At 66.3% G+C, this 57671-nt stretch carries 40 protein-coding genes and 1 pseudogene (1 of these 41 running past the window's edge); 23 read left to right on the forward strand and 18 right to left on the reverse strand.

Annotation, left to right across the window (positions count from 1 at the left end; genetic code table 11):
- Both paaZ and paaG read right to left on the reverse strand, forming a co-directional pair.
- Positions 1-671, reverse strand: the 5' portion of a protein-coding gene (gene paaZ / locus ABC728_RS07855; RefSeq protein WP_416617891.1) for a phenylacetic acid degradation bifunctional protein PaaZ. It extends 1345 nt beyond the left edge of the window; the window shows 671 of its 2016 coding nt (coding positions 1-671); its start codon is at positions 669-671; its stop codon lies off the left edge, out of view.
- Between the two features lie 24 nt (positions 672-695).
- Positions 696-1490 (reverse strand): 2-(1,2-epoxy-1,2-dihydrophenyl)acetyl-CoA isomerase PaaG, encoded by a 795-nt coding sequence (gene paaG, locus ABC728_RS07860; RefSeq protein ID WP_416617892.1) that lies wholly within the window; start codon positions 1488-1490, stop codon positions 696-698.
- A 132-nt stretch (positions 1491-1622) separates the two neighbouring features.
- Here paaG and ABC728_RS07865 point away from each other — a divergent pair, with 132 nt between their 5' ends.
- From ABC728_RS07865 to cydX, 13 genes are all read left to right on the forward strand, one after another.
- Positions 1623-3065, forward strand: a complete 1443-nt coding sequence (locus ABC728_RS07865) for a 3-hydroxyacyl-CoA dehydrogenase NAD-binding domain-containing protein (RefSeq protein WP_416617893.1) — start codon at positions 1623-1625, stop codon at positions 3063-3065.
- Entirely contained in the window at positions 3062-3505 is a 444-nt protein-coding gene (gene paaI, locus ABC728_RS07870) for a hydroxyphenylacetyl-CoA thioesterase PaaI (RefSeq protein ID WP_416617894.1), read from the forward strand. The genes ABC728_RS07865 and paaI overlap by 4 nt, the downstream gene beginning before the upstream one ends.
- Complete coding sequence (pcaF, locus tag ABC728_RS07875; RefSeq protein WP_416617895.1) at positions 3498-4700, forward strand: 3-oxoadipyl-CoA thiolase; 1203 nt, start codon at positions 3498-3500, stop codon at positions 4698-4700. The genes paaI and pcaF overlap by 8 nt, the downstream gene beginning before the upstream one ends.
- A gap of 526 nt (positions 4701-5226) precedes the next feature.
- The gene (locus ABC728_RS07880) at positions 5227-6555 is read left to right on the forward strand and encodes a surface lipoprotein assembly modifier (RefSeq protein WP_416617896.1); all 1329 of its coding nucleotides are present in this window, start codon (positions 5227-5229) and stop codon (positions 6553-6555) included.
- Positions 6556-6572: 17 nt separating this feature from the next.
- Positions 6573-10124, forward strand: coding sequence for a hypothetical protein (locus tag ABC728_RS07885; RefSeq protein WP_445376340.1), 3552 nt, complete (start codon positions 6573-6575; stop codon positions 10122-10124).
- Between the two features lie 131 nt (positions 10125-10255).
- A complete protein-coding gene (locus tag ABC728_RS07890) occupies positions 10256-12433 on the forward strand; it encodes a sensor histidine kinase (protein ID WP_416617898.1) in 2178 nt (725 codons plus the stop codon).
- Positions 12430-13077, forward strand: coding sequence for a response regulator (locus ABC728_RS07895; protein ID WP_416617899.1), 648 nt, complete (start codon positions 12430-12432; stop codon positions 13075-13077). The genes ABC728_RS07890 and ABC728_RS07895 overlap by 4 nt, the downstream gene beginning before the upstream one ends.
- Positions 13078-13155: 78 nt before the next feature.
- On the forward strand, positions 13156-14070 hold the full coding sequence (locus ABC728_RS07900) for a DUF2189 domain-containing protein (RefSeq protein ID WP_416617900.1): 915 nt from the start codon (positions 13156-13158) through the stop codon (positions 14068-14070).
- Between the two features lie 143 nt (positions 14071-14213).
- The gene (gene cydD / locus ABC728_RS07905) at positions 14214-15803 is read left to right on the forward strand and encodes a thiol reductant ABC exporter subunit CydD (RefSeq protein WP_416617901.1); all 1590 of its coding nucleotides are present in this window, start codon (positions 14214-14216) and stop codon (positions 15801-15803) included.
- A complete protein-coding gene (locus ABC728_RS07910) occupies positions 15800-17485 on the forward strand; it encodes an amino acid ABC transporter ATP-binding/permease protein (RefSeq protein ID WP_416617902.1) in 1686 nt (561 codons plus the stop codon). The genes cydD and ABC728_RS07910 overlap by 4 nt, the downstream gene beginning before the upstream one ends.
- A gap of 93 nt (positions 17486-17578) precedes the next feature.
- Entirely contained in the window at positions 17579-19159 is a 1581-nt protein-coding gene (locus ABC728_RS07915; protein ID WP_416617903.1) for a cytochrome ubiquinol oxidase subunit I, read from the forward strand.
- A gap of 5 nt (positions 19160-19164) precedes the next feature.
- Positions 19165-20319 (forward strand): cytochrome d ubiquinol oxidase subunit II, encoded by a 1155-nt coding sequence (gene cydB / locus ABC728_RS07920; protein ID WP_416617904.1) that lies wholly within the window; start codon positions 19165-19167, stop codon positions 20317-20319.
- Between the two features lie 27 nt (positions 20320-20346).
- Entirely contained in the window at positions 20347-20475 is a 129-nt protein-coding gene (cydX, locus tag ABC728_RS07925; protein WP_416617905.1) for a cytochrome bd-I oxidase subunit CydX, read from the forward strand.
- Between the two features lie 87 nt (positions 20476-20562).
- Here the strand turns inward: cydX and ABC728_RS07930 are convergent, their stop codons facing one another.
- The 9 genes from ABC728_RS07930 to ABC728_RS07970 form a co-directional block, all read right to left on the reverse strand.
- Positions 20563-22740, reverse strand: a complete 2178-nt coding sequence (locus tag ABC728_RS07930) for a TonB-dependent receptor (protein ID WP_416617906.1) — start codon at positions 22738-22740, stop codon at positions 20563-20565.
- A gap of 218 nt (positions 22741-22958) precedes the next feature.
- Positions 22959-23759, reverse strand: a complete 801-nt coding sequence (locus ABC728_RS07935) for a hypothetical protein (protein WP_416617907.1) — start codon at positions 23757-23759, stop codon at positions 22959-22961.
- On the reverse strand, positions 23752-24063 hold the full coding sequence (locus tag ABC728_RS07940; protein WP_416617908.1) for a hypothetical protein: 312 nt from the start codon (positions 24061-24063) through the stop codon (positions 23752-23754). Before ABC728_RS07940 ends, ABC728_RS07935 begins: the two co-directional genes overlap by 8 nt.
- 6 nt (positions 24064-24069) lie before the next feature.
- Complete coding sequence (locus ABC728_RS07945) at positions 24070-25629, reverse strand: ABC transporter substrate-binding protein (protein ID WP_416617909.1); 1560 nt, start codon at positions 25627-25629, stop codon at positions 24070-24072.
- 2 nt (positions 25630-25631) lie between these two features.
- Positions 25632-26843, reverse strand: coding sequence for a class I SAM-dependent methyltransferase (locus ABC728_RS07950; protein ID WP_416617910.1), 1212 nt, complete (start codon positions 26841-26843; stop codon positions 25632-25634).
- The gene (locus tag ABC728_RS07955) at positions 26773-27669 is read right to left on the reverse strand and encodes an ABC transporter ATP-binding protein (RefSeq protein WP_416617911.1); all 897 of its coding nucleotides are present in this window, start codon (positions 27667-27669) and stop codon (positions 26773-26775) included. Before ABC728_RS07955 ends, ABC728_RS07950 begins: the two co-directional genes overlap by 71 nt.
- A complete protein-coding gene (locus ABC728_RS07960; RefSeq protein WP_416617912.1) occupies positions 27666-28487 on the reverse strand; it encodes an ATP-binding cassette domain-containing protein in 822 nt (273 codons plus the stop codon). Before ABC728_RS07960 ends, ABC728_RS07955 begins: the two co-directional genes overlap by 4 nt.
- Entirely contained in the window at positions 28484-29296 is an 813-nt protein-coding gene (locus tag ABC728_RS07965) for an ABC transporter permease (protein ID WP_416617913.1), read from the reverse strand. The genes ABC728_RS07960 and ABC728_RS07965 overlap by 4 nt, the downstream gene beginning before the upstream one ends.
- Positions 29289-30227 carry an ABC transporter permease gene (locus tag ABC728_RS07970; protein ID WP_416617914.1) on the reverse strand — a complete coding sequence of 313 codons (939 nt, stop codon included), beginning with the start codon at positions 30225-30227 and terminating at the stop codon, positions 29289-29291. Before ABC728_RS07970 ends, ABC728_RS07965 begins: the two co-directional genes overlap by 8 nt.
- Before the next feature lie 310 nt (positions 30228-30537).
- Between ABC728_RS07970 and ABC728_RS07975 the strand changes: the two genes are divergently transcribed.
- Together ABC728_RS07975 and ABC728_RS07980 are read left to right on the forward strand one after the other, a co-directional pair.
- Positions 30538-31737 (forward strand): FAD-dependent oxidoreductase, encoded by a 1200-nt coding sequence (locus ABC728_RS07975; protein ID WP_416617915.1) that lies wholly within the window; start codon positions 30538-30540, stop codon positions 31735-31737.
- A 19-nt stretch (positions 31738-31756) separates the two neighbouring features.
- On the forward strand, positions 31757-33229 hold the full coding sequence (locus tag ABC728_RS07980) for an aldehyde dehydrogenase (protein ID WP_416617916.1): 1473 nt from the start codon (positions 31757-31759) through the stop codon (positions 33227-33229).
- Positions 33230-33236: 7 nt separating this feature from the next.
- Here the strand turns inward: ABC728_RS07980 and ABC728_RS07985 are convergent, their stop codons facing one another.
- Entirely contained in the window at positions 33237-34055 is an 819-nt protein-coding gene (locus ABC728_RS07985; RefSeq protein ID WP_416617917.1) for a GntR family transcriptional regulator, read from the reverse strand.
- Between the two features lie 278 nt (positions 34056-34333).
- Here ABC728_RS07985 and ABC728_RS07990 point away from each other — a divergent pair, with 278 nt between their 5' ends.
- Together ABC728_RS07990 and ABC728_RS07995 are read left to right on the forward strand one after the other, a co-directional pair.
- A complete protein-coding gene (locus ABC728_RS07990; RefSeq protein ID WP_416617918.1) occupies positions 34334-36529 on the forward strand; it encodes a xanthine dehydrogenase family protein molybdopterin-binding subunit in 2196 nt (731 codons plus the stop codon).
- 15 nt (positions 36530-36544) lie between these two features.
- Positions 36545-37021, forward strand: a complete 477-nt coding sequence (locus ABC728_RS07995; RefSeq protein ID WP_416617919.1) for a (2Fe-2S)-binding protein — start codon at positions 36545-36547, stop codon at positions 37019-37021.
- Positions 37022-37040: 19 nt separating this feature from the next.
- Here the strand turns inward: ABC728_RS07995 and uca are convergent.
- From uca to ABC728_RS08015, 4 genes and pseudogenes are all read right to left on the reverse strand, one after another.
- Positions 37041-40632 (reverse strand): annotated as a pseudogene (gene uca, locus ABC728_RS08000) (urea carboxylase).
- A 21-nt stretch (positions 40633-40653) separates the two neighbouring features.
- Positions 40654-42444, reverse strand: coding sequence for an allophanate hydrolase (gene atzF / locus ABC728_RS08005; RefSeq protein ID WP_416617920.1), 1791 nt, complete (start codon positions 42442-42444; stop codon positions 40654-40656).
- 184 nt (positions 42445-42628) lie between these two features.
- A complete protein-coding gene (locus tag ABC728_RS08010) occupies positions 42629-43543 on the reverse strand; it encodes a response regulator (RefSeq protein ID WP_416617921.1) in 915 nt (304 codons plus the stop codon).
- Positions 43533-46910, reverse strand: coding sequence for a hybrid sensor histidine kinase/response regulator (locus ABC728_RS08015; protein WP_416617922.1), 3378 nt, complete (start codon positions 46908-46910; stop codon positions 43533-43535). Before ABC728_RS08015 ends, ABC728_RS08010 begins: the two co-directional genes overlap by 11 nt.
- 244 nt (positions 46911-47154) lie before the next feature.
- Between ABC728_RS08015 and ABC728_RS08020 the strand changes: the two genes are divergently transcribed.
- The 6 genes from ABC728_RS08020 (at position 47155) to urtE (ending at position 54056) form a co-directional block, all read left to right on the forward strand.
- Entirely contained in the window at positions 47155-48324 is a 1170-nt protein-coding gene (locus ABC728_RS08020) for a porin (RefSeq protein WP_416617923.1), read from the forward strand.
- 92 nt (positions 48325-48416) lie between these two features.
- Complete coding sequence (urtA, locus tag ABC728_RS08025) at positions 48417-49715, forward strand: urea ABC transporter substrate-binding protein (RefSeq protein WP_416617924.1); 1299 nt, start codon at positions 48417-48419, stop codon at positions 49713-49715.
- 141 nt (positions 49716-49856) lie between these two features.
- Positions 49857-51443, forward strand: a complete 1587-nt coding sequence (gene urtB / locus ABC728_RS08030) for an urea ABC transporter permease subunit UrtB (RefSeq protein ID WP_445376400.1) — start codon at positions 49857-49859, stop codon at positions 51441-51443.
- A 13-nt stretch (positions 51444-51456) separates the two neighbouring features.
- Entirely contained in the window at positions 51457-52599 is a 1143-nt protein-coding gene (gene urtC / locus ABC728_RS08035) for an urea ABC transporter permease subunit UrtC (protein WP_416617952.1), read from the forward strand.
- 5 nt (positions 52600-52604) lie between these two features.
- Complete coding sequence (gene urtD / locus ABC728_RS08040; RefSeq protein ID WP_416617926.1) at positions 52605-53357, forward strand: urea ABC transporter ATP-binding protein UrtD; 753 nt, start codon at positions 52605-52607, stop codon at positions 53355-53357.
- A 3-nt stretch (positions 53358-53360) separates the two neighbouring features.
- Positions 53361-54056 (forward strand): urea ABC transporter ATP-binding subunit UrtE, encoded by a 696-nt coding sequence (gene urtE, locus ABC728_RS08045; RefSeq protein WP_416617927.1) that lies wholly within the window; start codon positions 53361-53363, stop codon positions 54054-54056.
- Here urtE and ABC728_RS08050 read toward each other — a convergent pair whose 3' ends face one another.
- Positions 54057-55475, reverse strand: a complete 1419-nt coding sequence (locus ABC728_RS08050) for an amidase family protein (RefSeq protein WP_416617928.1) — start codon at positions 55473-55475, stop codon at positions 54057-54059.
- Entirely contained in the window at positions 55472-57661 is a 2190-nt protein-coding gene (locus tag ABC728_RS08055) for a S9 family peptidase (RefSeq protein WP_416617929.1), read from the reverse strand. The genes ABC728_RS08050 and ABC728_RS08055 overlap by 4 nt, the downstream gene beginning before the upstream one ends.
- Positions 57662-57671 lie beyond the last annotated feature (10 nt).

Here is a 57671-nt window from a genome sequence, read left to right on the forward strand (position 1 = left end):
CCCGTCAGATGCTCGAACAGGTCCCCCGTTCCCCCCACAATGAGCTGCAGCGCCCCCGGCGGCAGCAGGCCCGTATCGATCATGATGCGGAACGCCGCCTCGGTGACATAGGCGGTGGCCGTCGCCGGCTTCACGATGGCCGGCACACCGGCCAGCAGGGTGGGCGCCAGCTTTTCCAACATGCCCCAGACGGGGAAGTTGAAGGCGTTGATATGAACGGCGGCACCTTGCAACGGCGTATAGACATGCTGACCGATGAACCCGCCACGCTTTGACAGCACCTCGGTATCGCCATCGATCAGGATACGGGCGTTCGGCAATTCCCGCCGGCCCTTGGAGGCATAAGCGTAAAGCGTGCCGGCCCCGCCCTCGATATCGATCCAATTGTCGGTTCGCGTGGCCCCGGTATGGGCGGCCAGGACGTAGAGTTCCTCCTTGCGGCCCATGATGGCCTCTGCCAGACCCTTCAGCAGGCGGGCGCGCTCATGGAACGTCATGGCCCGCAGGGCCGGGCCGCCCACGGTGCGGGCATGGTTCAGCATGGCAGCGAAATCCAGCCCGTCGCTGCCCGTCGTTGCCACGATGGCACCATCCAGCGCCGACGGAATGGAAACCAGCCCCCCGGCGGCCTGTACCCAGCCGTCGAGCGCGTAGTTGCTCAGTTGCGACATCTCAACAATCCTCCCAAATACCCTTTAGCGGCCCGTGAAACGGGGCTGGCGCTTCTCCAGGAAGGCGCTGACGCCTTCCCGATAATCATCGGTGTGGCCCAGGAACCGCTGATGGTCCCGTTCGGCATCCAGTTGCTGATCCAGCGGCACCGACCAGCCGGCGCGGATCGCCTGCTTGATGCGGGCCAGCCCCTGCGTCGGCGCCTGCGCCATGCGGGCCGCCAGCGCATCGACGGTGGCGGCAAGCTCTGCATCGTCGGCCACATCCCAGATCAGGCCCCATTCCTTGGCCTGCTCGGCCGGCAATGGCATACCCGTCAGGGCTAGGCCCAGGGCGCGGGCCTGGCCGATATGGCGCGGCAGGGTCCAGGTCCCCCCGCTGTCGGGAACCAGGCCGATATTGGCGAAGGGCTGGATGAACTTGGCCGACCGCGCCGCAATCACGATATCACAGGCCAGCGCGATGTTGGCGCCCGCCCCCGCCGCAACGCCATTGACGGCGCAGATCACCGGCAGGGGCAGCGCCGTCAGGCCGCGGATCAGCGGATTGTACCGGTCCTCCAGCGACTGGCCCAGATCCACACCCTGTCCGCCCGGCGACACGGCCCGGTCCGACAGGTCCTGCCCGGCGCAAAAGCCGCGCCCCGCACCGGTCAGCACCAGCACGCGGGCAGCCCCCGGCACCGCCACGGCCTTCAGCGCCTCGGCCGTTTCGGCATGCATCTGTACGGTAAAGCTGTTCAGACGGTCCGGGCGGTTCAGCGTCAAACGGGCCACGCCATCGGCGATATCGAACAGGATGGTCTCAAACATGGGCATGCACCCTCCCCTTGCGGCAGGCCGTCCCGCCACGGATAATTAATAGAATGACTGGTCGGTCTATTATTGACAAGCCTTAATTCCATGGCTTAGCTATCCGGCATGCGAACCATTCCAGGAACAGAGGCGCCCATGGGCGTCGTCGGTGCCGGCGCCATGGGTGCGGGCATCGCAGAGGTTGCGGCGGCCGCCGGCCACCGTGTCGTGGTGCTTGACGTCGGTGCCGCGGCACTGGAACGGGGGCGGGCCATTGTCGATGCCTCGCTGGCGGCCCGCGTGAAACGCGGCACGCTGACGGCGGAGGCGGCCGAAACCATCAAGACGCGGCTGTCCTTCACACCGGACATCGCCGATCTGGCCCCCTGCCCGCTGGTGATCGAAGCGATCGTTGAACAGACGGCCGCCAAAGCGGCATTGTTAGCACGGTTGGAAAGCGTGCTGGCCGGCGATGCCGTCATCGCGTCCAACACCTCGTCCCTGCCGATATCGGGCCTGGCCACAAGCCTGGACAGGCCCGACCGGTTCGTGGGCCTGCATTTCTTCAACCCCGCCCCCGCCATGAAGCTGGTGGAGGTGGTGGCCGGCCGCGCCAGCGACCCCGGTCTGGTGTCCCTGCTGCTGGAACTGATGAAGCGCTGGGGCAAGGTGCCCGTGGCAGCGGCCGATGTGCCGGGCTTCATCGTCAACCGCGTGGCCCGCCCCTACTACGCCGAAGGGTTCCTGGCCCTGGGCGAGGGGCTGAACCCCGCCGCCATCGACCATGCGCTGAAAACGGCTGGCGGCTTTCGCATGGGGCCGCTGGAACTGGCCGACCTGATTGGCCATGACGTGAATTTCGCCGTGGCCAGTTCCATCTATGGCGCCTATGCCGGCAAGACCCGTTTCCGGCCGCAACCCGCGCAGCAGGCCCTGGTGGACGCCGGAAGGCTGGGCCGCAAGACGGGCCGTGGCGTCTTCACGGCGGGGGAGAAGCCGGCCGTGCCATTGGAGCCGCATGCAGCGCCCCCGCAAAGCCTTTGCTTCGCGCCGGGGCCGTCGGCACTGGCCGATGCGGCGCGGCAGGCCGGGCTGAACATCGTGATTGACGAGAAACTGACGGCCGGATCGATCATCATCGACGGGATCGCCCTGTGCCAGGGCGACGGCCGTTCCGCCGCCGCCCTGGCTGCCGGGGATGGCCGAACCCGGATCATGCTGGATGCGGCCCGGGATTTCGCAAGAACACCGACGCTGGTTGCCAGCCTGGCCGACCCGGATGACCGGGCCGCCCGTGCGGCCTTTGCCGGGTTCGCCGGGGCGCTGGGCCGCGATGCGCTGGTTCTGCCGGACCGGCCGGGCGGGTTGGTGCTGCGCACGCTGGCCCAACTGGCCAACGCCGCCGCCGATGCCGTGGCCGACAAGGTGGCCGGCGCGGAAGGCATCGATGCCGCCCTGGTGCATGGCGCCAACCATCCGCAAGGCCCGTTGGCCTGGGCCAGAACAACCGGCGCGGACCGGGTCCGCGCGGTGCTGCGGCATATCGCCGACAGTACCGGCGACGCCACCTATCAACCGGGGGAGGGATGGCCGGAATGACCGACAATGCAAGGCGCATCGCCGATGCCATGCTGTCGCGTGAGGGGACGGGACCGGCCTGGGGCATCACGATCCTGGAAGCGCGGGAAGGCTATGCCAGGATATCCATGCGCCTGCGGCCCGACATGCTGAACGGCCATGGCATGGCCCATGGGGGCATGATCTTCGCCCTGGCCGACACGGCCTTCGCCTATGCCTGCAACAGCCGCAACGTGGCGACGGTGGCGGCCCATGCCTCCATCGCCTTCCTGGCACCAGCCCGAGAGGGGGAGGTCCTGGTGGCCGAGGCACGGGAAGCCGCGATGGCCGGGCGCAGCGGCGTCTATCAGGTCAGCGTCACCACGCAGGATGGTCGCACCATCGCCGAATTCCAGGGTCTGTCACGCACCATCGGCGGCCCGGTGATCAAGGACACCAACGAAGAGGTTGATCATGGCTGATGCCTTCATCTGCGACGGGCTGCGCACGCCCATCGGCCGCTATGCCGGGGCCTTGTCGCCCGTGCGCGCCGACGATCTGGCCGCCATCCCCATCCGGGCCCTGCTGCAGCGCCATCCGGCGCTGTCCGGCGGCATCCTGGACGATATCATCATGGGATGCGCCAACCAGGCCGGCGAGGACAACCGCAATGTCGCCCGTATGGCGGCCCTGCTGGGCGGGTTGGGCGACAGCGCGCCCGGCACCACCGTCAATCGGCTCTGCGGCTCGGGCCTTGACGCCGTGGGCATGGCCGCGCGCGCCATCAAGGCGGGGGAAGCCGACCTGATCCTGGCCGGCGGCGTGGAAAGCATGAGCCGCGCGCCTTTCGTGCAAGGCAAGGCCGACAGCGCCTTTTCCCGCCAGACACAGATCTTCGATACGACGATCGGCTGGCGCTTCGTCAATCCGCTGATGCAAAAGGGCTTCGGCATCGACAGCATGCCGGAGACGGCGGAAAACGTGGCCGATGATTTCGGCATTTCCCGCACCGACCAGGACGCCTTCGCCGTGCGCAGCCAGGCGCGTGCCGCGGCTGCCCAGGCCAATGGCCGGCTTGCCGCAGAGATTACGCCCGTCGCCATCCCCCAGCGCAAGGGTGACCCGCTGCTGGTCGAACAGGATGAGCATCCCCGCGCCACCAGCCTGGAAGCCCTGGCAAAACTGCGGCCGATCGTGCGCCCCGACGGAACGGTGACAGCCGGCAACGCATCAGGTGTCAACGATGGCGCCGCAGCCCTGATCGTGGCCTCCGCCGCGGCGGTGGAACGCCATGGGCTGGTGCCGCGTGCCCGTGTGCTGGGCATGGCCGTGGCAGGCGTGCCGCCCCGCATCATGGGCATCGGCCCCGCGCCGGCCACGAAACTGCTGCTGGCGCGGCTGGGCCTGTCCATCGGCGATATCGACGTGATCGAGTTGAACGAGGCGTTTGCCGCGCAGGGTCTGGCGGTTCTGCGGCAACTGGGCCTGCCCGATGACGCGGCGCATGTGAACCCCAATGGGGGCGCCATCGCCCTTGGCCATCCGCTGGGCATGTCCGGCGCCCGTCTGGTCATCACCGCAACCGAGGAATTGCAGCGCAGCGGCGCCAGGCGGGCACTCTGCACCATGTGCATCGGCGTCGGCCAGGGCATCGCCATGGTGCTGGAACGGGTGTGATCTCATCTGGACGGGGTCGGACGGGGCCGGTCGTCGCTGCCGACCCGCCGGCATCCCACTAGTGGGCACCACGGAAATATAATTCGGAATCCGAATTATATTTCCGTCTCGGCAAACTTCTGTCATAGAATTATTTCTTAAAATATTATTGTTAATCAATAAATTATGGCATTTTCCTAATTTTATTTATTAAAATTATGGGATGGCGCGATCTACCGCCAATGGATTACCCCTATGACCTTATGCCAGGGGGCCAACCCGTGGGTCGCACGATCAATGGGCACAAACGACCGGCCCGCGCCGAATAAATCCAGCAATCGCAAGGGGCAGGCGGTCGCCCCGGCCCATACCAAAGCATAACCCGAAGGAGGTGCCCGGGAACCGGCACCGGTGCGCGGATATCCTGCATGCCCCCCGAACAGGGGAATGAAGGGTATCGCCCCCTCCCCGACATTCCATCCACAGGGCCGGCTGATATCCGGGGCGGAAACCGCCGGCCCGATCGAGGATGATTGGGGAGAGTTCCTTGACACGACAAAAGATGCCACCGGTGATCCGGGGTGCGATCCTGGCAGGACTGACCATGGCGGCTGCCATGCCCGCCGCCGCAGAGGTCGATGGGGTCGTTCAGCAGGCCACCGGTCACCTGCAGGCGGCAAAGGCCGGCGATGCCTATGCAATGCTGGCTCCGCTGGCCGCGGAACGGGCGGGTGACCCGGATTTCGACTATGCGCTGGGGCTTGCCGCAGCCGACAGCGGCCACCCGGCCGAAGCCATCATCGCCTTCCAGCGTGTCCTGGCCATACAGCCCGACAATGCGCAGGCCCGCGCGGAACTGGCCAGGGCCTATGCCCTGGCCGGCGATATCGACACGGCCCGCGCGCAGTTCGACACCGTGGTGCAGGACCCGTCCCTGCCCGACCCCGTGCGCCAGCGCTTCGACCGGCTGGTCCGCGATTTCGACCGGCAGATCGCCGGCGGCGGTACCGATCTTTCGGGCTTCTTTGACCTGTCGGGCGGCTGGGACAGCAACATCAACACTGCCACCGACCTGACGCAGATCACCATCCCGCTGTTCGCCGGCCTGGGGCCCGGCGCCCTGGGGGCCGCGGCCCGCAAGACCGGCAAATCCTATTATGAGATGCAGGGCGCCGTCAGCATCGTCAGCGCCGTCAGCCGGCAGACGCGCCTGTTCGGCAGCGCGCTGGGGTCCTGGCGTGACAATGTCGACAGCAAGGCATTCGATCAGGCATCCGCCGCCCTGACTGGCGGTGTCGCCCATACGCTGCCCAGCCGGGATGTGCTGTCCCTGTCAGGCCAGTTCCAGAACTTCTGGCTGGGCCATGACAGTTATCGCCAGAGCTACGGCGCGATCGGGCAATATACGCACCTGCTGGCGGGCGGGCGGGCTCTGACCGTCGCCGGGCAGCTTTTCCGCCTGGATTACGAAAACGACCCGTTGCGTGATGCCGACCGCTACGGGGCGGCCATCTCCTATATCGACCGCGTCATGGTGGCGACCCTGTCGGGCGGGAAGGAGGAAACCCGGCGCCGGTCCGGCGACCATCTTTCCAACAGCTATCTGGGCGCCAGCCTGGGCTTTGAACAGCCGGTGGGCGGTGTGAACCTTGTCGGCGGGCTTTCGGCTGAACGCCGCCGCTATGATGCGCGCGATGCACTGTTCCTGAAGAAGCGGGCCGACGAGCAGGTCGATGCCTCCTTCGGCGTCAAGGTGCCTGTGGCCGACCGCGTCTATCTGCGCCCGCGCGTCACCTACACGCGCAACTGGAGCAACATCGACCTCTACGATTACGAGCGCGTGACGGTCAATCTGGGCCTGCGGGCTGAATTCTGAAGGATCGGGTGACCAAGATGAACAAGCCATTCCGCGCCGCCCGCATGGCGGCCCTGTTGCTGACGGGCACGGCCCTGACGCTGCCCGCCCTTCCCGCCCTGGCCAGCAGCGGCCAGATACTGACCATGGATGTGGGACAAAGCCGGCGGGCCCCGCTGGTTCCCGGCCAGCAGGTGACGACCACCAGTGCGGCCACCCAGGTCATCATGACCAACGGCACCATCCTGTCCTTCGTCCAGGGCGGGTCCTTCACGGTGGGCAATGACGGCATACTGGACATCCATGCTGGCAACGCCACCGTCCTGGCCGCCCGCGAGCCCATCACGGTGCGCCTGCCCGGCGGCGGGGCCGCCGCGCTGTCGCAGGGGGCATCCGGCAACTTCACGATCGCCGTCGACGGCTTCACAGGGTCGGTCCTGACCGGTCGGGTGGATGTGACCGCCGCCGGCTCCTCCCGCAGTTTCGATGCCGGACAAGCCTGGCAGGCGACGGGCGGACAGGCGCCCGACCGCGTCTTCGCCAACGCCGCACAGGCCGTTCCCGCCGTGGCCAGCCAGCGCCAGGCCGGCATCGCCGCCGCCGCGGCCAATGGCCAACCCGTGGGGCTGGGCCAGGCATTGGCCGCCGTCGGTGCATCCGGCGATGTCGTGGCCGCTGCCACACGCCTTCAGGCCTCGGCCCAGAATCCGGCCCTGGCCAGTTTTCCCGCCGCCGATGCCGCCACGCTGGCCAATTACGCGGCCAGCCTGGCATCACTTTATGGTGCCCCGGCCTTTCAGGGCGCGGGCCCCGATCTGGTGCGCACCTATCTGTCCTATCTGGGCCAGGGCGGTCTGCCCGGTGACTTCCAGGCCGCATATGGCGACCTTGTCAGCCGCTATCTGGAACTGCTGCGCGCCGGCGGCGTGCCGGCCGACTTCGCAGGCGCCAGCGAGACTGCGATCAACGCCTACCTGGAATATATCCGCAGCACGGGCGCCCTTTCATCCCTGTCAGAGCCGGACCGAGCCCTGATCGGACAATATCTTTCCTTCCTGCGCAATGGCGGGGCGGTCGCTGATTTCACAGCGCTTTATACCCAGGCGATCAGCGCCTTCCTGGAGCATGTGAAGGCAGGCGGCCTGCCCAGCGCTTATGCCGGGCTGTCGCTGGAACTGGTGCGGCAATATCTGGAGATGCTGCAATCCACCGGACTGCTGCAGGGGCTGCTGGGTGCGCAAGCCGAGTTCCTGACGGCCTATCTGGCTTATCTTCAGACAGGTGCCGATCCGGACACGTTCCCGGGACTGCCGGAACAGCCCGTGGACCCTGTCGATCCCGAAAACCCGCCGCCCGTCGCAACGCCGATCCGCGTCGCCGGGTCCACTGTCGCCATCCTGCCGGACCGTGATGTTCATATGCCCATCGGCGCGCAGGAGGTCGGCTTCGTGGACGGAATGCCGGAATCCATTCCCGACGGCAGGTCCATCATCGTCACCGACGAGGCGACATTCGCCGATGTGCATGTGGATGACCGCTTCTTCATCGGCCGCCTGACGAACGGCAAGTTCCGCCAGTTCCAGCGCGACCATATCCTGAATGCCGACCAGGGCGTGCATTACGCCTATCTGCGCACCGACGGCACGACGCTGCCGGCCGGCGGCACGGTGACATACGGGCTTGTGGCGGCCACCCGGCCGACCTTCGCGTCAGGCGCCAGCGCTGCCGGCACCTTCGACGCGAAGATGGCCGTGGCCTGGGGGGCGGCTCCGAAGGTCGGCCTGGCCGGTACGCTGGCCATGCCCGGCGATGCGACCTATGCCTTCACCAGCGACGGGGGCGTGGCGGGTGCGGCACAGACCGGCATCACCTTGTCCGGTTATGGCCAGAATGCCTATCAGTTCAACAGCGCCCTGACGGGAACGGGGCGCGCCTGCACCGGCGGTGATTGCGGCATCCGCTTTCTGATGCAGCCGGGCGGGCCGGACGCACAGGCCCTGGCCGTCACCTATGCCACCAGCGGCGGGGATGGACTGGACCGGATCACCGGTGCGGCCGGCTTTGCAGCCATGCAGGACCCTGGCCCCGGACCGGAGGAACCCGGCGAGACGCCGCCGGTCAGCAATGCACGCGCCTATGCCATCGTCGCGCAAACGTCACAGGCCCGCGCGATGACCGTCACCCAGCAGGTCGTCACGGTATCGCCGGGCGGGCTGCCCACCCGGATCGGCAATTACGATGTGAGCGGCGCCAGCCTGCTCGATCGGCAGGAAAACACCCAGCAGGGCTGGGAGATCGGACGTTTCGGCAACGGTGCCGTCGCGCTGGGCAGCCAGACCTACACCCTGGGAACAGGACAGGCGGCGCATTTCGCGCTGGCCGGACCCTTGTCAAACATCCCGACCGACAAGCGTATCGATTACAGCCTGCACGCCTACAGCAAACCGACCTATGCCGATGGCAGCGCCATCCGCGAGGCGCGGCTCGACGGCAGGCTGGCCGTGATCTTCGGCCGCAACACCTGGGGCTATCAGGCATCGCTGGCCCTGATTGATGATGAAGGGGCCCGGAACTACAATTTCGGCCTGCCGGGCGGGGTCGAATTTGCCAATCGCGTATTCACCATCAACAACGGTGTCGTCTCCCTGGAAGGCCTTTCATCCAACCTGACCACCGATGATGCACGCTGCACCGACAATGCCTGCCGCGTGCAGTTCAATCTGGTCCTGGGCGGCGATGGGGCTGAAAATGCCGCCGGCGCCTACCAGATCAACCGGGGAGGACAGGGCCAGACCAACGGTATGCTGTCGGGTGCGGTTCTGTTCCGCGACATCGCGAAGGGCGGCGGCATCGTCGACCCCGTGACGGGCACGGAGCGCACGAACCAGTTCGTCGTCTATGCCGGCAGCGCTATCGGTATCGACCAGCGTGACAAGGTCACCACGACGACGCAGCCCGACGGTACGCTGGACAAATATGTCTGGACCATCAATCCAAAGGAAGCGCCGCAGCGCGGCAGCAACCAGTCGCTGGAGACCGGTACCGCCGGCGGTATCATCGGCTGGTCGCGCTGGGCCGACGGCATCACAGCCGGCAATTACCATGACGGCCCGCAATTCGCCCGATCCGGCAAGCAGGGCATGCATCTGGTCCATGGTGATCCGGCCACCGGCCTGCCGACCGGCGGAACCGTCACCTACACGCTGGCGGGGGCGACCAGTCCCACGATCCGGGACGGCTCCGCCGATCCGGGCACGATGACGGGCAGCGCCGCCGTCGCCTTCGGCAGCACGGCCCGCGTCGGGCTGGACATGATGGTGACGATCGGCGGACACGGCTATGCCGTCGCCACCAATGGCGGTGTTGCGAACCCCGGCGCCAGCCAGATAGCCGTGGGGGCCGACATGGGCTTCCGTGCCAACGACCTGGCGGCCACGGCCGGCGGCCCGGCCTGCACGGGCACCACCTGCACCGCATCGGTGACCGGCTTCCTGGCCGGAACCGGGGCCAGCCATATCGGGATCAGCTACACGATCAATGGCGGCACTTTCGACAAGCAGGTCGATGGTGCCGCCGTGTTCGGCCGCTGAGCCAGACGGGCCGGATGGTTGCAGCCATCCGGCCCGTCTATCTTCACGGTTGCCGTGTCCTGGCCGGAGAGGCCATATTCCATTGACCTGCCGCAGAGTCCGGCCGCCGACAGGTTGGCATGGGGGATGAATTGCTGCCGAGATTGACACCCGTTGCCGTCCTGTCCCTCTTCACCACCCTGGGCGTTCTGGCCGTCCTGGCCCTGGTGGCGACCGCGGTGAACCAACCCTGGCTGGGTCTTTCCCTATCGGCGGACGCGGATGGCAACAAGGTGTGGATCGCGGCCGTCGATCCGGACGGCCCGGCAGCGGGCCTGCCCGCGCCCGCGCACCTGCTGTCCCTCCGTGGCGCCGATGGCGGGGCGCTGGCGCTGCGGACCGGGGACCTGACACCGGAACCCGACATCATCGAAACGTACGAGGACATGCGTGCCTTCTTCCATCGGCAGACGGCCATCCGGCAGATGCTGGGAAGCGGGCAGGTCGGGCTTGAGCTGGTCATGGCCGACGGCAGTACGCACTGGCATGAAATGCTGCCTGCGCCCCACCGATTGCCGGACAACATGCCGGCGGAATTCTGGTTGCAGGTCCTCGTTGGCTTCACCAGCTACATGGTGGGCATCTGGGTCTGGTCCCTGCGGCCGGGCGACACGGGCCCGCGCCTGTTCGCCATCATCAGTACAGCCATACTGATCTTCGCGGGGGCCGCCGCCATCTATTCCACCCGCGAACTGGCCATTGATGGCAGCCTGTTCCGTACCCTTTCCAGCATCAACCATGGTGGTGCGCTGCTGTTCGGGGCCACCATGATAGCACTGCTTCTGTCCTATCCGCGGCCTTTGGTGCCTGCCGGCTGGCGGCTGGTGCCCATCGGGGTGTTTGGCCTGTGGTGGCTGGTGGACACGATGCATCTGCTGGATGGACCGCCGGCCGGCTCACATCTGCCCACCATGATCGAGATGCTGGGCATTGTCGCATGCGCCGGGCTGCAATATTGGTGCACCCGGGGCGATCCGCGGGCCCGCGCCGTGCTGCGCTGGTTCGGCCTTTCCGTGACGGTGGGGGCCGGTCTGTTCGTGATGATGATCATCGCCCCCAATCTGGTCGGGGCCGCCCCTGTGATGTCGCAGGGGCACGGGTTCCTCTTCTTCCTGCTGATCCATATGGGGCTGGCACTGGGGGTCGCCCGTTACCGGCTGTTCGCCCTGGATCGCTGGGCTTTCCGCATCCTTTTCTATCTCGTTGGCATCCTGCTTCTGATCCTGGTGGATGCGGTACTGATCTATGTCGTCGCGGTGGAGCGCGCACCGGCCTTCGGCCTGTCACTGCTGCTGATCGCCTTTCTCTACCTGCCTTTCCGGGACACCATGGCGCGCTGGCTCTCCGGGCAGCGGCGGGCAGACCGGGGCCGGTGGTTCCAGCAGGTGGCCGACGTGGCGCTGGCACCGACGGGGGCTTATCGCCGCTCCCGCTGGGCGGCCCTGCTGGAGGAGGTGTTCTCCCCCCTGCGCATCATGCCCGCCGATCCGGTGAACATGCCCGCACTCACCTCCGAAGGGCTGGGCCTGCTGATCCCCGGCATCGGCAAGGCCGGAGCCGGGGAATTGTCGCCCCTGCGCCTGGAATATGCCCAGGCCGGCCGGCGGCTCTTCTCGCCGCGCGATGTGGCGCTGGTCGGCGAACTCTGCGCCATGCTGGCCCACATCATCGAAAGCCGCCGTGCCTATGAACAGGGTGTGGCGGCGGAGCGCGGCCGGATCACCCGCGATATGCATGACAATATCGGCGTGCAGTTGCTGGGGGCGTTGCACAGCCGCGATACCGCCCGCAAGGACGGACTGATCCGCGAAACCTTGAGCGATCTGCGCGACATCATCAACAATGCAACGGGCAACGGCGCGCCATTGGGCGAGGTGCTGGCCGACCTGCGGGTGGAGATCGTCGACCATCTCTCCGATGCCGGCATTGAGGTGGATTGGGACGCCCAGCCCGTGGGGGGACTGGATCTGGCTCCACAGGCCATCCATGCCCTCCGCTCCATCCTGCGGGAGGCATCGGGCAACATCATCAGGCATGCCGGCGCCCGCTCGGCCCGCATCTCCATGCGGCGGGAGGATGACTGGCTGGTCGTGATCATCCAGGATGACGGGCGGGGCTTTGACCCTGCGGACGTGCAGGCGGGCAACGGTCTGGTGAACATGCGCACCCGGATGTCGGGTCTGAAGGGACAGGTTGCCGTCGCAAACGCCCATCCCGGCACCCGCATCACCGCCCATTTCCCCCTGGCCGGCACGGGAGAGACGCCATGAAACAGGTGCTGATCGTGGAGGATGTCAGCGAGACACGCCGCTGGCTGGTTGAGATCGTGCGGGCCGCCTTCGGCGACTGCGAGATCGAGGAGGCGGTGAACATGCGGGCCGGCATCTCTGCCGTGGCGCGCAGCGACTTCAACCTGGCCCTGATCGATCTCGGTCTGCCGGACGGGTCCGGGCTGGAGGTGCTGCGCAACATCCGGCTGCTGCGCCCGGAAACGGCCTGCGTCGTCACCACGGTCATGGGGGACGACGCGCATATCGTGGCCGCCCTTTCGGCCGGGGCCGACGGCTATCTGCTGAAGGAACAGGCGCCGGAGGTGATCACCCGGCAATTGAAGCAGATTGCCCAAGGCGTTCCCGCCCTGTCCCCCTCCATCGCCCGGCGCATCATGGAACATTTCAGGCTGACCGGCCCCAGCGCCACGCAGGACGAGAACCTGACGGCCCGGGAACGCGACGTGCTGGGCCTGATCGGCCGTGGCTTGCGCAACGCGGAGGTGGCGCGCGCCCTGGAACTGACGGAGAACACCGTCGCAGGCTATATCAAGTCCATCTACCGCAAGCTGGGCATCTCCAGCCGGGCGGAGGCCTCGTGGCATGCGGCCCGGCTGGGACTGGCCCATCCCACGGGCCGCTGAAAGCCGCGCGGGAGGCTGGGCACACCCATCCTTCCGGCCTGCCGAAAGGGCTAGGCGGGTGCGGCAAAATAGTCCACCATGACCTCTGTGATCACCCCGGAAGAGGGCGACGCGACCCTGTCGTTGCAGGTGGCCTGTCGATACAGGCGGGAGGAAATGATGGTGGCTGTTCAGGACAAGGAAGCGATGCTGCCGCTTCCGACCGATCACGTCCCGGTGCCGGCGGCCCGCCGGCTGACCAATCTGGATCTTCAGGCTGCGCTGGCCGATGGCTGGGACGATTTCCGGGCCGAGCCGGCCTATGGCCTGGTGTTCGGCGGATTCTACGCCCTGTTGGGACTGGGCGGGCTCGCCGCCTTCCTGCTTCTGGGCTGGACCCATATGCTCTTCCCCGCCATCACGGGCTTCCTGCTGGTCGGGCCCGTCGCGGCGCTGGGCCTATATGATATCAGCCGGCGGCGCCAGCTTGGCCGGCCTGTGGAAGGGGGGCGCGTCTTCTTCGCGTTCCGTCGCCATGGCGGCAGCCAGATCGGGCTGCTGGGCTTCTTCCTCGTCTTCGCCGCGATTGCCTGGATCAAGATCGCCACGCTGATCTATGCGCTTTATTTCGGACCGGCACCCATGGCACTGGCCAACCTGTGGGACGCGGTGACGCACAGCATGTTCGGCCTGCAGTTCGCCCTTACGGGGATCGTCGCGGGGGGTCTGATCGCCGGCACCATCTTCGCGCTCTCCGTCTTCGCGGCACCCATGCTGCTGGACAGGGATATCGATGTGGTGACAGCCATGATCGCCAGCCTGCGGGCGGTGATGCTGAACCTGCCGCTGATGCTGGCCTGGGGCGCCATGGTGGCTGTGGTCATCGGTTTTTCCATCGCGGGCGGTCTTCTTGCCCTGATCGTCACCCTGCCCTGGCTGGGACATGCCACCTGGCACCTTTATGTGCGGGCATTGGGCAACGCCCCGTCACTGGTCAGCCCCGACGGCCATTGATAGCTGCCCGGCCCGCCATCCGCCGGTTGTCCTACAGGTGGACAGGGCCCGTCGCCGGAACGGGACATCTTGTCTCCCCGGCTTGCCGGGACCGGTGTGAGCGTTCATGAATGCGGGCCTCCCGTTCCCGGTCCGACCGCAGCATGACAAGCCCCACCGCCACCCTGCCCGCCGAACCCGGCCTGCGGACAGCCGCCCTCCTTCAGGCATCCGCCGCCTTGCTGTGGATCGCCCAGGCCTGGCTGCTGGCACAATCCATTCAGCATCTGGCCGGCACGAACCCGTCGCTGGTAGACATCCTTCCGGCCACAGCCCTGTTCGTGGCCATCGGCCTGCTGCGCATCATGCTGGATGCAGCCGGCAACCGGATGGCCTTCGTCACTGCGCGCCGCATGCTGACCCGGTTGCGCCGGTCGGCGCTGGATGCCCTGGCTGCGCGCGATCCGTTGGACCCGGCCTTCCCCCCGTCCGGGGCGGCCGCCAGCCTGCTGGCGGAACAGGCGGAAGGGATCACGCCCTACCTGCAGCGCTATATCCCCGTTCGCTGGCGCCTCATGCTGGTGCCGCCGGCCATTCTGCTGGCCGTGGGGTGGTTTTCATGGGTGGCGGCGCTGATCCTGTTGGTGGCCGCGCCGCTGATCCCGCTTTTCATGGCGCTGATCGGGATAAGGGCCGGCAAGGCCAGCCAGGACCAGCTTGCCGCCCTGGGCGACATGACGGGGTTGCTGATGGACCGGCTGCGGGGCCTGCCGGCCATCCGTGCGCTGTCGGCCACCGATGCCGTGGCGGAAAGACTGTCTGAACTGGCCGTGGGTGTGAAACGCCGGACCATGGCGGTCCTGCGCATCGCCTTTCTGTCTTCCGCCGTGCTGGAGCTTTTTTCGGCCCTGGGTGTTGCCCTGGTCGCCATCTATGTCGGCTTCCATCTGCTGGGCCAGGTGGGGTTCGGTGCCTGGAGCGGCAGGCTGGACCTGGGCCAGGGCCTGTTCATCCTGCTGCTGGCGCCCGCCTTCTTCGAACCGCTGCGCGATCTGGCCGCTGTCTGGCATGACAGGGCCAGCGGCGAGGCGGCGCTGCGCGCCCTGTCCACCCTTGCCGATACCGGGCAGTCCACATGCACACCATCCACGGAACGGAAAGGACCGCCGGATGACGGGCTGGCGGTGGCACTTTCCGGTGTGGGCTATAGCTATCCCGACGCCGCCAGCCCCGTGTTCGAGGGCTTCGACCTGTCGGTGCGCCCGGGGGAGACCATCGCCCTGTTCGGCCCCAGCGGCTGTGGCAAGTCAACCCTTCTGGCGCTGATCGCAGGCCTGCTGCGGCCGGCCACCGGATCGGTCCGCATCGCCGGGACGCCGGGATGGGTCGGGCATCGGCCCTACATGCTCAATGCGTCGCTGGCCGGCAACGCCACGCTGGGGCGCCCCGGACTGGCAGCAGGGCCGGTACTGGCGGACCTGCTGCCGGGACAGGACCCGGCCCGCCGCGTGGGTGAAAACGGCGCTGGCCTGTCGGGCGGTGAAGCACTGCGTCTGGCGCTGGCCCGTGCCATCGCCGACCCGGCGGCCAGCCTGATCCTGGCTGATGAGCCGACGGCCCATCTGGACCGTGACACGGCGGCTGCCGTGACAGACCTGCTTCTGCGGGCGGCACGCGGCCGCACCCTGCTGGTCGCCACGCATGACCCGCTGCTGGCGCGGCGTATGGACCGTGTGGTGGAGATCACGCCATGAACAGGGATATCGCCCTTTTCCTGCGCCTGTTCCGGCGGGCGGCACCGCGCGCCTTCTGGTCGGGTCTGCTGTTGTCAGCCCTGACAATAGTGGCCGGTACAGCGTTGCTGGGGCTGTCGGGCTGGTTCATCACAGCGGCCGGCATTGCCGGCGCCGTGGCCGCCACGGCGCTGGCCTTCGACGTGTTCAGGCCGGGGGCCGGCGTGCGGATGCTGGCCATCACACGCACCGGCGCCCGTTACGCCGAGCGGCTGGTCACACACGATGCCACCTTGTCGGTGATTGCCGACCTCCGGGTCCGCATGTTTCGGGCACTGGCCCGCCCCGGACAGGGGCAGGCGCTGGACAAGCGCCCCGGCCGCCTGCTTTTCCGGCTGACGGGCGATCTGGATGCGCTGGACGGTCTCTATCTGCGGCTGGCGGTTCCGCTGGCCGCCCTGCTGCTTCTATCGCTGGGCCTGGGCATCGCGCTGACGCTGGTCGTCGGCTGGCCGGGTCTGCTGTTGGGCCTGGTTCCGGCCGGCCTGGGGGCAAGCCTGCTCTGGTCGCTGGGTCGGGCCAGCCGGGGCCCCGGCGGCCGGCGCGCCGCCGCCCTGGAATCCCTGCGCCTGCGCCTGCTCGACCGGCTGGCGGGCCGGGTGGACTGGCGGATGACAGGCAGGGAACAAGCCATGGACGGCCTGACCCTGGCCGCGGAACGGCGGCTGGCCGAAGCGGACGACCAGTTGAACAGGCTGGAGGTCAAATCCGGCCTGGTTCAAGGGCTTGCGGCGGTCCTTCTGCCGGCGGCCGGCTTGCTCGTGGCGGCATTCCTGGTCGAGGCCGGACGGTTGGGGGCGGCGGGCGCCGCCCTGGTCCTGCTGACCCTGCTGGGCGCGTTGGAGCCGCTGGCCGCCCTGCGTCGCGGGGCCGCCGATCTGGGCCGCATGGCGCGGGCGGCCCGGCGGGTCGCCACGGGCCTGGGATCAACGTCCGGCAGCCCGCCATGCCCGGCCACACCCCCGGCGGGATCCGCGCTATGCCTGGACCGGGTGCGCCACATCCAGCCCGATGCGCAGGCGCCCCTGTTCGATGGCCTCTCCCTTTACGTTCCCATAGGCCAGCATGTCGCCATCACAGGCGACAGCGGGGCCGGCAAATCCACGCTGCTGGCGCTGCTGACGGGCGAGGCGGCACCTCTGTCCGGTCAGGTCGCCGCCCTGCCCGCCGCCCTGCTGGCACAGGACACCACCTTGTTCCGGGACAGCATTGCCGCGAACCTGCGCCTGGCCGATCCCTTTGCCAGCGTGGAAAGGCTGTGGCAGGTGCTGGCCGATGCCGGCCTGGAACGAGTCGTGCGCGAAATGCCGGCCGGACTTGAAACCCTGCTGGGAGAAAGCGGCCATGGCCTGTCCGCCGGGCAGCGGCGGCGACTGACGCTGGCCCGGTTCCTGTTGCAGAACAAGCCCCTATGGCTTCTGGACGAGGTGACGGAGGGGGTGGATGCATCTGTCGCAGGCACCATATTGACAAATATCAAGGCAAACGGCCGTGACCGAACTATTCTGCTGGTCACGCATCTGAGGCGTGAGGCCGCCCTGGCCGACAGGTTGATCCGATTGCAGGGCGGGCGGGTGGTCATGGATGAGGCGCGCGGCACGCCGGCCTTTGACACGGCATTGCAGGCCCTGCGCCAGGACTGACCCCCTACCCCACCTTATCCGCCTTGGACGGGAGCCCCGCCATCGGGACGGGGCAGGCGTTGGGGAGCGCCGGGGACACCGGCGGGCAGACGCATGGAGTTGGACATTGTCGGGCTGTCGCGCCTGCAATTCGCGCTGACGGCCCTTTATCACTTTCTCTTCGTACCCCTGACCCTGGGCCTGTCGGTCATCATCGCCATCATGGAGACGGTCTATGTCATGACCGGCCGCGTGATCTGGCGGCAGATGACCAAGTTCTGGGGCACCCTGTTCGGGATCAACTTCGTGCTGGGGGTGGCGACCGGCATCACCATGGAATTCCAGTTCGGCATGAACTGGTCCTACTACAGCCATTATGTCGGCGACATCTTCGGTGCGCCGCTGGCCATCGAAGGGCTGATGGCCTTTTTCCTGGAAGCGACCTTTGTCGGCCTGTTCTTCTTCGGCTGGGACCGGATGACGAAGCTCCAGCATCTGGCCGCTACATGGGCCGTCGCCATCGGTTCCAATTTCTCCGCGCTGTGGATCCTGATCGCCAATGGCTGGATGCAGAACCCCGTCGGCGCGGTCTTCAACCCCGTCACCATGCGCATGGAGATCGAGGATTTCTATGCCGTGATCTTCAACCCCGTGGCGCAGGCGAAATTCGTACATACCGTGTCGGCCGGCTATGTCACGGCGGCGGTGTTCGTGCTGGGCGTGTCGGCCTGGTATCTTCTGAAGCACAGGCATGTGCTGCTGGCCAAGCGGTCGATGGCCGTCGCCTGTTCCTTCGGCCTTCTATCGTCGCTATCGGTGGTCGTGCTGGGGGATGAAAGCGGCTATCTGGCCACCGAACATCAGAAGATGAAGCTGGCCGCCATCGAAGGGATGTGGGAGACCGAACCCGCCCCCGCCAGCTTTACCGCCATCGGCTTTCCCAATCAGGCCGCGCGGGAGACACATCATGTCATCCAGATCCCCTGGGCGCTGGGCCTGATTTCCACCCGGTCGCTGAACACGGAGGTGCCGGGCATCAACGAACTGGTGGCACGCGGGCGGGAGCGGGTGGAGAACGGCATCCAGGCCTATGATGCGCTGGAAACCATCCGGACCGCCCGCGGCGTGGCCAATGTCGATCCATCCGTGAAGGCCATGTTCGAGGATCACGGCGCCGATCTCGGCTATGCCTATCTGCTGAAGCGTTATGTCGATGACCCGCGCCAGGCGACGGCGGAACAGATCGACAAGGCGGCCTGGGACCTGGTGCCACAGGTGGGGCCGCTGTTCTGGTCATTCCGGATCATGGTGGGGCTGGGCTTCTTCTTCATCGCGCTGATGGCCGCCTTCTTCTGGCAATCGGCCCGCCAGCGGCTGGGTGAACCCCGCTGGCTGCTGAAGCTGGCGGTCCTGGCCATCCCACTGCCCTGGATCGCGGCCGAACTGGGCTGGTTCGTGGCCGAATTCGGACGCCAGCCCTGGATCATCGAAGGCGTGCTGCCCACGGCGATGGCCGTTTCCAGCCTGGGCGTGACAGACCTGCTGATCACCATCGCCGGCTTCACGCTGTTCTACAGCGTGCTTTTCGTGGTGGAGGTGAAGCTGATGCTGCGCGCCATCGCCAAGGGCCCCGAACCCGATGATGAAGCGGCCCCCTCGCATCGCCTGCAAGCTGCCCCCCAGCCCGCGGAGTAACGGCCATGATCCTGCATGAGCTTATCGATTATGAAACGCTGCGCCTGATCTGGTGGGTCCTGTTGGGCGTACTGCTGATCGGCTTCGCGGCGACCGACGGGTTCGACATGGGGGTCTGCACGCTGCTGCCCTTCATCGGCCGCACCGATCTGGAACGGCGCACGATCATCAACACGGTCGGGCCTGTCTGGGAAGGCAATCAGGTCTGGTTCATCCTGGGCGGCGGCGCCATCTTCGCTGCCTGGCCACCGCTTTACGCCGTGTCCTTCTCCGGCTTCTATCTGGCCATGTTCGTGGTGCTGGCGGCGTTGATCCTGCGGCCGGTGGCGTTCAAGTACCGGTCCAAGCATGCCGATACGCAATGGCGCAGCCGCTGGGACTGGGCGCTGTTCATCGGTGGTTTCGTGCCGCCGCTGATCTTCGGCGTGGCGGTGGGCAATGTGCTGCAGGGCGTGCCCTTCCGGCTCGACCCGACCTTGCGCGCCTTTTATGACGGGTCGTTCTTCGGGCTGTTGAACCCGTTTGCGCTGCTGTGCGGGTTGCTGTCGGTCACGATGCTGATCATGCACGGGTCGGCCTGGCTGGCGCTGAAGACCAGCGGCACCATTGCCGGCCGCGCGCGCACCGTCGGGCTGGTGGCCGCACTTGCCACACCGGCCCTGTTCGCGCTGGGCGGGCTGGCGCTCTATCTGTGGATCGACGGCTATCGCATCAGCAGCGCCATCATCGCCGATGGCCCCTCCAACCCTCTGCTGAAAAGCGTGGAGACGGCCCCCGGCCTGTGGTTCGGCAATTATGCCAGATGGCCGCTGCTGCTGGTCGCCCCACTGCTGGGCCTGATCGGACCGCTGCTGGTCTGGTACGGGCTGAAGGCCGGACGGGAGGTGGGGACGCTGCTGGTTTCCGCCCTGTCCCTGTTCGGGATCATCGCGACCGTGGGCGTTTCCATGTTCCCGTTCATCCTGCCTTCCTCCGTCGACGCCGCCAGCAGCCTGACGGTCTGGGACAGTTCCTCCTCGCATCAGACGCTGTTCATCATGCTGGTGGTGACATTGATCTTCCTGCCCATCGTCATGGCCTACACGGCCTGGGCCTATCGCATCCTGTGGGGCAAGGTCGATCCTGACGCTATCCGCGATGGCCAGGGCCATCATTATTGACCCCATCCGGACATAAGGAGAAAGAATATGTGGTATTTCGCCTGGATGCTGGGCCTTCCCCTGGCCGCGGCCTTCGCCGTCCTGAACGCCATGTGGTTCGAGATGCGCGAGGACATGGCCGCAAACGGCAACGCGCCGGGTGACAACCAGGAATGACCCAGGTCGTCACCCCGAACCCATGAAAAGAAGGGGCGGGCCGCGACAGCGCCCCGCCCCTTGACATTGATCAGGCTGGCGACCCGATCAGAACTTTGCTTCCAGCGTCAGCCCCACCTGCCGGCCGCGCGGCAGGGAAACCTGGTAACCGCGCGGGCTGCCCGTCACGCCGAAATCGACGTAACGGATCACGCCCATCGGGTCGAGATTGTCGAACAGGTTCTTGACGAACAGGGTGGCGCGGTAATCACCGAAGCTCACACCGGTGCGGGCATCCACCTGGTCACGGCTGCCCGTGGATGCGAAATTGCCCACCTGATCATATTTCTTCGAACGGTAGGTGTAGACGACGTTGAAGAAGCCATCCATTTCCTCCGTCACGGGGAAATCGAAATCGGACACGACGGAGAACTGGTACTTCGGTGTGTTGGGTGCCGTCTTTCCCTTGATGGAACTGTCGCCCGTCAGGCGGCCGACTTCGGCATCGGTGCCGCTCTTGTATTCCGGGTCGTTCAGGGAAATGCCGGTCGACAGGCGCCACCAGTCGGTCAAGGCCGCCTGGGCCTCCACCTCGATGCCCTTCACCTCCAGCGAGCCGGCATTGGCGATGTAGGAGATGGAACCCGTGCCGAAGATGGCGGACTGGGTAAGCTGCTGGTCCTTCCAGTCGATGTAATAGGCGGCGACGTTCAGGCGCAGCCGGCGGTCCAGCAGATCGGTCTTCAGACCCAGTTCATAGTTCCAGGCGGCTTCCTCGTCATAAAACACCTGATTGCCGGTCAGGCGGGCATCGGAATTGAAACCGCCCGGCTTGTTGCCGCGGGCCACGACGCCATAGGCCATGACATCGCTGTTGAAGCGATAATCCAGGGTGAAGCGCGGGTTCCAGCTCTTGAAGGTCTTGGACAGATTGTAGTTGTTGTCCCCACCCTTCAGCCCCAGCTTGTCCACCGCATAGCGCAATTCGGCACCGGCGGTCAGCGCGTCGGTCAGGTCGACATTGACCAGGGCAAAGCCGGCATAGTTGCGGATGGTGTTGGTACCGTTGTTCTGCAGGCGGTTCAGCGGATACATGAACCGTTCGGTCGACCGGTCCTCATCATACATATAGGCGCCGACCAGCCAGCGGAATCCGTCCACCTTGTCGGCGGCGATGCGGACTTCCTGCGAGAAGCTTTCGATATAGATGCCGTCACGGGCATGCAGAGTGCCACCCGCACCCGTGATGGGCTGGAAATCCAGGTCGGCCTTGCGATCCTCGTCGGAATTCGTGTAGCCCGTGATGGAGGTAAGCTGGATGTCACCGGCCTGGTAATTGACGATGGCCGCAGCACGCGAGGTTTCGCGCGTCAGCCCGCCGCCATCCACGGCATCCAGATTAAGGCTGATCTGCTCCGGCGATGCCTGGACGACGCCGCAATAATACTGGAAGGCCGTGCCGGCAGCATTGGGGAAGCAATTGTTGCTTGCCGCCCGCTGCAGAACGGTGGCGTCGTGCCCATCCTTGTTCTTGCCATAGGAATAGCGCAGCGTGATATCCAGATTGTCGCTGGGCGTGAACAGCAGGGCACCGGAGACCGCCTTGGTCTCCTCATCCCCGATCTTCTTGCCATAGCGGCTGTCGGCGGGGTTGTTGTTCCGGTATTCGCCGCCATAGGTGTAGTAGTTGCCGGCAAGCTGGAAGGCCAGCTTGTCTTCGATCAGCGGCCCGCTGATCATGGCCAGCGCGTTATACTCATCATGCTGGGCGGCGGTCAGCTTGACCTCCCCCTCCATCACATCGGACGGCTTGCGGGAGACGTAGGAGATGGCGCCGGAGAAGGTCTGGCGGCCATAAAGCGCAGACTGCGGCCCCTTGATCACCTCCACCTGCTCCACGAACGCCATTTCGGTGCCGAACAGGCTGTCGGGAATGAAGACACCATCCAGGAAGGACGCGGCATTGGGCGTGCCCAGGATGGAAGACTGGCCACGGATGGCCGGCCGGTCCAGACGGCGGCCGAAATCCTGGTCATACGACAGGCCCGGCACCATGTTGGAAAGCTGGCCGATATCTTTCACGCCCAGCCGGTCCAACGCATCGCGGTTCATGGCTGTCACAGCCACGGGCACATCCTGCAGGCGTTCGGAAATCTTGCGGGCGGAGACAACGATCTCCTCCAACTGCAAGGGGGGCTCCGTCGTCTGGGCCTGCACGGCGGCGGGCACAAGAAGCCCGGCCAGCGGGGCACAGCAGATCAGCCGCGCCAGGACCTTCGTTTGCATCTTAACCTCCTGTCTGCTCGCCTGTTTGTGCGGATGCGGCGCCAGCGGCGTCCCGTCCATCCTTGTTGTATTTTTTTAAATACAATATGGAGGCAGAATGGTTCCGTCGGAATGGCTTGTCAACGGCTTTATGGCCGTTTCAGCGCAAAAAATGAGTTATTGTTATATCAATTTTTTGATTTCCCGGCCCGTATGGGCGCGCAGGGAGAGACAACCGGTCAGGTCGCCATTTGTTGAAAATCCGGGCAGATTTCGGGCCGGATCCGGGCTGCGAATGATGTCAGCATAGGGCCGGGGCGGGGAAATTCCGGGTCCAGCACCCGACAGCCGGCCCAGGCCAGCGCGAGGTTCGATGAGAGGAGCAACTTGTTCCTTGATGTAGACGACTGAGCTGCCCGAGCCAGAGATATAAGGCTGGGCATACCGGTACCCATCATCAAAACCATGTCGGCCGGCCGGGCCATCGCATCGGCCAGGGCAGCCGATATGGCGTCCCCCCGCAGGGTATAGATCGCATGGTAGCCCGGTTCCGGGTTGCGCACATCGATCACGTCCACCAGATCAAGCCCTGCTGCCTGCCAATAGGCCAGGGCTGGTTCCCGCAGGTCCGGCGGATAGGGATTGACCAGAACGGCACGGTGGACACCGGCTTCGGCGGCTGCGGCCCGGATCGCCTGCGCCGCCGTCAACAGCCGCACACCCCGGTCACGCCAATGGGCGACCAGGGCCGCCTCCCGTTCGGCGCCCAACAGATAGGACGTGCCCGTGCAGGCGAAAAGCGCGGCATCCAGCGCAATGCCGCCGAAACTCTCCAGGCTCTGGTCCAGCGTTTCAGCATAAAGCATCAGCCGGCGCAGCAGCGACGGATCCGTGCTGTGCATGCGGGTGGTCAGCATGGTGATGCCCGTGCCGAACAGACGCTGCATCTCCGGTTCCACCGTCGGATTGCCGGAGGGGGTGAGGACGCCCAGCACCCCACCCGCGCCATATTCCAACCGCTGTCCCGCTGCCTCACTCATCGCGGGGCGCGTCCTGGCGCGTCAGACCGGCCAGCACCCGGGCCATCAACCCGTCGGTCGCCATCTGTCGCTCCGTGCTGGCAGTCGCGTCCAGCGGCATCGATTTCAGGGTGCCGACATCCACACCGCGCAGGCTGGCCACCTCCCGTTCCAGCCGGTCAATCCGGTCATTGGCGACCGACAGTTCCAGCAGCAGTGCCATGGCGATGCGCAGCACCGCTTCCGTTTCCGTATTGTCCAGGCTGGACGGGCGGGCGCCACGGGCCAGGCTGGACAGTTCCACAATGGCATCGGCCGGTTTCATGGCTGTTTACTCCGTCGGCTGGTTTGCCCCGCCGGCCCGGACGATGGACCGGTAATCCGGTACCCGGTTGCGGATGGTGATGTTGGCAAGGCGGGGGGAATGGGAGAACAGGTCGATCTGATCGACCAGGAAGGCGGCAGGTGCCGCCTGCTGATAATCGCGCGCCAGCGCACGCATGCCGGACAGCCTTTCCCCGTCATCCATGATCTGTGCCACCTGCCCCAGCCGGTCGGCCAGGGCGGGGTCGCAGAAGAAGGGTTTGGGGCGACGGCAGGAGAATACCTCCATCGGCCGCAGCGCATCATTGTAGGGGGAACTGTTCCATGATGCGCCGAAGGCATCAGCCGTCCAGCTATTGGTCAGGAACTTCTTCAGGTACTGGGGGAAGGTGACGATCTGCAACGTCATCTCCACCCCGACATTGCGCCAATACTGTGCCACCGCCTGATAGATCAGCGTGTCGGCCGGCAGGCTGTCGATCACGACTTCGGCTGCGATCACAAATCCGTCAGCAAACCCCGCCTGGCGCAACAGATCGCGCGCCTTGACGGGGTTATAGGGATAGGGTTCCAGATCGGGATCATAGCCGAACGTGATGGCGGGCGCGGGCTGTCCCGCTGGCGAGGCATGGCCTTCCAGAAGGATGTCGGCCAATGCCTGCTTGTCGATGGCGTAATTCAACGCCTGCCGCACCCTCACATCGCGCATGGGCGCATCCGGGGCCGTCCCCTCCACCCGGAAGGCGATGGACATCACCTGCATGGACGGGGTGATGACGACAGGAAAGCGATTACGCTTCAACCGTTCCAACTCGTCGATCTCCACCCCCGCAATATCGACATCACCGGACAGCAGGGCCTGGGCCCGTACCGCCGCATTGGGCAATTCCATGAAAGTCAGGCCCGTCACGGCACTGGGGCGCCAGCGATAGGGGTTGGCCACGGCCTGGGCCTGCCGCCGCCGCTGATCCCAGCCTTTCAGCAGGAAGCTACCGGTCCCGACCGGCTGTTGGGCGAAACCATCCGGCCCCAACTGGCGCCACAGGTCCGGCTCCACCATCATCACGGCGGCCATCCGCTTGGGCAGGATGGGGTCGGGCTCAGCCGTTTCCATCTCCACCACCAGCGGGTCGATGGTGCGCACGGCCTTCACGCCGCGCAATTCATTGCCGATGACGGAACGCCGCCCTTCCGGCGACATCAGCCATTCCATGACGGCGGTGACGGCATCGCCATCAAACACCCGGCCATTACCAAAGCGGACATCACCGCGCAGGTAAAAGCGCCAGACGGTCGGGCCCACCGGCTCCCAAGCCGTCGCCAGGGCCGGCTGCAACCGGCCCTGTTCATCCAGTTCCGTCAGTGCATCAAAGATGGCGGCCCAGACCTGCGACCCCGGCCGGCCATTGCCCCGGAACGGGTTGCCCAGGCTGGCCGGAAGGGAATTGACCGCCATGCGCAGTTCCAGCGGTGCCGGCTCCGCCGCCATCGCTGTCGCCAGCACGGGGGCCGGCGGGCAAATAGCCGTCAGCAACAGCAGGGGAAGCGCCAGAAGGGTTCGTCGCATCCTCATCCCCGCGCCCCGCCGGTCTGCTGTCCGTAAGCGACATACCAGGCGCCGGGTCCGCGCAGTTTGGGGATGCGTTCCTCCCGCACGGTGGCGGCATCGAAGCCGGCTGCCACCATATCGCCCGTCACGTCAGCCGTGGCGTATTTCACCCAGAATGGTTCATTGTTGAATTCCACATCCCAGGATTTTTCAACCTGATGCGGCACGTCCAGATCCTGGAAGCGGTAGGGCACATCCTGGTGCAGGGCGACGCCCCCGGCCGCCAGCAGGCGCCGGCTTTCCCGCATCATGGCGCGGCGGACATCATTATCGATCTCATGCATGACATTGTGGGACACGACGAGATCGAATTCGCCATCGGCAAAGCCCAGCCGCGCCGTATCCATCTGATGGAAGAAGACACGCGCCCCCAGCGCCAGGGCGCGGGCATGGGCATAGCGCAGCATGCCGGCGCCGATATCCACGGCATGCACGTCTGCTTCGGGGAAATGCAGCGCATATTCACAGGCCGCCGCCCCGGCGGAACAGCCGATATCCAGGATGCGGCGCGGCTTCAGGTCGGGGAACCGTTCCGCCAGAAAGGCGATGACGGCGCCAGCCTTGCTGTCCCCGGCCCCGATCCCCTGCCCGACGGAAAAGACGCGCCCACCCATTTCATACAACGCGCCGGCCACCACATCCGCCTCCCCCCGGTCCAGCGTATAACCGCCGGGCTGGAGATGGATGTCGATATCGGCCACCAGACCGATGCCGGACAGGTCGGGGTCCAGCGACAGGCCGCCGCCGACCGTCTCCAGCCGCTCCGCCGTCAGCCGCCGGTATGTCTCGCGCAGGGTCTCATCATGGCGCAGGATCGGTTCCCCTGCCGTCTGCCACAGCAATTCCTGTGCTGCCCGGTTCATCGCGCTCCAGGTCCGGTAACCGGAACTGAGGCGGAAGGCATCCGCCACCTCTTCATGCGATTGCGGGGCGTGACCATGGGCGGCGCTGAAAGCCGGCACGCCCTGCTTTTCATAATGGCTGATATTGCGGGGACGCACCTGGGCGTTCAGGAAGCGGCGCAGCGCCACGATGGCGCTCTGCCGGCTGCGATCCTCGGCGGTCAGATCGGGCAACATCGCGTGCGGTGCGGTGATCATGTCACTCTCCTTGAAGGCCACCCTGCTGTCCGGCGCGGTGCGCGGCCAGCAGGCGGCCCAGATGGTCCTCATCAATTTCCCCCGCCGCGGTCAGCGCCGTCATCAGGTCCGGATCGGCCAGCGCCCCCTTGGGGTCCAGCGATGCCGCCAGCAGCAGGTTGGTATAGGGGTGGGTCGGCCGTGCCATGACGATGTCAACCGCACCTGCTTCCACGATGCGGCCCGACCGGATGACGCAGACATGATCCGCCAGATGCCGGACCATGGCCATGTCGTGGGAAATGAACAGGATGGCCAAGCCCAGCCGGTCGCGCAGTTCGATGAACAGGGACGCCACAGCCGCCTGGGTGGTGACATCCAGCGCCGACAGCGCCTCGTCCGCGATCAACAGGCGGGGTTCCATCGCCAGGGCGCGGGCAATCGCAATCCGCTGCTTCTGCCCGCCCGACAGGCCGGAGGGCCGCCGGTCCAGCAAGGCGCTGTCCAGATGCACCAGCGCCATCAGCGCCTCGATCCGGGCAGCGCGGGCCGCCCGGTCGCCATAGCCGATCACCTCCAGCGGTTCGGACAGGATGGCGCGGATGGTGTGGCGCGGGTTCAGGCTGGCATCGGGATCCTGGAACACCATCTGGATCGACCGGCGCGCCCGGCGCCGCACCTCCCCCTTCAGGCCGGCCAGATCCTGCCCATCCAGGCAGATACGGCCCTGGCTGACGGGGGCGATCCCGGCCACGGCGCGGGCCAGGGTCGATTTACCCGAACCGGACTCCCCGACCACGGCCAGGATTTCACCGGCGCGCAGGTCCAGGCTGCAATCGGACAAAGCCTGTTTGGCCTGGGCGCCCGTGCCATAGCGCACGCCCAGCCCTTCGATGGTCAGCAGGGGTGCCGTCATCATGCCTCTCCCGTCGCGGCCGGTGCCAACCGGGCATGGCGCAGCAGGCTGCGTGTATAATCATGCTGTGGATCGGTCAGCACCTGTGCCGCCGGCCCACTTTCCACCAGCCGGCCCTGATGCATCACGGCGATCTGGTTGCAGATGGCCGCCGCCACACTGAAATCATGGGTGATCAGGATGCTGGCGCGACCAGCCGTCTGCTGCTTCAGCAGGGCCAGGATCTGCAACTGGATGGTCGGGTCCAGTGCCGTTGTCGGCTCATCCGCGATCAAAAGGTCGGGACCGTTGGCCAGCGCCAGGGCGATCATGGCCCGTTGCCGCTGCCCGCCGGAAAGCTGGTGCGGATAGGCATCCACGCAGGCATCCTTCCCCGGCAACCGCATCCGGGTCAGCATCTCCACCGCCAGGGCACGGGCGGATTTCGCATCCAGGCGCTGATGCCGGCGGATGGATTCAATCAGGATGGACCCGATGGTCCGCACCGGGTTGAAGGAGGAAAGCGGGTCCTGGAACACGAAGCCGATGCGCCCGCCGCGCAAGGCCCGCATCCGCCCTTCATCCAGATCGTCAATCCGCTGGCCGCCCAGATGCACCGATCCAGCGGCCAGCCGCACCCCATCCGGCAGCAACCGCGCCACGGCGAAAGCGGAGAGCGATTTGCCCGACCCGGACTGGCCGACAATGCCCAGCACCTCCCCCGCCGCCACGGACAGGGACACGCCATCCACCAACCGGCGCGGCGGGCCGCCGGCCGGTACGGCATCGATCTGCAAATCCCGGATGGCCAGGATGGGGGTGTCGTTCACAGGCCCGTTCATGCCGTGGCATCCCGCAATTTCTGGCCGAACAGATGGGCGCTGACCACCAGAAGGATGATGGCGCCGGCGGGGGCCAGCAACATCCAGGGGGCGACCAGCATATAGGCCCGGCTCTCATTCAGCATGCCGCCCCAGCTTGGCGCGCCCAGGGGCGCACCGATGCCCAGGAAGGACAAGGCGCTTTCCGCAATGATCATGTCGGCGAAATGGAACACGACCAGCACCGACAGGCTGGGGATCAGCCCCGGCAGCACATGGCGCAGCAGTAGCCGTGCCGTACCCATCTGCATCATCTCTGCCGCCAGGACATATTCACGCTTCAACAGGCTGCTGCCCTCCGCATAGGCGACGCGGGCGAAGACGGGCCAGGTGGCCAGCCCCAGCGTCAGCACCACAGCCCAGAAACCGTTGGACCCGACAATGGCGATCACACTGACCGCCAGGACAAAGACGGGAAAGGATTGGGTGAAACTGGTCAATTGCCGCATGAAGGCGCCCAGCAGGGAGGTGCTGCGCGCCGCCAGCAGGCCCAATGCCGTACCGATGCAAAAGGCGATGGCCGTGGCCACCAGGGCGGTTCCCAGCGACCGGTAAAGCCCCGCCAGCAGCCGGGCCGCGATGTCCCGCCCCAATTGGTCGCAACCCAGCCAATGCCCGTCCGTGAAGGGGGCGGCAAAGCGTTTGGACAGGTCGATCAGGGCGGGATCATGAGCCACCAGCACCGGCCCGGCCACCAGCGCCAGAAGGCAAAGGCCCAGCACACCCAGGAACAGCCAGGACCGGCCGGAGGCGAAAAGACGCTCAACCATTGGCACCCCCCGCCGCACCGGGGCCGCGCAAGCGGGGGTCAAGGCGCATCTGCACCGCCTCCGTCGCCAGATTGGTCAGGAAAACGGCGATGACGATGATGAAGACAATCGCCTGCACGACGGGAAAATCCAGATTGAGGGTGGAGCGCACCAGCAGCCAGCCGATACCGGGCCAGGCGAAGATCGTCTCGATCACCACCAGCCCCGTGACCATGAAGGCAAATTCCGCCCCCACGACAGCCGTGGCGCCGAGCAGCGCATTCGGCATTACATGCCGCCACAGGATGGTGCGCGGCCCTGTCCCGATGGCAACAGCGGTGCGTACATAATGCGACCGATAGGCAGCAGCAGTATTCGCCTCCACCACGCGGATCAGCTTGGGCGCCAGGAAGGATGTGACGGAAACCACGGGCAGAACCCAGCTTGCCGGCCCCGCATAACCAACGGCGGGCAACCATTCCAGCCCCACGGCGAACAGGTTGACCAGCAGCAGTGCCAGCACGAAACCGGGAAAGCCCTGCATCACCGAAATGAAGCCGCGCGCCAGCCGGCGCCCGGCCCCGCCCCGTTCCTGCCCCAGCCACGCGCCAACGGGGATGGAGACGGCAAGGTTCAGTGCCATGGCCATCACGGCCAGAAACAGGCTGGCCGGGAAGGTGGCAAGCACCTTGTCCAGCGCCGGCGCCCCATCGACCAGCGAATTGCCGAAATCCAGGCGCACCATATGGGAGACGAAGATCAGATATTGCTCGATCAGGCTGCGATCGAAACCATAGGCTTGGCGTACAGCGTCCAACTGGGCCGGACTGGCATCGGGCCCGGCCAGCATGATGGCCGGGTCACCGGCAAGCCGGACCAGAAAGAACAACACCGTCATGGTGGCGACCAGCAGGAACGCGAAATCGCGGACCCAGATCATAAGCCGCAACATGGGGACACTCCCGCGGCAATGGTATCGATGCCGAAACGGCACCATATTGTCTCTTAATGTGTACATTAGGAGACAATGCAGGCACAAGCGCTTTTTAGGCGGCCCCGTTCCATGGACTCGCGCCTCTACCATTAATCTTTTGATTATTAAGAGAATATGGAGAGGATTCACCCCCGCCTGGACCACGCCTGGACACCGGCCGGCGAGATGTACGCAAAATAATACAATAAGCCCATTTCCGGGGTTGCCAGCCCCTCATATTGTCTTATAGTGCATACAAATCAGCGCACAACAAGCGGCGACCTTCACCATGCATGCATCCGAACGGCGCATCCTTATCGTCGGTGCCGGGCCCGTCGGCCTGATGACGGCCTATCTCCTGTCCCGCCAGGGCATCCCTTCCGTTGTCGTGGAACAGGAAGCCGAACTGCCACAGGACCTTCGCGCCTCCACCTTCCATCCGCCCACGCTGGACATGCTGGATGAACATGGTTTCGCAAGCCCCCTGATCGCGCAAGGCCGCATCTGTCCCTCCTGGCAGATCCGCATGCACGACACGCACGAGCGGGCCGAATTTGACCTGTCTGTGCTGAAGGACGACACCGCCCACCCCTATCGCCTGCAATGTGAGCAATGGCGCCTGTGCGAGTTGCTGGCGGAAAGGCTGCGGGGCGAGCCGCTGGTCGATATCCGCTTTTCCACCCGGCTGACCGATCTGTCGCAGAATGGCGACGGCGTCACCGCGACGGTCGAGACACCGGCGGGGGCGCAGACGCTGCGCGGCCTGTTCCTGGTCGGCGCCGATGGCGCGCGCAGCGTGGTCAGGGGCCTGATCGGGCTGGAATTCGATGGTGTCACCTATCCCGAGACAACCATCCTGGCGACCACCAGCTTCCGGTTTGAAGACCATCTGCCGGGCCTGTCCAACGTCAATTATGTCTGGAAGAAGGACGGCACATTCAGCCTGCTGCGCCTGCCCGACCGCTGGCGCTGCAGCCTCTACCCCGATCCCGGCATGCCGATCGAGGAAGCGCTTCTGCCGGAAAATATCGACCGGAAGATGCAGGAGATCGTGCCGCGTGATGCGGAATATGAGATCGGTGAGGCCCGTGCCTACCGCGTCCATATGCGCATCACCCGCGATTACCGCAATGGCCGCGTCGTGCTGGCCGGCGACGCCGCGCATATCAACAGCCCCAGCGGCGGCATGGGGATGAATGGCGGTCTGCACGATGCCTTCAACCTGGCCGGTACGCTGACGGAAATCTGGCATGGTGGCTCCCTGGATCTGCTGGACCGCTATACCCGCCAGCGCCGCCCCATCGCGGAGGCCGAGGTGCTGGCCCAGGCCGACCGCAACCGGTCGCGCATGCAGGAACGCGATCCCGCCAAGCGGCGCGTGATCCTGGACGATCTGCTGCGTATCATCGCCAATCCGGAAAGCGCGCGGGCCTATCTGCTGCGCTCCTCCATGATCGAGGCCCTGCGCAAGTCGGCGCAGATCCGTTAAGCGAAAGGGTAGCCGCCCCATGTCCGCCAGCTTCAGCGCCTTCATCGCCGGCAAGCCCGTCATCGGTGCCGGTCCTGCCCTGCCCGTCATCAATCCCGCCGACGAGACCGAACTGACCCATGTGGCGGAAGCCGGCCCCGACCTGGTGGCCCGCGCCGCAGAGGCCGCACGGGCGGCCTTCGACGACGGGCGCTGGTCCCGCCAGTCCGTGGAAGCCCGGCAGGAGATGCTGCGCCGCATCGCCGACCGGATCGACGCCGGGGCGGCGGAACTGGCCGCCATCGAAACGGCCAATACCGGCATTCCGCTGAGCCAGTCCAAGGTGCGGCACGTGGCCAGGGCCGGGCACAATTTCCGCTTCTTCGCCGACTATATCGGCCAGGCGGCCGGCCGTGTCTATGACCAGGCGCCCGACCACATGACCCTGGTGCGCCGCCAGCCTGTTGGGGTCGCTGGCCTGATCGCGCCCTGGAACGCGCCTGTGGCGCTGGGAGCCATGAAGATCGCCGGCGCCATCGCCTTCGGCAATAGCTGCATTATCAAACCGTCCGAGCAGGCACCGCTGGGCGTTCACAAGCTGGTCGAACTGATCCATGACGCGGGCCTGCCCGACGGGGTGGTGAACCTTGTCAGTGGCCGGGGCGCCGTGACGGGGGATGCCCTGGTACGCCACGGGGATGTGAACGTCATATCCTTCACCGGCGGCACGGCCACGGGCCGGGCCATCATGTCGGCCGCCGGGCAGATGCTTAAGCCTTCCACCATGGAGTTGGGCGGCAAATCGGCCAATATCATCTTCGACAGCGCCGATTTCGACCAGGCGGTGGATGGTGCCCTGCTGGGCATCTTCACCAATAACGGCCAGCAATGCCTGGCCGGGTCACGCATCCTGGTGCAGCGGTCCATCGCCGACCGCTTCATCCCCGCCTTCCTGGACCGCGTCGCCCGGCTGCGGGTGGGCAGCCCGCTGGATGCCGGCACCGAACTGGGACCGGTCGCATCGCGCGCGCATCGCGACCGTATCCTGGCCTATGCCGAGACGGCACGGCGGGAAGGCATGCAGATCCTGGCCGGCGGCAAGCCCCATGCCGGATTCGACAAGGGGTTCTACCTGGAACCGACCGTGGCCATGACCGATGATGCGGCCGCGACCGTCTGCCGGGAGGAAATCTTCGGCCCATTCGCCACCATCCTGCTGTTCGACACGGCCGATGATGCCTTCCGCATCGCCAACGCCACGGATTTCGGGCTGGTGTCCTATGTCTGGACGCAGGACCTTTATCTGGCGCTGCGCGCGCAGGAAGAGTTGCAGTCCGGCGTGGTGTGGATCAACACACCCATGATGCGCGAATTGCGCGCGCCGTTCGGCGGGTGGAAGGAATCCGGCGTCGGGGCGGAAGGCGGCATGGATTGCGAAGCCTTCTACACACGGCAGAAGACCGTCACCATGGCCCGCCACCCCCTGCCCCTGCGGCGCATGGGACAGGGGTGAGGGCGTATCAACCGATATGACGCCATTGCGGTCGTGCAGTGCTGTTGTCCCGCGTCAGCAGCATGTAATATTCGTACCGGTCGGGATTGTAGAGGCTCTGCTGATGCAGGATAGGCTTGCCATCCCGGTCGAAGACGGTACGGCGCAGCCGGATCACGGGCGACCCGATGGCCACCCCCAGCTTTTCGGCAACATGGTCGTTGGCGGCAATGGCACTGATTGTCTGTTCGGCACTGACCGGGATGATGCCGGCCTGTTCCAGCACCCGCACGACAGGTTGGTCATCCAGGGTCTTGCCCTGCAAAAGCGATGCACTGCCGGCAGGAAGATAGACGCCTGTCACCGACACCGGCTTGTCCTTGTGCGACCGCAGCCGCTCCAGCCAGACACCCCGGCTGCCCGCCGACAGTTTCAGCGCGGCGCAGGCATGCGGCGGCAACAGGATATCGGCATCGAAACCCAGCGTCTGCGCCGTTGTTTCCACCCCGATGGTGATCAGGTTCTCGATCAGGCCCGACAGGCGCTGCGGGCTGGAAGCCCCCCCTTCCTGCGGGGCAGGAAAGGTGCCGACGCCCTGGCGTCGCACCACCAGCCCCTCGCGTTCCAGCAGTTCCAGCGCACGGCGCACGGTGACGCGGGACAGGTTGAATTCCGCGGACAGGGCCATCTCGGTCGGCAGCGGCGTTGTCGCGCTGTAGGCGCCATCGATGATCTGCTGGCGCAGCACGACGTAAAGCTGGTGATAGACCGGCAGGCTGCTGACATCCTTGGACAGCGAACCCCGCCCGCCGGCCGCCGGCCGGCCCTTTCGCTGTTTCGTGTTCATGGCCAATTCACATCCCCAATCGCCATCGGACCGACCACGGCACACCAGCCCCTTTTCCGGAAAAATGGAAACGGCGTGAAGCGGTTTGCGCATATTGTATTACATATGATACATCTAAGAAAGCGCGCGCCGACAAAGCCTTACCCTTGGCAAACGGCAGAAAGCCGGGGCCTTCCATTCTGTCTTCCCCTGTCCCCGACAGGTGGACAGACCGGAAAGGTAAGGTGCTTTGTCGCTATTTACAATCAAGATTGCCGAATTCGATGCAAGGAGGTTGCGTGACAATAGACGACAAGGCGTCACCGACCGCGCCGGCCCTGTCCCGTCGCATCCTGCTGGCCGGCGCTGGTGGATTGCTGTTGGGGCTGGCATTGGGCCGGGCGGGTCCGGCGGTGGCCGTGGGGCGTGCAGGCGATGCCGACACACCTTTTGCCGCCTGGATGAATATTGCACCGGACGGCGCCATCACCATCGCCACCCCGGCCGCGGAAATGGGCCAGGGCATCTTCACCTCCCTGCCCAAGATCCTGATCGACGAGCTTGGCGGCGACTGGTCACGGGTGACGATCGTCAATTCCGATGGCAACCCGGCCTTCAACAACCCTGCATCGAGGGGCCAGACGACGGGCCAGTCGATCAGCGTTCGCGGCTATTATCCGCTGCTGCGGAAACTGGGAGCCCAGGCGCGGGAAATGCTTCGCCAGGCCGCCGCCGCACAGTGGAAGACAACCGCCGACCGGGTACGGATCGAAAACGGATACGCCATCGACGACATTACGGGACGGCGCCTGAATATCGGCCTGTTGGTCCAGGCCGCATCGTCCCTGCCCATCCCTGCCGACCCGCCGCTGAAGCCGCGGGACCAGTTCACCTTGATCGGCAAATCCATTCCGGCCAAGGATGCCGCCGACAAGGTGACGGGCCGCGCCGTATATGCCGGTGATATGAAGCTGCCGGGTTTGCTGACTGCGACCGTCAGGATGAGCCCGGTTTTCGGCGGGCGTATTCGCCACTACGACCCTGCACCGGCCCTGGCGGTTCCCGGGGTTGTCGCCGTGGTACCGTTCGGGGGGCAGGTGCTGGACACGCCCTATCCGTATGAGGCCGGCATCGCCGTGGTGGCGGAGAATTTCTGGGCCGCCCGGAAAGGCTATGATGCTCTGGACGTGACATTCGAGGGCGGGCGCGACGCCACGGCCAGCACAGCGGCCCTGGCCGCCGCCCGGCCGGAGCTTGCCCGGACGGGCCACGCCATCCAGGCGCTGGCACAGGGGGATGTGGACGAGGCCTGGGCACAGGCGGTCCAGCGGCTGGACTGTTTCTATGACGCGCCCTTCCTGGCCCATATGACCATGGAGCCGATGAGCTGCGTGGCGCATGTGGAGGCCGGCAAGGCCACCTTGTGGGCACCGACCCAGGGTCCGCTGGTGGTGGCCCGCGTCGTGGGGCAGTTGCTGGACCTGCCGGCCGAACAGGTCACCGTTCACCGTACCTTCCTCGGTGGCGGCTTCGGCCGGCGCTGGCCGCGGGATTTCGCGGTGCAGGCTGCCGAGATCGCCCGCGCCGTCGGGCGGCCTGTGAAGCTGATCTGGACACGCGAAGAAGACATGCAGCACGGGTTCTACCGTCCCGGCATGGGCCTGCGCGCCCGGATCAGCCTGGACGCGCAAAGGCGGCTGACGGGCATGCACCTGACGGCTGTCGGTCCGTCGCTGATGTCCTGGCAGCGGGCGCTGACCGGACCACCGCGGGCCGATTTCGCCGCCGTGGGCGGATTGAACGACATGCAGTACAGCCTGCCAGCCCTGAAGGTGGATTGGGTTGACCAGCCGACCCCCATCCCCATCGGCATGTGGCGCGGCGTCGGCCATTCCCAGAACGGCTTCTTCGCCGAAAGCCTGATCGACGAGATCGCGCATGCGGGGGGGCTGGACCCCTACCGGTTCCGCCGGGAGATGCTGGCCAGCCATCCCCGCAGCGTCCGCGTGCTGGACAAGGCGGCCGATGCCATCGGCTGGGGCCGGGCATTGCCGCCGGGAAAGGGCATGGGCATCGCGTTCATGGAATCCTATGGCACCCTGGTGGCCCATGCCGCCCTGGTGCATGTGACGGAGGGCAAGGCCCGGATCGAAAGGCTGGTGGCCGCGGTCGATCCCGGGCTTGCCGTGGACCCCGGCACGATCGAAGCGCAGATGCAGGGGGCCGCCATCTTCGCCCTGTCAGCCCTTTACCATGGGGAAATCACGGTGACCGACGGCAAGGTCGATCAGACCTCCTTCACCGACCAGCCGATCCTGACCCTGGCGGAAACACCACCTATGGAGGTGCATATCCTGGAAAGCGAGGGCGTCGCCATGGGCGGCATCGGGGAACCCGGCCTGCCCACCGTGGCCCCGGCCGTCACCAACGCCATTTTCGCTGCTACCGGCATCCGCGTCCGATCACTGCCGCTGGCAAGGGCCGGGCTGGCCTGACGGGGAGGATTTGAGATGACCGGCACGATCAGCCTGACGATCAACGGAAAGCGGCACGATCTGGATGTCAGCCCCGACACGCCGCTGCTGTGGGCCCTGCGTGATGCGCTGGGCCTGACGGGAACAAAATTCGGCTGCGGCATCGGCGCCTGCGGTGCCTGTACGGTGCATATCGACGGCATTGCCACCCGTTCCTGCGGAATGCCGGTGGAAGCGGTGGGTGATGGCGCCGTCGTCACCATTGAAGGGCTGGACCCCGACGGCCGGCATCCGGTCCAGCAGGCCTGGCAGGAATTGAGCGTCCCGCAATGCGGCTATTGCCAGTCCGGCATGATCATGGCTGCCGCTGCCCTGCTGCGGGACAATCCGGACCCGACGGAACAGGATATCCGTGACACGATCACCAACCTGTGCCGCTGCGGCACCTATCACCGGGTCCTGTCAGGCATCGTCCGGGCGGCAGCGCTGAAGAAGGGCGGGGGCGGTCCCTGACCTGCCCCCGCCTTCCCCCTCATTCAGCGGCAACGGACAGCAAGGCGTCACCGGCCACCACAGGGCGGCCGGCCCGACAATGGACAGCGCGGATGCGGCCCGGACCACGCGCATGGACGGCGAATTCCATCTTCATCGCCTCCAGCACCACCAGCGGTTGACCAGCCTCCACCTGCTGGCCCACCTCGACCAGCACCTTCCAGACATTGCCGGAAATATCGGCCTGAATGGCATCACGATCGTCGGCGGGGGGCGGGGCGTCGGCGTCCTCCTCCACGGCCGGCCCCTCGTCGGCCTGCCAGCGTGCCACCTCCGCCGTGAATGCGGCCTGCTGGCGGGCACGGAAGGCGTCGATCTGCGGGGCCTGGGCCGCCCATGCCGCCTCGTGCGCAGCGAGGTCGAACACATCCTCCTCGACCCGAACCTGCACCCGGCCGGCGCGGAAATCGGTACGGAACCGGTCAAGCTCCGCCTCCGTCGCGGGATAGAAGCGTACCCGGTCGAAGAAACGCAGCAGCCAGGGTTCGCCCCCGAACTGACGGTTGGCCAGAAACCGGTTCCAGATGGGCACGGTGCGGCCGACCAGCTGATAGCCACCCGGACTGTCCATGCCATAGATGCACATGTAGACGCCACCGATGCCGACCGTGCCTTCCGCCGTGTAGGTACGGGCGGGGTTGTACTTGCTGGTCAACAGGCGGTGGCGCGGGTCCAGCGGCACAGCACAGGGTGCGCCCAGATACACATCCCCCAGGCCCAACACCATATAACTGGCATCATAAAGCGTGTCGCGCACCTGTTCCCGGCTATCCAGCCCGTTGATGCGCCGGATGAAATCGACATTGTTGGGCAGCCACGGTGCGTCGGCCTTGACCGTTTCGCGATACCGGGTGACAGCCCCCAGCGTGGCCGCATCCTCGAACGCCAGGGGCAGATGGACGATGCGGCTGGGCACCTTCAGCCCCTCCACGTCGCCCAGCCCGGCCTCCAGTTCAAGCAGTTTCTCAATAAGCATCTCCTGTGCGATGATCCTGCTGTCATAATGGATCTGAACCGAGCGCACACCCGGCGACAGTTCGGCGATGCCGGGCAGGGCCGCGGCCTTCACGGCCTCCATCAACAGGTGGATGCGCAGGCGAAGGCGCAGGTCCAGCACATTCTCCCCATATTCCAGCAGGACATATTTGTCCCCGGCCTGACGATAGGTGACCATGGGCCTGGCATCCGTGGCCGGCAGGCGGGCCAGGATGCAGCTTTCCGGCCGGATGCGCGGCGGTTCCGTCAGGGTGACAGGGGCCAGCGCCGCGATAGCCGCGTCCTGCGCCTGTTCCAGGGCCAGGGCATCGGCGAAGCTGATGGGACGGAAGCGGATGGTGTCGCCGGGCTTCACCTGGCCGACTTTCCACAAATCGGCCTTCGCGATGGTGGCAGGGCAGACGAAGCCGCCCAGGCTGGGCCCGTCGCAGGTCAGGATCACCGGCGTATCGCCAGTGAAATTGATACTGCCGATCGCATAGACGCAATCATGGATGTTGGACGGGTGCAGGCCCGCCTCCCCGCCATCGCTGCGCGTCCATTCCGGTTTCGGCCCCACCAGCCGCACCCCAAGGCGGTTGGAATTGTGATGGACGCGGTAATCGCTGCCGAAGAAGGTTTCCATCGCTGCCGGCTGGAAGAAATCGGGCGCACCATGGGGACCATACAGGACCGCGATGTCCCAGTGCCGGCCATAAAGGGGGATCAACGCGGCCGGTGCCGGGGCCGGATCATGGACCGGGGCCGGCGTGGTGCAGGCCGGCACACCCGGCCGGCTGACGGGCAGCACGTCGCCCACCCGCAGGGTGCGGCCCGCATGCCCGCCGAACTGGCCCAGCACGAAGGTCGATTTCGACCCGAGATAATCGGGCACGTCCAGCCCGTTGCGGATGGCGATATAGGTGCGGCAGCCGCTTTCCGCGCGGCCCAGCCGCAATACCTGCCCCGCCCTGACAGCGATGGGGCGCCAGAGCGGCAGCGGCTCGCCATCATCCAGACTGGCCCCGACCGGCGCGCCCGTCAGGGCGATCACGGTATCCCCGTGGAAGCGCAGCATCGGTCCCTGCAAGGTGCATTCAAGCCCTGCGGCACCCGGATCATTGCCCACGATCCGGTTGGCCAGTCGGAAGGCATAATCATCCATGGGACCGGAAGGCGGCACGCCGACATCCCAATAGCCCTGTCGGCCCGGATAATCCTGGACCGTCGTGTATGTTCCCGCTTCCACCACCTCCACCACGGGCGAGACATGGTGATAATCGTCCAGGAAACGGGTCGAGACCCGCCCCTCGCTGAACGGTGCGCCCGACAGGATGCCGCGCAGGTAATCCAGATTGGTCGCAATGCCGTGCAGGCGCGTGGCATCCAGGGCCTCCAGCAGCCGGATCCGGGCCTGTTCCCGGTCGGCGCCATGGGCGATGATCTTGGCGATCATCGGGTCGTAATGGGCCGAAACCTCCGTACCCGTGCGGACCCAGCCATCGACACGCACCCCTTCGGGAAAATGCACCTCCGTCAGCACGCCCGGCGAAGGGGCGAAATTGCGCACGGGATTTTCCGCATAAAGCCGGACTTCCATGGCCGCCCCCTGCGGTTCTGGAAGGTTCTGGAAGACCGGCGGCTCCCCGGCCGCGATGCGGATCATCCATTCCACCAGGTCCAGCCCCGTGACCGCTTCGGTCACGGGGCTGGACCTGCAGGCGCGTATTCACCTCCAGGAAATAGAAATCGTCGCGCGCCCCGTCATAGATGAATTCCACGGTCCCGGCCGACACATAGTTCACGGCCCGGCCCAGCCGCACGGCAGCATCCAGAAGCCGGCGGCGGGTCTCCGGCGGCAAGCCGGGTGCCGGTGTCTCCTCGATCACCTTCTGGTTCCGGCGCTGGACGGAACAGTCACGCTCCCCCAGGGCCACGACATTGCCGTTCCCGTCACCGAATATCTGCACTTCCACATGGCGGGCATCGGCCACGAACCGTTCGATGAATACCCCGCCATCCTTGAAGAAGGACTGGCCCAGCCGCTTCACACTGTCGAAGGCGGCGACCAGTTCCGCCGCGTCCCCGCAACGCTGCAGGCCGATGCCGCCGCCACCCGCCGTGCTTTTCAGCATGACGGGATAGCCGATGGCCGCCGCCGCCGTCCGGGCTTCCTCGATGTCCCGCAGCAGGCCGGTGCCGGGTGTCAGCGGCACACCGGCAGCCTGGGCGATTTCCCGTGAAGTATGTTTCAGCCCGAACCGCCGGATCTGGTCGGGCGTGGGGCCGATGAAAACGATGCCGGCCGCGGCGCATTGCTCGGCGAAGCCGGTATTCTCCGACAGGAAGCCATAGCCGGGAATGATGGCTTCCGCCCCGGTCTGCCGTGCGATCTCGATGATGCGGTCGCCGCACAGATAGCTTTCGGCCGGCGTCTGCCCACCCAGGGATACCGCCGTGTCGGCGACAGCGACATGCAGGCTTTCGGCATCGGCGTCGGAATGGACAGCGACGGACCGGATACCCATGCGCTTCAAGGTGGCTGCAATGCGGACGGCGATTTCGCCGCGATTGGCGATCAGAACGGTCTTGAACATCTTTTCCCCCGCAAGGCCCGATCAGGTGGCGTTCTGCGCGCGCAGGCGCATGTAGGCGCGCCAGCCGCCCAGCCCCGTGATGTCGGCGGCGTCGCGCGTGGCCCAGGCCTCGCACAGGAAGCCCTGGACACGGCGTCCATCGACCAGTTCCACGGTGCCGATCCCCAAAGGCGGTGGGATCAACGCCACGAAGGACCGGTAATGGGCGACCGGCATGTCCCACAATTCCACGGCGATGGGCATCCCCTCGCCCGTGCGCACCAAGCCAGGCTTGGGCGGCGTGGTGCCGGGCAGGGCGTAAAGGCGATAGGCGGCGGAGGTCAGCGTGCTTTCCAGCAGCACGGCCCCCCGTTCCGTCAATTGTCCGTTCAACGGCATGCCCGACAGGTGCGCCCCGACCACCGCCAGCGTCACATGGCCATGCCGGTCGGCATCCTCGTCCCGCGTGACCTGCGGCAGCGGCAATTGCGAGGCGCCCCGGCGCCACGGGCAGGCCGCCTGCCACAGACGGCCAAACTCCAGCAGCCGCGCTTCGTTCCAGGCGGGCGCCACCAGGGTGATACCGGCCGGCAGCCCGTCCGCCCGGAACCCGGCCGGCAGCGCGATAGCCGACCAGTCCAGCAGGTTGACGAAATTGGTATATATCCCCTGCCGCGCATTCAGCGTCACGGGATCGGCCAGCACGGCGGCAATGGTCGGCAATGTCGGCGCCGTGGGCACCAGAAGCCCGTCCAGCCCATCCATCAGCGCTTCCACCCGGCGGGCCAGTTCCATGCGGCGATACTCCGCCTTGAACCCGTCCGCTGCGGAGAAGTCGCGCGCCTTGGCAATGATCGACCGGACAACGGGATGCACCGCGTCGGGCGTTTCACGCATCATCCCCTCGATGGCGGCATAGCGCTCCGCCACCCACGGCCCGTCATAAAGCAGTGCTGCAACGTCCCATAGAGGCTGGAAATCCACCGGCTTCAGCACGACGCCCAGCGACGCAAGGCGGCCCAGGGCTGCCTGATAGACAGCAGCAGCCGCGTCATCCCCGAACCAGGGTGGTGCAGCGGGAATGCCCAGCACGGGGCGCGGCGGCCAGGAAGGGGGGGCGGCCGGTGCATGGCGCGAATAGGCGTCGGCCGCGTCATAGCCGGCCATATGGGTCAGCACCGTATCCCCATCATCCACCGACAGCGCCAGCACCGTGATGCAATCCAGCGTGCGACAGGCCGGCACCAGACCGCGGGTGGAGACCAGCCCGCGCGTCGGCTTCAACCCGACCAGATTGTTGTGCCCGGCCGGAACGCGGCCCGAGCCCGCCGTATCGGTGCCCAGCGCGAACGGCACAAGCCCGCGGGCCACGACGGATGCCGACCCGGAACTGGAACCGCCACTGACATGCGCAGCGCTGAAAGCGTTCGCCACCACCCCATAGGGGGAACGGGTGCCCACCAGACCGGTTGCGAACTGGTCCAGGTTGGTCTTGCCGATCACGACGGCCCCCGCCGCCTCCAGCCGTGCGACGGCGGCGGCGCTGGTATCGGGAATATAGGCGAAATCGGGACAGGCGCAGGTGGTGGAAAAGCCGGCGGCATCGATATTGTCCTTCACGGCGAACGGGACGCCGTAAAGGGGGGCCGCCGGGTCCAGCGCCCGGATGCGTGCTTCCAGATCGGCCGGACCGATCATGCTGATCCATGCCGGGTCGTCGCCGGAAAGGCGGGCCAGCAAGGCTGGTAGCAGGTCCTGCGGACGGGCCCCCGCCCGATAGGCCTGCTGCCAGTCATGAAGCGTCCAGAATTCGGTCGCGATGCTGTCTGTCATGGTCCCGTCTGATCTCCCCCGTGGGCGGGTGTCGCCGGGCAGGAACGGGCCGTCGCCCGCCTTCCAGGGGAAGGGGACGGCCGGTGCCGGGCCGGGCGGTTGTCCTGATGTCGGGGGAAGTATGGCGGCACATGCTGCACCGCCATATACGCAGGATGACGTATTGGGACGGAAGAAGCGGACCCTATCCCTTGCCCGCCATCATGCGCATGGCCAGCGACGTGGCCGAGGCACGGTTCTCCACCCCCATCTTGGCGAAGATGCGTTCCAGGTGCTTGTTCACCGTGCGCGGGCTGATGCCCAGAATCTCGCTGATCTCCCGGTTGGTCTTGCCATGGATCAGCCAGCGCAGCACCTCCACCTCGCGCAAGGTGAGGTCCAGTTGCGTGCGCAGGATATCCTCGCCCGACGGGCCGGCCGTGACCAGTTGGAACAGGTGTTCCCCCGGTCCGGTCCGCAGCAGATGACGCGCCGGCCCCAGGCCGGCGGACGGGGCCAGCGGCTCCGCCGTCTGGGTATCCGGCCCGCCTTCCACGGCGCGGCGCAACAGGGCGCGAACGGCTTCCGGCGGCTCCGCCCCGTCTCCGAACGCTGCGGCCAGCAGGCTGGCGGCCTGCGGCGTGGACCAGAGGATATGCCCTTGCGGCGTGATGGCGAAAAGATGCCGGCCGCTGGCATCCAGCGCCAGGCGGGCGCCGTGCGCGGCCCGGGCGGTGGCGATATGGACGCGGATGCGGGCCAGCAGTTCCACCAGACTGACGGGCTTCGTCACGTAATCGGTGCCCCCCGCCTCCAGCCCGCGCAGCACATGGGCCGTTTCGGTCAGGCCGGTCATGAAGATGACCGGCAGATGCGCCGTCCGGGCGTCGCGCTTGATCTGCTGGCAGGTTTCGAACCCGTCCATCCCCGGCATCACGGCATCCATGACGATCAGGTTCGGCATGACCCGTTCCAGCAGGGTCAGGGCCGCCTCCCCCCTCGTCGCCGCCAGCGCGGTGAAGCCCGCGCGTTCCAGCGCATCGACCAGCATGTTCAATTCGTCACGGTTATCATCGACGACAAGGACCATGTCGCCGGCCCGCGGCTGCTCATCGCGCATCACCATCCTCCATCCCGGCCGGCACCGCGGTGCCCAGCACCTCCGCCAGCCGATCGAACTCGAACCCCTGGGCCAGCAGGGTCAGCCGGTCGAACCAGCCGTCCCGACCCGGATAGGCCGCGCGCAATTCGCGCAGAAGCACTTCTATTCCGCGGACATGCCCGATCCGGGCCAGCCCCAGAAGGCCGGTGATTTCCGCCGCCGTCAGGGGCGGTGCCTGTTCCCCCTCCTCCACGGCGGGCGGTGCCTCCCGCTGCCATTCCAGGTCCAGCAGCACCTCCAGCCTTTCCAGCAACTGTGCGATATCGACAGGCTTCACCAGGAAATCGTCGTGCGGCTGGTCGGCCCCGCGTCCCCGTTCAGCCAGATCATGCGCCTCCGCCGACAGAAGCAGGATCAACAGTTCCTCCATCCCGCCATCGCGCAGCGCCCGCGCCACCTGCCAGCCGTTCAGGCCACCCGGCATCGAAATGTCCAGGATCAGCAGGTCCGGCCGGCGGCGGGGGACAAGATCCAGGCACTCCGCGCCGTTGCCGGCGAAGATCAGGTCGAAGCCCAGCGGTTCCAGCAATTGCCGCATCATGGCCAGATGCTGCGGGTCGTCGTCGCACAGCAGGATGGTGCGGCGCGCGCCGACATAGCCCGTGATGCGGCGGGCCTGTCTTGCCTGCAAGGGGGCCCGCACTTCCGACAGCAGCATGCGCACGCGGAACGTGCTGCCCCGGCCGGGCTGGCTGTCCATGGTCAGTTCCCCGCCCAGGATATGGGTCAACAGCCGTGTGATGGTCAGTCCCAGCCCGGTGCCGGGAATGACATCCATGCGGCTGGGCAGGTTGCCGCGATCGAAGGGCAGGAAGATGCGTTCCTGATCCTCCACCGCGACGCCGATGCCGGTATCCGTCACCTCGAACTCCGTCGTCTCTCCACGGCGGCGGACGGCGAAGCGCACCCGTCCCTTCTCCGTATATTTGACGGCATTGGACAGCAGGTTCATCAGGATCTGGCCCAGCCGCTTCTCATCCGTCAGCACGAAGCGCGGCAGGCCCGGATCGGGGTGATAATCGAATGCCACATCCTTGGCGGCCGCATGTGGACCGAACATGTCGGCCAGTTGCGCCAGGAAGGCCGGCAGGTCGACCACGTCGCGGCTGATCTGGACGGTTCCCGTCTCGATCTTCGAAATGTCCATCAGGCCATCGACCAGCCGCGTGATATGCTCGGCGCTGCGCCGGATCACGCGCACGGCATCCTCCGGCTGGCGCAGGCCGCCGCGCTCCAGCAACTGGGCATAGCCGTTGATCGAGTTCAACGGCGTGCGCACCTCGTGGGAAAGGCCCGCGATGAAGCGGGTCTTGGCGATGTTGGCGGCTTCTGCCGCCTCCTTGGCCTTCTGCAGCGCGGCGTCGGTCTGTTCGTGCGCCTCGATCTCATCCAGAAGCAGGGCCATGCGGCGCTCGCTTTCCTCTTCCGCCAGACGGCGGCTTTCCTGCGCCAGCACGATGGCCCAGGCGGCAAGCCCCATGATGATCAGAGCGGCGGCGAACACGATCTGCAGGGTGGTGCGCACTGTCTGCTGCGACACGCCGGGCATGGCCCCGTACTGCGTGCCGATCAGGGCCAGCAGCATGGCCATCCCCGCTGTCAGCAGCAGCATGACGCAGGCGAACCGGCCGATGCGGCTGCCCAGCCATTGCCGCAGCGACGCCGGCAGATGGGCACCGATCAGGTCATGCGCCTGTTCAGCCAGGGTCGCCCGCGTCTTGCAGCGATCATGGCAACGGGTTTCCAGTGAACAGCACAAGGAACAGATGGGCGCGCCATAGGCCGGGCAATGGGACATGTCCGGCGGCTCGAACATGTTCTCGCAGATCGAGCAGCGGATCAGCCCGCCTTCCGCCGGCAGCACATCCGGCGGGCGGGCGATATAGTACCGCCCTTGCGTGGCCCAGGCGATCAGCGGTGCCGCGGCAAAGGCGGATACCAGCCCGATCAGCGGGGCGAAGGCCCGCGCCACCTCCCCCAGCAGCCCGAAGACCGCACAGGTGGACGCGATCAGCGAAATGACCAGCGCCCCCACCCCCACCGGATTGATATCGTAGAGATGGGCACGGCGGAATTCGATGCGCGGCGGGCTCCAGCCCAGCTTCTTGTTGACCAGCAGGTCGGCGGTCAGCGCCCCGACCCAGGCGACGGCCAGGTTGGCATAGATGCCGAGAATGCTTTCGATGACGCCGAAGATGCCCATCTCCATCAGCACCAGCGCCAGCATCACGTTGAAGACCAGCCAGACGACGCGGCCGGGATGGGAATGGGTCAGGCGGGAAAAGAAGTTGGACCAGGCGATGGAACCGGCATAGGCATTGGTCACATTGATCTTGGCCTGGCAGACCACGATGAACAGCACCGTCAGCGCCAGCGACAGCGCAGGCGAGGCGACCAGCCGGTCGAACACCATCCGGTACATGGCCGTCGGCGTCGCGGCCTCCAGCATGCTCATGCCCAGTTGCAGTGCCGCATAACCCAGCAGGGAACCGGCCACCAGCTTTGCGGCACCGATGATGATCCAGCCCGGACCGGCCAGCAGCAGGGCCGCCCACCAGCCCGCACGGTTCGCCCGTCGCCGGTCGGGCAGGAAGCGCAGATAATCCACCTGCTCGCCGATCTGCGGCAGCAGCGATAACAGGACGGATGTGGCCAGACCGAAGGCCAGCAGGGAAAAGCCGCCTTCCGGCGCGTGCAGCCCGGCCAGACTGGTCCAGCCGGCCAGTTCGCCGGGACCGGCCAGCAGCACGAAGGCCAGCGGCGATAATTGCAGCACAAGCCAGACCGGCTGCGTCCAGACCTGCATCCAGCTTATCTTGCGGATGCCATGGATGGCGATGGGCAGCACGATCAAGGCGCTGATCATGTGTGACAGCCAGAGCGGGATGCCAAGGCACAGCGTCAGCGCCTCCGACATGATGGCCGCTTCCAGCGCCAGCAGGATGAAGGTGAAGCCCGCATAGATCAGCGAGGTGATGGTGGACCCGATATAGCCGAAGCCGCCGCCGCGGGTCAGCAGGTCCATGTCCACGCCGAACTTGGCGGCGTAATAGGCGATGGGCAGGCCCGTGGCCATCACCAGCATCGACACCAGCACGATGGCCGCCATGGCATTGGTGAAACCATAGGCCAGGGTGATGGATGCGCCGATGGCCTCGCAGGCCAGGAAGGAGACGGCCCCCATGGCCGTGTTGCCGACACGGAAGGGCGACCAGCGCCGCGCCCGGTCGGCCGTGAAGCGCAGGGTATAATCCTCCACCGTCTGGTCGGAAACCCAGCGGTTGTACTGGCGCCGCACACGGACGATGGGCAGTGACTTCAGCATGCACGGACCATCAGCACATCCTTCCCCATACCATCTCCCCCCTCGCAACGGCCCCTGGCGAGCGCAACCGGTCACCAGACCTGTTCCACCCCATGCCCAGCACCCTAGCCGGGTCCAGGATGCGCAGACATACGTCGTCTGACGTATTCGTTTTCGCATCTGCGAGACATTAACCTTCCTTCCACAAACACGGCCATGGGCACGACAGGCCCGGCCGGCAAAATCCGATAACAGGGGATGCTTCATGATGGGACGCAAATTTGCGCGCCGGCCGGCCTGGCCGCGGGCCGCGGTGTCGGGCCTTGCCCTGCTGGCAGCCGGCCTGACGGCCAGCCCGGCCATGGCCGGCTTCACGCAGACCTTCGGCGACGGACAGTCGATCAGCATCGGGCTGGGCATGCGCGGCAGCTATACCAGCGCGGAGGATGCAGCGCCCAGCGGCACCGACCGGTCCAACGATTTCAACCTGGACAGCGTGCGCCTGTTCGTTTCCGGATCGCTGACCGACACGATCAAGGCCACCTTCAACACCGAGCGCGACGGCGACGGGAACCTGAAACTGCTGGACGGCTATGCCCGGTTCGAATTTTCCGACACGTTCAATATCTGGGTCGGCCGCATGCTGCCGCCCAGCGACCGGTCCAATCTGGATGGTCCCTATTTCATCAATGCCTGGTCCTATCCGGGCGTGGTCTCGCAATATCCGGCCAAGTTCGCCGGCCGTGACGACGGCGCCACCGTCTGGGGCAAGCTCGCCGACAAACGGCTGACCTATGCCGTGGGCGCCTTCAAGGGCCATAACCGCATCGCCGGGGCCAGCAACGAGGGTGACAAGCTGCTCTATACCGGGCGGCTTGCCTACAATTTCCTGGATGTGGAAGACAACCCCGCCTATTACACGAGCAGCACCTATTATGGCGCCGCCGATGTCCTGACCCTGGCCATTGCCGGTGCCTATCAGGCTGACGGCGTGGGAACCGCGGCCAACCCCGGTGATTACAGCGTCGTCAGCATCGATGCCCTGTTCGAAAAGAATCTGGGCACGGCCGGCACCGTCACGCTGGAAGGCGCCTGGTACAGCTATGACACCGACGGGGTTGCCGATGTGGCACCCGGGTTCGGCGGTGCATCGGGCACCGACAATGTCGGCGGCATCGTCGGGGGCGAGGCCTGGCTGATCGGGGCCGCCTATCTGCTGCCGGGCAAGGTGGGGATCGGACAGTTCCAGCCCTTCGCCCGCTACCAGACATTCGACCCCGATGGCGTGCCCTTCGACATCGAGCAGTATGATGTCGGCGTGCATTACGTGATCAAGGGTCATGCCGCCCGGATCAGTGCCGAATATTCCACCATCGATGCGGGGCCCGGCCCCAAGCTGGACCGCTTCACGCTGGGCCTGCAATTGCAGTTCTGACGCCGTTCCGGGGGCCGCTCCCCCGCGGCAGCGGAAACGGCCCCCATCGGCGACATTCTTCCAACCCATTTCTGCTGACGGGAGATAACCCCATGTCGCGTCGTCATTTTCTGCGCTCCGCCACCCTGGCCATCACCGGTGCCGCCCTGCTGCTCGGCACCTCCGGCGTGGCGCTGGCCGCCGACAAGCCGCCCATCAAGGTCGGTGTCCTGCATTCGCTGTCGGGCACCATGGCCATCAGCGAGACGACCCTGAAGGACGTCATGCTGATGCTGATCGAGGAACAGAACAAGAAGGGCGGCGTGCTGGGCCGCAAGCTGGAACCGGTGGTGGTCGATCCGGCCAGCAACTGGCCGCTGTTCGCCGAGAAGGCGCGTGAGTTGCTGGCTGTCCACAAGGTATCGGCAGTATTCGGCTGCTGGACGTCGGTGTCACGCAAGTCCGTCCTGCCGGTTTTCGAGGAACTGAACGGCCTGCTGTTCTATCCCGTGCAGTATGAGGGGGAGGAAAGCTCCCGCAATGTGTTCTATACAGGTGCCGCACCCAACCAGCAGGCCATCCCCGCCGTGGATTACCTGATCGAAGAGGGGATCGAGCGCTGGGTCCTGGCCGGCACCGACTATGTCTATCCACGCACGACCAACAAGATCCTGGAAGCCTATCTGAAGGCCAAGGGCGTGCAGGCGGCCGATATCATGATCGATTACACCCCCTTCGGCCATGCCGACTGGCAATCCATCGTCCGCGACATCAAGGCCTTCGGCAGCGCCGGCCGGAAGACGGCCGTCGTGTCCACCATCAATGGCGATGCCAATGTGCCTTTTTACAAGGAACTGGCCAACCAGGGCGTGAAGGCAACCGACATTCCCGTCATCGCCTTTTCCGTGGGCGAGGAGGAACTGGCCGGTATCGACACCAAGCCGCTGGTCGGCCATCTGGCGGCCTGGAACTATTTCCAGAGCGTCGAGACACCGGCCAATGCCGAGTTCATCAAGAAGTGGCGGGCCTTCACCAGGAATGCCAAGCGGGTGACCAACGACCCGATGGAAGCACATTTCATCGGCTTCAACATGTGGGTTCAGGCCGTGGAGAAGGCAGGGACGACCGATCCCGACAAGGTGATCGATGCCATGATCGGCGTATCGGTGCCCAACCTGTCGGGCGGCTATTCCGCCATGCTGCCCAACCATCACATCACAAAGCCGGTGCTGATCGGCGAGGTGCAAGCCGACGGCCAGTTTGAAACGGTATGGCGGACCCGGGGCCTGGTCGCCGGGGATGAATGGTCCGACTACCTGCCCGACAGCAAGGACCTGATCGCCGACTGGCGGGCACCGCTGTCCTGCGGGAATTTCAACAGCGCCACGGGCAAGTGCGGCGGGGCCAAGTAAGAGCCCGACCGCCTGCTCACCCCACGGGGTCACAGGCCCCGCTTCCTCCCCTCGTCCCCCCTTATGGTGGCAAAGACCGCCGGAAGGGGGGCTTGCGACCAGCGCGCCCGCCCCGGCCCCAGGAAGGCTTGCCCCATGCGAATGCTGCTGATGCTGCTGTCCCTGCTGCTGGCGCCGATGGCGTCGGCCGATGTGCCAGCCCCCCTGATCGACGCGCTGGCCGCCGATGATTATGCGGCCAGGGAAGAGGCGCTGACCACACTCACGCAAACGGGCGACCCTGCCATCGTTCCGGCACTGAAGGCACTGGCGGAAGGCTCGCTCTACCGCCGTCTTTCGGATGACAAGGTGTTTGTCGGGCGGGAGGTGGATGATGGCGTAACCCTGACCGACCCCCTCACAGGGGCGGTGGCGGGCGTGCAACCGCAAGGCGCCGTCGAGCGCATCCGCGTCAACAACCGCATCCGGCGGGCCGTGCAGGCGGCATTGGGCGCACTGACCCTGCGCAGTCCGGAAGCAGCCACCCGTCTGAAAGCCGCCGAAAGCATCTTCACCAACAAGGAGACGGAGGCGCTGCCCGTGCTGGAGGCCGCCCTGGCGGCCGAACAGGATGACCGTGTGCGCATGGCCATGCGCCAAGCCCGCGCGGCCATCCTGGCCGCCGGTGACAGCGACGCGCAGACGAAGCTGGCCGCCATACCCCTGATCGCCGAACGCGGGGGGCGCCCGGCCCTGGCGTTGCTGACCCCACTGGCCACCGACGCGGACGCGGTCGTGGCGGAGGCGGCAGCGGCGGCGGCACGACGGATCGAGAACCATCTGGCCTGGGCGGCGGCGGCCCAGAACATCATCTATGGCCTGTCGCTGGGTTCCGTCCTGCTGCTGGCCGCCATCGGGCTTGCCGTCACCTTCGGGGTGATGGGCGTGATCAACATGGCCCATGGCGAGATGGTGATGCTGGGCGCCTACACCACCTACGTCGTCCAGAACCTGATCCGGACCAGCATGCCGGAACTGTTCGACTGGTCCCTGCTGATCGCCTTGCCGCTGGCGTTCCTGGTGGCGGGCGGTGTCGGCATCCTGATCGAACGTGGCATCATCCGCTGGCTGTACGGTCGGCCGCTGGAAACGCTTCTGGCCACCTGGGGCCTGTCGCTGGTGCTGCAACAGGCCGTGCGCTCCCTGTTCGGGCCCACCAACATGGAGGTGGGCAACCCGTCCTGGATGTCCGGCGCCTTTCAGGTGGGCGAGGTGACCATCACCCATGGCCGGCTGTGGATATTCCTGTTCGGGCTGATCGTCTTCGCGGCCCTGATGGTGCTGTTGAAACGCACGCCGCTGGGCCTTCAAATGCGGGCCGTGACCCAGAACCGCTCCATGGCCAGGGCCATGGGCATCCGCACCGCGCGGGTGGACGCGCTGACCTTCGGCCTGGGATCCGGCATCGCCGGGCTGGCGGGCGTGGCCCTGTCGCAGATCGACAATGTCAGCCCCAATCTGGGCCAGGGCTACATCATCGACAGTTTCATGATCGTGATCTTCGGCGGGGTCGGCAACCTGTGGGGCACGCTGGTCGGTGCCTTGTCACTGGGCATCGTCAACAAGCTGCTGGAGCCGCTGGCCGGCGCGGTGCTGGGCAAGATCCTGGTGCTGGTCGGCATCATCCTGTTCATCCAGGCGCGTCCGCGGGGCCTTTTCGCCCTGAAGGGCCGCGCCATCGAGCATTGAGGGGGCTGCCATGATGAAGGGCGGATTGATCCTGCCGCGACTGGACCGGGCGGGCCTGATCTTCGGGGCGGTTGCCCTGGGGCTGGCCCTGCTGGTTCCGGTCCTGAACCTGGCCGTGCCGCCGGACAGCCCGTTCCATGTGCCGCCGCATGTCGTGGCGCTGATGGGCAAGTACCTGTGCTATGCGCTGCTGGCTCTGTCCGTGGACCTGGTCTGGGGATATTGCGGCATCCTGTCGCTTGGCCATGGCGCCTTCTTCGCCCTGGGTGGATATGCCATGGGCATGTACCTGATGCGCCAGATCGGGCCGCGCGGCATGTATGGCCATGCCGAATTGCCGGACTTCATGGTCTTCCTGAACTGGCAGGAACTGCCCTGGTACTGGCTGGGCTTCGACCAGTTCTGGTTCGCGGCCCTGATGGTACTGCTGGTGCCGGGCCTGCTGGCGGGCCTGCTGGGCTGGCTGGCCTTCCGCAGCCGGGTGACGGGGGTCTATCTCTCCATCATCACGCAGGCCATGACCTTTGCCCTGCTGCTTGCCTTCTTCCGCAACGACATGGGGTTCGGGGGCAATAACGGCCTGACCGATTTCAAGGACATTCTGGGCGCTTCCATCCAGGCCGACGGCACGCGCAGCGCGCTGTTCGCCGCGACCGCCGTGGCGCTGGCGCTGGGGTTCGTCCTGTGCCGCTGGATCGTGCGATCCAAGCTGGGCCGCGTGCTGGTCGCCATCCGCGACGCCGAAAGCCGCACGCGCTTCCTGGGCTATCGCGTGGAACGGTACAAGCTGTTCGTCTTCATGATATCGGCCTGCATGGCGGGGGTCGCCGGCGCGCTCTATGTGCCACAGGTCGGCATCATCAATCCCGGTGAGTTCAGCCCCGCCAACTCCATCGAGGCGGTGATCTGGGTCGCGGTCGGCGGGCGCGGCACGCTGGTCGGCCCCGTCATCGGCGCGGTGCTGGTGAATTTCGGCAAGACGGTCCTGACCGGAGCGCTGCCGGAAGTGTGGCTGTTCGCGCTGGGCGGCCTGTTCATCGCCGTCACCCTGTTCCTGCCGCGCGGCATCGTCGGCCTGTGGATGGCGTATCAGCACCGCCGGGCCGAAAGGCAGGAAGCTGCAACAACCACCAATCCCGCCCTGTCGGAAGGTTGATCCCCATGTCCAGAACCGATCCGCAGCACACCCAGCTCTATCTCGACGGCGTCTGCGTCAGCTTCGACGGGTTCCGGGCATTGAACAACCTGTCGCTGATCATCATGCCGGGAGAGATGCGCGCCATCATCGGCCCCAACGGTGCCGGCAAGACCACCATGATGGATGTGATCACGGGCAAGACGCGGCCCGATGCCGGTGCTGTGCTGTTCGATGGCGACACCGACCTGACCCGGCTGGACGAGGCCGGCATCGCCAATCTGGGCATCGGGCGCAAGTTCCAGAAGCCGACGGTCTTCGAAAGCCATACGGTCTGGGACAATATCGACCTGGCCCTGGCCGGACGGCGGGGCCCGTTCGCCACCCTGTTCCACCGTGACGGTGCGGATGACCAGCGCATCCTGGAGATACTGGACGTGATCCGCCTGTCGGGCCGCCGGCACGTGCAGGCGGGATCATTGTCGCACGGACAGAAGCAATGGCTGGAAATCGGCATGCTGCTGGCGCAGGAGCCCAAGCTGTTGCTGGTCGACGAACCCGTGGCCGGCATGACGGATGCGGAAACGGCGGAGACGGCCCGCCTGCTGCGCGACATCGCGCAGACCCGATCCGTCGTCGTGGTCGAACATGACATGACCTTCGTGCGTGACCTGGATGTGAAGGTGACGGTGCTGCACGAAGGTTCCGTCCTGTCCGACGGGTCCTTGGACCATGTAAGCGCCGATCCGCGCGTCATCGAAGTCTATCTGGGGCGGTGATCCATGCTGAATGTCGAAGCCATCAACCTGCATTACGGTGCCGCCCAGGCCCTGCGGGGCGTCAGCCTGCGGGCGGAACCGGGCCGCGTCACCTGCCTGATGGGCCGCAACGGCGTGGGGAAATCCTCCACCCTGCGCGCCATCATCGGCCATCGCCCCGTCAGCGGCGGTTCCATCTTCTGGGAAGGGGCGGACATCACGAAACTGTCGCCGGATGAGCGGGCCCGCCGCGGCATCGCCTATGTGCCGCAGGGGCGGGAGATATTTCCCCTGCTGAGCGTGAAGGAGAACCTGGAAACGGGCTTCGCCCCCCTGCCCCGCCGCCAGCGAACCATCCCGGACGAGATATTCGAGCTGTTCCCCGTGCTGAAATCCATGCTGGCCCGTCGGGGCGGCGACCTGTCGGGCGGGCAGCAGCAGCAACTGGCCATCGGCCGCGCGCTGGTGACACGGCCACGCCTGCTGCTGCTGGACGAACCGACTGAGGGCATCCAGCCCTCCATCATCAAGGATATCGGCCGGGCCATCGGCTGGCTGCGCGACCGGGGCGACATGGCCATCCTGCTGGTGGAACAATATTTCGAGTTCGCCCGCGACCTGGCCGACCTTTTCGCCGTCATGGACCGGGGAGAGGTCGTGATGGGCGGCGAAAAGGCCGATCTGGTGGAAAGCGAGGTGCGGCGCTTCCTGACGGTGTGATCACAGAGCGGGATGCGTCATCGGATGCATCACCGACAGGGGCGGCCAGCGGTCGGCCCAGGGGCGCGCCTGTTCCAGTTCCAGGGCCAGCGACAGCAGCAGTTCCTCCTGCCCGCGGTCGGCCGCGAACATGACACCGACAGGCAGCCCATGTTCCGTCCAGGACAGGGGCAGGGAAATGGCGGGCGTGCCCGACAGGTTCTGCAGCGGCGTATAGCCCAGCCAGCGGAACATGCGGCGCATCAGCCGTTCCGGCTCCACATCGGGGGCCATGAAACCCAGGGGCGGCGGCGGCGCCGTCAGGGTCGGCGTCAGGATCACATCGTATTTGTCGGCATAGAAAGCCGACAGGCGACAGGGCAGTTCGGCCACCTGGCGGAACGCGAATTCCAGATCGTCGGTGCCCATGGCCTCGGCCATGCGGCCCAGCGCGTTGGTCCAGGGTTCCAGCACGCGCTCCGGATCGCCGCCGCGTGCCCGCACCCCATCCACGCAGTCGGCCGCGATATGGCACCACAGGATGCGTTCCGCGCGGTCGGCATCCGGCCCGTCGACAGGCCAGCCGATGGACACAATCTGGTGGCCCAGTTCGCCGCACAGCATGACCGTGTCCGTAACGGCCTTGATCACCGCCGGTTCCGGCATGACGCCGGACAGGGTCGGCAGGACCATGCCGATGCGCAGACGGCGGCGCAGCGGCTCGGTCACGGGCGGCGGACGATCCGGATGGGCCAGTGCGAAACCGGCCGCCACGTCACGCACACTGCGCGCCATCAGGCTGTCGCCGACCAGCAGATCCTCCACCACATGGCGCGCCCGGACACGCACCGTGGTGCCGCGACCGGGCTTCAGCCCCACCAGCCCGCAGCAGGATGACGGGATGCGGATCGACCCCGCCCCGTCGCTGCCATGGGCCAGCGGCACCAGTCCTGCCGCCACGGCCGCCCCCGCCCCCCCGCTGGAGCCCCCCGGCGTATGCCGGAAGGACCAGGGATTGCGCGTCACGGGGCCGATCACGGGCTCCGTCACGCCCAGCAGGCCGAATTCGGGCATGGCGCTCTTGCCCACGGGGACCAGACCCGCCTCGTCCAGCCGCCGGACATAGGCATGGCCCGATGCGACGGGCGTGAGCGGCCTGGATGCAGAGCCGCCACGGCTGGGCAGGCCGGGATAATCCAGCGAATCCTTCAAAAGATAGGGCACGCCGGCCAGCGGGTGGTCGGGCAGCGGCATGGAAGCGCAGGCGCGGCCAAGATCGAAGGCGGGCCAGCTCAGCGCACGAAGCTGCGGGTCCAGTGCCTCGATACGCTGGATCGCGGCCTCCGTCAGTTCGGGAGCGGAGATCTGGCCCGACCGGATCAATTCGGCCTGGGCATGAGCGTCCAGGCGGCCAATGGCCATTGCATCCGACAGCTTCATTTCAACCCCTTGCTCCATTCCAGGCACTGTTCGGCGAACGCCCAGAACAGGGCCATCTGCTTGAATTGGTCGCTGAGCCCCGCCCCGGCCTGATGGCCGGCGGCCATGTCGACATGGAACAGGATGGGGGCCGGGCCCTTGTTATGGTCGCGCAAGGTCGCCACCCATTTCGCCGCCTCCCAATAGCTGACGCGATCATCACGGATACCGGCCGTGGCCAGCACGGGCGGATAGACGGCATCCTTGACATTCTCGTATGGCGAGATGGAGGCGATGTAGTCATAGGCCTGCGGATCGGCCAGCGGGTCGCCCCAATCGGGCCGGAAGGCAGGGACCAGGGGATGGTCGGCATCGCTCATGGTGTTCAGCATGTCCACGAACGGCACCTGGGCGATGGAACCGGCCCACAGGTCGGGCCGCAGGTTCAGCACGCCGCCCATCAGCAGCCCCCCCGCCGACAGCCCATAGGCCACCACGCGCCGGCGGGTGGTATAGCCCTGACCGATCAGATGTTCCGCGCAGGCGATGAAGTCGGTGAAACTGTTCTTCTTCTTGAAACGACGCCCCTCCAGGAACCAGCGGCGGCCCTTCTCCGATCCGCCGCGCACATGGGCGATGGCATGGACCCAGCCCCGATCCACCAGCGCCAGGGCGGGGACGGAAAATTCCGCCTCCGACGGGACGCCATAGGAGCCATAGGCGTAGAGCAGCAGCGGTGCCGTGCCGTCCAGTACCGTGCCCTTGCGCATCAGCAGCGTGACCGGCACCTGTTCGCCGTCCGGAGCGGGGGCCATCAGGCGCCGCACCTCGTACCGGCCGGCCTCGAAGCCCTGGCCGGCGGCCTGGGCCTGTACCGTGCGGCGGGTGCCCGCCGCCATGTCATGGTCCAGCCATTGCCGGGGTGTGCGCGGGCTTTCATAGATCAGGCGCAGAACGGCGCCGTCATGTTCCTGCACCGGCGCCAGTGTCAGGGTATAGGCGGCCTCATCGAAGGCCACCTTGCCGCTGGTGCCGGCCCTGTCGGTGACGACCAGTTCCAGATTGCCGTCGACCCGCTGCAAGCGGACGAAATGTCCCTTGAAGGGCAGCATCTGCAAAATATGGCTGCCCGGACGATGGGCGACCCAGTCACGCCAATGGGCCCGGCCCGGCCGGTCCAGCGGTGCGCGCATCAGCTTGCCATCCAGCGCCCCGTCGGCATCGGTCAGGATGACCAGTTCCCCTCCCCATTCCTCCACCCGGTAATGCAGGCCGGGACGGCGCGGCTCCACCAGCATCGGCTCGGCCAGCGGATCGGCAGCCGGGATCAGCCGCACCTCATCCACATCCGGACCCAGGATATGGATGATGACATGGCTGTTCGATGCCGTGCGCGACAGGGACATGAACAGCGCCGGATCGGGTTCGGTATAGACCAGTTCGTCGGCCCCACCCCGTGCCGGCCGGCGATAGACCTTGACGGGCCGCGACAGCGGATCCCGCCATATCCAGAAGACATAGCGACTGTCAGGGGAAAACGCGACGGCGCGATACCCATAGGCGTCGGCATTGGGCGTGGTATTGACCGCCCCCGTCTCCAGATCACGCACGCAGATACGGTGGCGGTCGCCGCCTTCCACATCCTCGGCCCACATGAACAGCGTGTGGTCGGGGCTGTGTTCGGCCTCGGTGATGCGGAAATAGGCGTGGCCACGGGCGCGTTCCTGCGCATCCAGCAGCACCTGTTCCGCCCCGCCGCCGCGGGGGCGGCGGGCATAGACCTTGTGGTCCTCGCCCGGTCGGACATAGCTGTAATATTCCCACGGGCCGTCGGGTGTCGGCGGGGCGGCCATGTCGGCCCCGGTCAGGGCCTGCATGGCCTGGACATAGGCCGACTGCACGGCCCGTGTCGGGGCCAGCAGGGCATCGGCATAGCGGTTTTCCGCATCCAGATGGGCCCTGATCTCCGGGTCCATCAGCGATGTGTCACGCGATACCTGCGCCCAGTTCGGATCGCGCAGCCAGGCATAATTATCGATACGGGTCCGGCCCAGTTGCACGATGCGTCGGGGACGCCGGGGCGGACGCGGGGCATCTGGCACGCCGCCGGCGACCGTGGCCCCCGTATCCGCCCGCGCGGGCAAGGCCAGCAGGGCGACACCGGCCGCCATCAGCAATGAACGCCGCCGCATCACCACACCCGCCATGCCCTTGTCC

This window comes from Niveispirillum fermenti (assembly GCF_052474395.1).

Excerpts from the sequence above, each read along its gene's own strand:
- pcaF (WP_416617895.1), top strand. The coding sequence starts at position 3,498 with ATGGCTGATGCCTTCATCTGCGACGGGCTGCGCACGCCCATCGGCCGC.
- cydX (WP_416617905.1), top strand. The coding sequence starts at position 20,347 with ATGTGGTATTTCGCCTGGATGCTGGGCCTTCCCCTGGCCGCGGCCTTC.
- ABC728_RS07995 (WP_416617919.1), top strand. The coding sequence starts at position 36,545 with ATGACCGGCACGATCAGCCTGACGATCAACGGAAAGCGGCACGATCTG.
- ABC728_RS07895 (WP_416617899.1), top strand. The coding sequence starts at position 12,430 with ATGAAACAGGTGCTGATCGTGGAGGATGTCAGCGAGACACGCCGCTGG.
- ABC728_RS07935 (WP_416617907.1), bottom strand. The coding sequence starts at position 23,759 with ATGAGTGAGGCAGCGGGACAGCGGTTGGAATATGGCGCGGGTGGGGTG.
- urtE (WP_416617927.1), top strand. The coding sequence starts at position 53,361 with ATGCTGAATGTCGAAGCCATCAACCTGCATTACGGTGCCGCCCAGGCC.
- ABC728_RS07930 (WP_416617906.1), bottom strand. The coding sequence starts at position 22,740 with ATGCAAACGAAGGTCCTGGCGCGGCTGATCTGCTGTGCCCCGCTGGCC.
- paaG (WP_416617892.1), bottom strand. The coding sequence starts at position 1,490 with ATGCCCATGTTTGAGACCATCCTGTTCGATATCGCCGATGGCGTGGCC.
- urtA (WP_416617924.1), top strand. The coding sequence starts at position 48,417 with ATGTCGCGTCGTCATTTTCTGCGCTCCGCCACCCTGGCCATCACCGGT.
- ABC728_RS07980 (WP_416617916.1), top strand. The coding sequence starts at position 31,757 with ATGTCCGCCAGCTTCAGCGCCTTCATCGCCGGCAAGCCCGTCATCGGT.
- ABC728_RS07900 (WP_416617900.1), top strand. The coding sequence starts at position 13,156 with ATGACCTCTGTGATCACCCCGGAAGAGGGCGACGCGACCCTGTCGTTG.
- ABC728_RS07955 (WP_416617911.1), bottom strand. The coding sequence starts at position 27,669 with ATGATGACGGCACCCCTGCTGACCATCGAAGGGCTGGGCGTGCGCTAT.
- ABC728_RS07985 (WP_416617917.1), bottom strand. The coding sequence starts at position 34,055 with ATGAACACGAAACAGCGAAAGGGCCGGCCGGCGGCCGGCGGGCGGGGT.
- ABC728_RS08050 (WP_416617928.1), bottom strand. The coding sequence starts at position 55,475 with ATGAAGCTGTCGGATGCAATGGCCATTGGCCGCCTGGACGCTCATGCC.
- ABC728_RS07975 (WP_416617915.1), top strand. The coding sequence starts at position 30,538 with ATGCATGCATCCGAACGGCGCATCCTTATCGTCGGTGCCGGGCCCGTC.
- ABC728_RS08020 (WP_416617923.1), top strand. The coding sequence starts at position 47,155 with ATGATGGGACGCAAATTTGCGCGCCGGCCGGCCTGGCCGCGGGCCGCG.
- ABC728_RS07940 (WP_416617908.1), bottom strand. The coding sequence starts at position 24,063 with ATGAAACCGGCCGATGCCATTGTGGAACTGTCCAGCCTGGCCCGTGGC.
- urtB (WP_445376400.1), top strand. The coding sequence starts at position 49,857 with ATGCTGCTGATGCTGCTGTCCCTGCTGCTGGCGCCGATGGCGTCGGCC.
- ABC728_RS08055 (WP_416617929.1), bottom strand. The coding sequence starts at position 57,661 with ATGGCGGGTGTGGTGATGCGGCGGCGTTCATTGCTGATGGCGGCCGGT.
- ABC728_RS08015 (WP_416617922.1), bottom strand. The coding sequence starts at position 46,910 with ATGCTGAAGTCACTGCCCATCGTCCGTGTGCGGCGCCAGTACAACCGC.
- ABC728_RS07910 (WP_416617902.1), top strand. The coding sequence starts at position 15,800 with ATGAACAGGGATATCGCCCTTTTCCTGCGCCTGTTCCGGCGGGCGGCA.
- urtD (WP_416617926.1), top strand. The coding sequence starts at position 52,605 with ATGTCCAGAACCGATCCGCAGCACACCCAGCTCTATCTCGACGGCGTC.
- cydD (WP_416617901.1), top strand. The coding sequence starts at position 14,214 with ATGACAAGCCCCACCGCCACCCTGCCCGCCGAACCCGGCCTGCGGACA.
- ABC728_RS07950 (WP_416617910.1), bottom strand. The coding sequence starts at position 26,843 with ATGAGGACCATCTGGGCCGCCTGCTGGCCGCGCACCGCGCCGGACAGC.
- ABC728_RS07915 (WP_416617903.1), top strand. The coding sequence starts at position 17,579 with ATGGAGTTGGACATTGTCGGGCTGTCGCGCCTGCAATTCGCGCTGACG.
- atzF (WP_416617920.1), bottom strand. The coding sequence starts at position 42,444 with ATGACAGACAGCATCGCGACCGAATTCTGGACGCTTCATGACTGGCAG.
- ABC728_RS07960 (WP_416617912.1), bottom strand. The coding sequence starts at position 28,487 with ATGAACGGGCCTGTGAACGACACCCCCATCCTGGCCATCCGGGATTTG.
- cydB (WP_416617904.1), top strand. The coding sequence starts at position 19,165 with ATGATCCTGCATGAGCTTATCGATTATGAAACGCTGCGCCTGATCTGG.
- ABC728_RS08010 (WP_416617921.1), bottom strand. The coding sequence starts at position 43,543 with ATGCGCGATGAGCAGCCGCGGGCCGGCGACATGGTCCTTGTCGTCGAT.
- paaI (WP_416617894.1), top strand. The coding sequence starts at position 3,062 with ATGACCGACAATGCAAGGCGCATCGCCGATGCCATGCTGTCGCGTGAG.
- ABC728_RS07970 (WP_416617914.1), bottom strand. The coding sequence starts at position 30,227 with ATGTTGCGGCTTATGATCTGGGTCCGCGATTTCGCGTTCCTGCTGGTC.
- urtC (WP_416617952.1), top strand. The coding sequence starts at position 51,457 with ATGAAGGGCGGATTGATCCTGCCGCGACTGGACCGGGCGGGCCTGATC.
- ABC728_RS07965 (WP_416617913.1), bottom strand. The coding sequence starts at position 29,296 with ATGGTTGAGCGTCTTTTCGCCTCCGGCCGGTCCTGGCTGTTCCTGGGT.
- ABC728_RS07945 (WP_416617909.1), bottom strand. The coding sequence starts at position 25,629 with ATGCGACGAACCCTTCTGGCGCTTCCCCTGCTGTTGCTGACGGCTATT.
- ABC728_RS07885 (WP_445376340.1), top strand. The coding sequence starts at position 6,573 with ATGAACAAGCCATTCCGCGCCGCCCGCATGGCGGCCCTGTTGCTGACG.
- ABC728_RS07865 (WP_416617893.1), top strand. The coding sequence starts at position 1,623 with ATGGGCGTCGTCGGTGCCGGCGCCATGGGTGCGGGCATCGCAGAGGTT.